This window comes from Parasediminibacterium sp. HNIBRBA5674 (assembly GCF_056745525.1).
Genome location: NZ_JBQWIE010000010.1, coordinates 1 through 57671, shown reverse-complemented (window position 1 = coordinate 57671; position 57671 = coordinate 1). Strand labels below are relative to the sequence as shown.

Genomic DNA, 57671 nt, shown 5'->3' with positions numbered 1-57671 from the left:
AACATCACTGTGGGTGACATGCAATTGATGCAAACGAACGATGATAATATGTTTGCCCAAGAAGCTATGCCTCTACTGCTGCCATTAATAGATATTGCAAAATTGAGTGTAGAAGAAAAGAAATATTTTGATATCGTAAAATCGTGGGACTTAAAAAATACGCCTGATGCTAAAGGTGCAACTTTTTTTAAAAATTGGTGGGATACTGCAATGACTTTGGTATACAATGATGAATACACATTAAGTACTTTACCATTGAGAAGACCGTATGAAAGTACTTTGCTAGAAGCGTTGATTAAGAATAAAGGTAATTACGCATTTGCTGATAATATTACTACCAAAAATGTGAAAGAAACAATGGCTGATATAGCTTTAGATGCTTTTAAACGGGTAGCAAAATTGGCTACAACTTTAGAAAAAGATAACAAACTTGTTTGGGGTAATTTTAAAGACACAAAAATTTTTCACTTTACTAAAATTGATGCTTTAAGCAAGTTGCATGTAATTAATGGTGGCGGTAGTTATAGCATTAATGCCACTAAGCCAGAACATGGGCCAAGCTGGCGAATGATTGTACATTTGACTGACACTGTTGAAGCTTATGGGTTGTATCCTGGTGGACAAAGTGGTAATCCTGGAAGTAAGTATTACGATACGTTTATTAACTATTGGGCAGCTGGTAAATATTATAAATTATTATTTATAAAAAAGGATGCGTCTGCAAAAAATAGTCAGATTAAGTGGCATATTAGTTTTAATAATGCATAATTATTCTTGTCAAAATCAATCATAACAATTCAACATGAAATTTATTCTTTCAATAATAATAACTGCTATTGCTTGCTGGCTAGTAAGCTTAGTTAGCTTCTTGCCTTGGTATAGTTTTGTCGCCATAGCTTTTATAATATCGATTATTATAAAGCAAAATCCACCTAAATCATTTTTTAGCGGCTTTGTTGCTCTGTTTTTACTATGGGTTATTTGGTCTTTAGTAAAAGACATTCCAAATGAACATTTGTTATCTACCAAAGTAGCTAGCATTTTACCACTTAAAGGTAATGTTGTGCTATTGGTTATAATCACTGGAATTGTAGGTGGCTTATTAGGTGGATTAGGGGCCTTAACTGGTAGTTTTATTAAAAAACCTTAAAATTCCCTTAAAATTTAAAGTTTTGAATAATAAACAATTAAAAAAAGAGTTTTATTTCTATATTTGAATTCGTGATTTGGGACAACCCTTTAATAAGCAGTTATTTACATAAATCCATTTCCTTTGTATAACTATATCTCTAAAATCTAATTTACCGAAAACCGAAAAATTGATCCTTTCTATGATTAATGCCTAAATGGCAAAACCATAAAGCAATCAACTAATTTTCGTTTCAAAGTAAAAAAGATTTGTATGAGCCCCCTTAAATTTACATCAAGCAACCTTTTCCACGGTATTACATCATTTAGCAATAAAATGCCAGTTTTTAGTTTACCTGTTCTTTTGGCTATTGATTTTGACATCAGTATTTTATTTGTTGTTTTTTTGCTTATTGGTGTTGTTACTTTTCTTGCAGGTACAGCTTATGGTATCTACTTAAATGATAAAATTTCTGAGAAAGAAGCTTCTAATCAACTGAGTAGAAGCTAGTACATTTAAAAATGCTAAAAATAATTACGAATCCGTTGCAGAGAAGCGACGGATTTTTTTTGCAAGTCATTGTATGTTTATCATTACAATTGGGTGTTTGGTGTAACGTTTTCGTTTCAAGCTAAGTGTTTTTATAAAATTGAATTTCCATCTTGGTATAACAAAAGTGTAACAAATTGTAAAGTACATTCGTACTAACCATTACTTATGAAACAGATTATATCACTGCTATTTTTATTGTTGCCTACTTCCCTATTAGCAGGTATTATTACCGGTACAGTAAAAGATTCAAAAGGGAACGTTTTACCGTACAGTTCTATTTTGGTAAAAGGTTCTGCAAAAGCTACTACAGCCAATGCAAAAGGTATTTTTAGCCTTAATTTAAATAATGGTAAATACACTTTGGTATGCCAGCATGTTGGTTATCAATCTGTTGAGCAAGCAGTTACTGTTACTACCGATGTTGAAGTGAACTTTGTTTTATCAGAACAGCAATACCAGCTATCTGAAGTGGTGGTTAAAACAGGTGCTGAAGATCCTGCCTATGCTATTATTAGAAAAGCTATTAAAAAGCGCAGTTTTTATGAAGATGAAAATCAAAAATTTGAGTGCCAGGTTTATATAAAAGGTCAGATGCAACTGCGCAATTATCCTAAAAAGTTTATGGGAGAAAAAGTAGACTTTGAGGATGGTGATACCAGCAAGCGCAAAATGATTTTTTTATCTGAAACCTTAGCAAAATATTCGAAAAGTGATAAGGACAGAAAAATTGAAGTGCTATCAACCAAAGTAAGTGGTAACAGCAGTGGTTTTGGCTTTTCTAGTCCTTCCATTATTTCTTTATATAGCAATATTGTACCAATTGGTAGGGGCTTAAACCCACGTGGTTTTATTTCGCCAATTGCTGATAACGCATTGAACTTCTACAAATACCATTTTGAAGGTACATTTTATGAAAATGGCAAAGAAATAAGCCGCATTAAAGTGATACCTAAACGTAAGTACGAACCATTGTTTGCTGGTTATATCACTATTATTGAAAACGAATGGCGCTTGCAAAGTGTACAGCTTACTATTTTAAAAGAGCAACAAATGCAGTTATTAGATACGCTTGTATTAGAGCAATTGTATGTGCCAATAAAAGATACTTGGGTTATTAAACAGCAAGTTATTCAGCCTGCCGGCAAAATTTTTGGCTTCGACTTTTTTGGTAGTTTTTTGCAGGTGTACGAAAACTTTGAACTAGAACCTCAGTTTAAAAAGAAGTTTTTTGACAATACAATCCTTAAAATATTTGATAGTGCTAATAAAAAATCAATGGCATATTGGGATAGTATTAGGCCTGTACCATTGTTAGAAGCAGAAATAAAAGATTATAAAAAGAAAGACAGCCTTGAACAAGTGCGCAAGGACCCTAAATATTTAGACAGTTTAGATAAAGTTCGGAATAAAATTACTGCTAATAAGCTACTGCTTACAGGAATGAATTTTGGTAAAGAGCGTAAAAAAGAGAACCTCACGTTTAGCCCTTTAATTAATCTAGTAGGTGTGTTGTACAATCCTGTAGAAGGCAGACATTTTGAATACAATATCAAATACAATAAGCAGTTTGAAGGCAGAAAAAATTTAACGATAGAGCCAGTTCTTCGCTATGGATTTTCTAACAAACATTTTAATGCTTACGTAAATACTGATTATAGTTTTGGTAAAAAATACTTTAATAATGTATCAATAAGTGCTGGGCAAAAGGTATTTCAGTTTGATAATGCGAATCCAATAGAAGAATTTAATAACACCTTAGCTGCTTACTATTGGCAGCACAACCATATAAAAATTTACGAAGCAGCTTTTGCTAAAATTAGCTACAGCAAAGGCTTAGGTGATGGATTTACCATTGGCTTATCAGCTCAGTTTCAAGATAGAAAGCCATTGGAAAATACCATTGATAGTTTAAAAGGCAAGGCATTTACACCTAATTATCCTACTAATATTGTTGCAAGCAATTTTACTGCACATCAAGCTTTATCTGCTAGTGTAAATATTACTTGGCGCCCTGGCGCAAAATACATTGAGCTGCCTGATAGAAAAGTGGCTCTAGGTTCAAAATATCCAACCTTTAACCTCAACATCACCAAAGGTTTCGCAGATATTTTTGGTAGCGATGTTGATTATACCAAATGGAAATTGTCAATATCTGATAATCTAGACTTTAAAATTGGTGGCAGATTTAGTTATCGATTAGCTGCGGGTGGTTTTATTAATGCCAAAAAGTTAACGATAGTTGATTACAACCATTTCTTGGGTAATGAAACTGTTTTGGCAAATACATACATGAGCAGCTTTCAGTTAATGCCTTATTATCAGTACAGCAATACTGCTAAAACCTATGGTGAAGCGCATATTGAATATCATTTAAACGGCTTAATTACCAATAAAATTCCTTTGCTGCGCAAATGGAATTGGTTTTTTGTAGTAGGTGGTAATGGTTTATACATCAACCCCAATAAAAATTATTATGAGGCATTTTTTGGCATAGAAAACATATTCAAAGTGCTTAGAGTGGATGCGATTAAAAGCTTTGATGCAAATGGTAATAATGCTACTGGTATTCGTGTTGCATTACCATTGTTTGGTAGAAGAGGGTAAATAGTGCCTTCGGCATATCATTTACTCATCACATTTTGTATTTATAAACCACTATGCACAATTTTAAATAATCAATTTGTAAACCAACTGTATTACTACTATTTAACTTTTGTGTAGCCTGTGCTGAAGTTTACGAAGCATCTACATTTGTACGTCCTGTTTGCTTCGCAGCATTGTGAAACATCTACCGATAGCTATTGGTAGGTAATATTAAACAATGTTTTCAGCTTGCTTTTCCCAATAGCAGATAGTTTTTATTTAATCACTACTTGCGATTGTGAGTCTACTTGGTCATCTGCACTGTACAACTGTGCAGGTAGGCTTCCTACTTGGTCATCTGCACCGTGCAACTGTGCAGGTAGGCTTCCTACTTAGTCATTTGCACCGTGCAACTGTGCAGGTAGGCTTTCTACTTGGTTATTTGCACTATACAACTGTGCAGGTAGGCTTTCTACTTGGTTATTTGCACTGTACAACTGTGCAGGTAGGCTTCCTACTTGGTCTTTCGCACCGTATAACTGTGCATAGTTACAATAAGCATGGTTAATAATTTTCAATTCGTGCAATTCGTGAAATTGGCTTTAATTTGTGTTTGAATTTTACCTGCCCTGCAAGCGGGTTCATAAAATTTTATTTATGGCAGCCTTATACAATCGTATCAACAACGAAGAGTTGAAGCAACTAATGTTGCAAGAAACTGAACCAAGAACCACTATCAGTTTCTACAATTATTTCCCAATTGAAAATCCCAAAGAATTTAGAGATTATTTGTACAAGCATTTAGATGAATTATCTGTGTTTGGGCGAATTTTTGTAGCGCATGAAGGTATCAATGCACAAATTAGTGTGCCTTCAAACAATTTTGAAGCTTTTAAAACCTTCTTATACAGTATTGAACCACTAAATGGTTTACGTTTAAATATTGCTGTAGATGATGATGGTAAAAGTTTTTGGGTATTAAAAATTAAAGTGCGTGAAAAAATAGTAGCCGATGGCATTGCAGACCCTGAGTTCAACATGAATACAAAGGGGAAATATGTGAATGCTAAGGAAATGAATCAACTATTGGAAAGCCCTGATACGGTGGTGATAGACATGCGTAATCATTACGAGTATGAAGTTGGGCATTTTGACAGAGCATTGGAAATTCCTTCAGATACCTTTAGAGAACAATTGCCTATGGCAGTTGACATGATGAAAGGCAACGAGGATAAGAACATTATTATGTATTGCACTGGTGGCATTCGCTGCGAAAAAGCAAGTGCTTACATGCTGCACAAAGGATTTAAAAATGTATTTCACTTAGAAGGCGGTATTATTAATTACGCCCAACAAATAAAAAAAGAAGGTATAGACAGTAAGTTTATTGGTAAAAACTTTGTGTTTGACAATAGGCTAGGGGAGCGAATTACAGACGATGTAATTGCAAAATGTCACCAATGTGGCAAGCCTGCTGATACACATACTAACTGTGCCAATGATGGCTGCCATTTGTTGTTTATACAATGTAGCGATTGTGTTAAAGCGTTTGATGGTTGTTGTACAGTTGAATGTAAAACAGTATTTCAAATGCCTTACGAAGAACAAAAGAAATTACGAGCAGGTATAGATAAAGGTAATCAAGTGTTTAATAAAGCTAAGGCAAGATTAAGGCCAAGGCTTGGTGAAGATGCTTAACACAAGTAATGTAATAAACAAAAAATCCATTCGCAACTACGAATGGATTTTTTGTTTTAGCTTATTAATGATTAGCTGTTCTTTTTAGCATCTTCTAAAAATTTCGCTAAGCCAATATCTGTTAATGGATGTTTTAATAAACCTAAAATTGGCTCTAATGGGCAAGTACAAACATCAGCACCTGCTTCAGCACATTGAATAATATGATTAGCACTACGAATAGAAGCTGCTAAGATTTGAGACTCAAATCCTTGCATGGTGTAAATGTTAGAAATTTGCTGAATTAGTTGAATGCCATCCCAACCGCTATCGTCAATACGGCCAATAAATGGAGAGATGTAAGTAGCACCTGCTTTAGCAGCTAATATAGCTTGACCAGCACTGAAAATTAAAGTACAGTTGGTTTTAATACCGTTATCTGTAAAGTATTTAATAGCTTTAATGCCATCTTTAATCATTGGTATTTTTACCACAATGTTTGGGTGAATAGCTGCCAATAATTTACCTTCTGCAACCATTTCTTCGTAAGTGGTAGATAAAACTTCAGCGCTAATATCGCCGTCTACTAAGTCGCAAATGGTTTTATAGTGTTGCATTTGTGCTTCTACACCTTTAATACCTTCTTTGGCCATTAACGATGGATTGGTAGTTACACCATCCAATATACCAAGGTCATTTGCTTCTTTAATTTGAGCAAGATTAGCTGTGTCAATAAAAAATTTCATAAATCTTATTTGCGGATGTGAAAAATTCGAAGAGAAATCTGAGAAATCCCTCGATGGGATTAAGAGGAAAAAAGTGGCAGACTACTTCCATCGCACCGCTACAACCGTCTATCCTTGCTGTATTCCTACCCTGGGGAGGTTCAACAGGAGCTGGTCGTGTAAGGCCTGCCGCTGCAAATGTAAGGGATGAGATGTATTGGCAAAATAATAATTCTCTTTTTTTGAGAATCTTTTATAAGTTCTATGACATTACATCAAAAAATGCAACTGATTGCAATTTTAATTGTCAATAAGACATTGTTCTTTAAAATAGCGTTTGTATGCCATTTTGTAGTCTAAACTCATGTTGTAGCAACCATTTCTTTCGCCAAAGGCCGCCAGCATAGCCTGTTAGGCTTTTGTCTGTGCCAATAACTCTGTGGCAAGGCACAATTATCGCAATATTATTTTTACCATTAGTAGTTGCTGCCGCTCTGATACATTTTGGATCGCCCAACTGTTTAGCAAGGTCTAAGTAGCTAATTGTTTTGCCAAAATTAATGGCCAAGAGTTCGTTCCAAACACGTTTTTGGAATTCTGTACCATCTTGGTGAATAGGAATGTCAAATGTGCGTCTGCGGCCTTGAAAAAATTCAATGAGTTGTTCTGTGCAGTAATGAATAACATCGCTAATGCCTGGCTCGCCATGCGAAATTTGGTGTCTATTATCAACAAAGCTCAGTTCATTAATATAAGTATCTGTACCGCCAATTTTTAGTAGCCCTACTGGACTTTCGTAATAGGTGTAGTAAATGTCTTGACCTGTTTTGGTAGAACTTAGAGTAACAGCCATCGCTAATTTTTTAATTTGAAATTACAAGCGCCACAACATCAATATTTTAGAACGTTTTTGTTAGATAAGTATTGTGAACATTGACTTCTAAACCATATTTACTCTAAATTATAATTAAAAAGTTGAAGTGACTTAAAAAATATCTTTACCCATCATAAAAGAAATGTTTGCCGAAAGATAGAATTGCCTATTTTGCCGAAAATAAAAATCACGAAAACTTAACTATCCCTTTATGAGTTTATTTGTAAAAAAACCACTGAGTGTTTTAATGGCTGAAGCTGGTGATAGCGAAAAAGGTTTGAAAAAAACTTTGGGTGCTGGCTCTTTAATTGCCCTAGGAATAGGCGCCATTATAGGTGCAGGATTATTTGTAAGAACTGCTTCTGCGGCTGCACAAAATGCAGGACCATCTGTGACACTAGGCTTCATTGTTGCTGCTATTGGTTGTGCATTAGCTGGCTTATGTTATGCTGAGTTATCTTCATCTATACCTATTGCTGGTAGTGCTTACACATATAGCTACGCTACTATGGGCGAATTGGTAGCTTGGATAATTGGTTGGGATTTAATACTTGAATATGCGGTAGGTGCTGCAACAGTAGGTATTGCATGGAGTGAGTATTTGAATAATTTATTAGTAAACGTGTTTGGAATGAGTGCTATACCTTATAAATGGTGTCACTCACCTTTTGAACATAGTGTTGATGGTTTAAGTCATGGTATGATTAACCTACCAGCTTTATTTATTGTAGCGGCTTTAACTATGTTACTGATTAAAGGTACGCAAGAGTCTGCTATTGTAAATGGTATTATCGTTATCACCAAAGTAAGTATTGTAATACTAATTATTGTGTTTGGTTGGGGCTTTATTAACCCTGCAAATCACACCCCTTACATACCGCCTGCAAGTACTTATACAGATCATCAAGGTATCTCTCACAACTTTGGTGGCATTATGGGTATATTGGGTGCTGCTGGTGTGGTATTCTTTGCCTTTATTGGGTTTGATGCAGTAAGTACTGCCGCACAAGAAGCTAAAAACCCTAAACGTGATATGCCAATTGGTATTTTAGGTTCATTGGCAATTTGTACTGTTTTGTACATTCTATTTGCTCACGTACTTACTGGTATGGCTACAACAGAAGACTTTAGAACTTCTGGAAAAGAAGCATCAGTTGTGTTTGCTATAAATAAATACATGATGGGTTACGGTTGGTTAGGTAAACTTGTAACTGTTGCTATTTTAGGTGGTTTCTCATCTGTAATACTAGTGATGTTATTAGGTCAGTCAAGAGTATTCTATTCAATGAGTAAAGATGGTTTATTGCCAAAAGCGTTTAGTGCTGTTCACCCTAAATATCAAACACCATACAAAGCAAGTTTATTCATCTTAATATTAGTTGGTTTATTTGCTGCTTTTGTACCTGGCGATATTGTTGGTGATATGACTAGTATCGGTACTTTATTTGCCTTTATGTTAGTTTGCGTTGCTGTAATTGTGTTGCGTAAAACTAATCCTGAATTAAAACGTGAATTTAAAACTCCACTAGTTCCATTAGTACCTATTTTGGGTATTGTAGTTTGTGGTGCAATGATTTATGGTTTAGGTTGGACAAACTGGGCTAGATTATTTGGTTGGTTAGCTATTGGTTTTGTAATTTATTTTGGTTACAGCCGTAAGAATAGCAAACTTGGTAATCCTGAAAAACAATAAGCTTATTTCTTAGAATATTAATTAACAGCCTCACTTAAAAAAGTGGGGCTGTTTTTATAGGTTGATGATAAGGCTGAACTACCTTATTTTTGCCGCCGCTTTGCTGCATATAGCTTCAAGCGTACAAGTGTGCGACGCAACAGACGGTCAATAGATAATCTGCTGCTGGTTACCAAAATATTTCAGACGTCAAAATAGATAATAATTTATGGGAAGGATTTTTGAAGTTAGAAAGGCCACCATGTTTGCCCGTTGGGATAGGATGGCAAAACAGTTTACCCGTATAGGTAAAGAAATTGTGATTGCTGTAAAAGCAAGTGGTCCTGATCCTGCAACTAACCCTGCATTGCGTAGATGCTACCAAAATGCTAGAAGCGTAGGTATGCCTAAAGACCGTGTAGAAGCGGCCATTAAACGTGCAATGGGTAAAGATACTGCCAACTACGAAGAAATTTTGTACGAAGGCTATGCACCTCACGGTGTAGCATTGCTAGTAGAAACAGCTACAGACAACCACGTACGTACGGTTGCTAATGTAAAAAGCCATTTTAATAAAGGTGGTGGCGCTATGGGCAATACTGGTAGCGTAAGTTTTCAGTTTAAAAAAGTAGGTAGCTTTAAGTTGAACCCTGCTGGTTTAGATATGGATGAACTTGAGCTTGAATTGATAGACCACGGCTTAGACGAATTGGGTGAAAGCACCAACGATGACGGTACTGAAGTATTGGTATTGCGTTGTGCATTTACCGATTTTGGTAACTTACAAAAAGCACTTGAGGATAAAGGTATTACACCATTGAGCGCTGAGCTAGAATGGATACCTACAACCACAGTGCCTGTTACTGATGAACAAGCAGAAGACATTAGTAAATTAATTGAGCGCCTAGAACAAGATGAAGACGTGAACAAGGTGTTTCATAATATGGGTTAACCGATGATTGTAATGATTTGAATGAGGATAATGATTGTTCTCTGCGACGTCAATCAAACTAACAATCATCGCTCTCATTCAAATCATTAAATCACAAATAAAAATAGCTATTGCCATGCGTATTATTGCAACCTCGCTTTTATTGTTCATTGTTACTGCCGTTTTTAGTCAAAGTACCAACTATTACTTATTTGTAGGCGGTTACACAGCTGGTAAAAACGAAGGTATTAGTGTGTATAAATTCAACGCCTCAGATGGTAGTGTGCAATTTGTAAGCAAGGTAAAATCAGACAATCCATCTTACCTAGCAATTGGTGCCAATGGTAAATATCTATACAGCGCTAATGAAGCTGGTAAAGGCAGGCAAGGCTTTGCAAGCGCTTTTACTTTTGATAAAAAAACTGGTACACTAACATCGCTTAACCAAGCATTACTTAGTGGTAATGGCCCTTGTTATATAAGTGTAGATAAAGCGAACAAATGGCTTGTAACAGCCAACTATGCTAGCGGTAGCGTAAGTGTATTAAACCTTAAGAAAAACGGTTCAATAGACACGCTAAAGCAACTCTTTCAGCACACAGGTAGCAGCGTAAATGTGCAGCGCCAAAAAGAGCCACATGCACACATGGCAGTTTTCTCGCCAGATGAAAAACAGCTTTTTACCAACGATTTGGGTACTGATAAAATTAATATTTACAACTTCAATCCTGTTAATAAAACTACACCTTTTACACCCGCTGCTGATTCTGTTATTTACTCGGTTGCAGGCAATGGTCCTAGGCATACCGCTTTTCATCCTACACAAAAACTGATGTATGTAATTAATGAATTGAAGGGTACAATTGACGTTTTTGACTATAAAAAGGGCATCCAAAATGTGCAAACAATAAGCACCGATACAAGTGCTCGTCTTGACAAAGGTAGTGGTGATATTCATTGTTCACCCGATGGTAAATTTTTATACGCTACCAACCGCGGCAGCTACAACAACATCGTTATTTACAGTGTAGATGCTATTAATGGCACATTAAAATACATCGGTTTAGAGCCAACCAAAGGCAAAACGCCTCGCAATTTCATTGTCGATCCTACAGGTAATTTCTTGTTAGTAGCCAATCAAAATTCTGACAGTGTTATCATCTTTAAAAGAGATAAAGCTACAGGTTTACTTACTTATAACAGCCAATTTGAAACTGGTAATCCTAGCTGTTTGAAGTTATTGGCGGCTGAATAATAATAAAAAAATACCTATTTATAGGTTTTTATAGCGAAGATAAGTCGCAATATATTTTTATTTTAAATAATTATATTTATACTACGCTGAGTTTCTACCGGCATTAATAATACCGAAACTGCAACGCATGGCTAGCTTTTCGTAAGTGGCTTTTATAGGTGCGTTAGTGATTAAGCCTTCTTCTAGCTGGCGCACTTTGGTAATGGCATATTGCTGTATGGTTACCAATGGCAACACGATGCGTTCACGCATTTGCACCGACAACTGGTCTACTGGAAAATCTTCCATTAAAGTGGTATTGCCAGATAATTTTAGCAGGTATTTTTTGGTGAGTTCGTATTCATCGTGCACCATGTTCCAAATTTCGCCGTATTGTTTGTGGTCTTTTAAAAATGCGGTTAATGGGAAGAAGCATTTTTGCATGGCCATTTCAGAGTTATCAAGCAAAGTTTTAAAGAACAAAGATTTACGGTAAAGCGAAGCCAATTCTTCCCACTTGCCTTCTGCTTCTATTTGCTGCATGGCTGTACCTAGCCCATAGTAGCCTGTTACGTTTTGTTTTAATTGACTCCAAGCGCCTACAAATGGTATGGCTCTAAGGTCTTTCAAACTTAGTTTGGTACCACCACCACGTTTTGCAGGACGGCTACCAATATTGGTTTGCGCATAAAAACGCAAAGCACTTGCATGGCTTAAATAATCGGCAAAATATGGGTGCTCTTTTAGTTGAATATAGCTTTTAAAGCTTTTCTCAGCAAGCGATTTTACCAATGCCTCTGATTTTTCAGAAATGGTAATTTCTTTAGCCGCAGTAATATTGTTGGTTAAGCCAGCATTTAGCAGTTGCTCCATATTAAACTGAGCCGTATCAACCGTACCAAAATTGCTACTTACCGTTTGCCCTTGAATGGTTAATTGAATTTCTTTATTGGCAATATTTTTACCCATTGATGCATAAAACTGGTGCGTTTTACCACCACCACGAGCTGGCGGGCCACCACGACCATCAAAAAATACCACATCTATATTGTATTGTTTAGAAATAGCAGATAGTTCTTCTTTGGCTTTATAAATGCTCCAATTGGCCATCAAATAACCACCATCTTTTGTACCATCGCTAAAGCCCACCATGATGGTTTGCTTTTTGCCACGACGCTGTAAATGTTGGCTGTACAATGGATGCTCGTACAAAGTTTTCATTATTTCTGCTGCTGCTTGTAAGTCATCTACTGTTTCAAATAGTGGCACAATATCGACACTTAATTCTTCAGCTTTCCAGCCACCCATTAAGAACAAGCCATACACTTCTATTACATTCACAGCGCTATTACATTGGCTAATGATGTATCGGTTACAACCTTGTTCACCATTGGCTTTTTGAATGTCTTTAATGGTTCCAATTACTTTGAGCGTGTCTTTATGTACACTATCAGTTAACACACTACTATCTGGTTGTTCGGTAATTGCAAATAGCGCATCTATCTTTTCAGTTTCGCTTAATGTAGCGTAATTGCTAGGCAATACATTGGTCTTTTTTGCCAAAATATCAATCACATCAACATGTACCCTACTATCTTGGCGAATATCTAGCGACGCAAAATGCAAACCGAAAACTTGTACTTTATTAATAAAGTTTTCTGCCCACTCAATAAACAAGTTGTTATGTTCGTACACTAATAAGTGGCGTACTTTTTCCATCACATCTAAAATGTCTTTTTTAGTCAGTGCAGATTGGTAGCCAGGAATAATTAAATGGTCGTACAAGGTTTTCTCCAAATTATTCAACAGTACATCAACACCTCTAAACGTTAAGCGTCGCTTTAATCTGCGTACATCTAAGTAATAGCATCTGATAATACCAATACGCAAAGCATCTGCCACTTGGGCTGTAATTTCAGCAGTTACAAAAGGATTACCATCTCTATCGCCACCTGGCCAAAAGCCCATTTTAATCAAAGGATTTTCAGCAGGTATCATACCAGGGTATGTACGTTTAAGATTGCTGATAATTTTTCCAGTAGCTGGGTAAAAAATATTCTCTAAATACCACAACAAACTCAATGCTTCATCGTATGGTGTAGGCTTTGCCTTTTGGAAAAAAGGTGTACGACCTAGTTGTTGTAAATAGGTATAAATATTGGTTTCGTCGTTGGTATTTACTGCCTTAGAAATATCATTAATAATACCTAAAACAGCACCTGTATAAAACTGTGTAGGATGCGCTGTTAATACCAGCTGAATATTAAAGTCTTGTAGTTTTTTAGCAAGTGCTTCTTGAGCGCCACCTTCTTGGTCTACTAAAAACTCAAGGTTTTTAAGTGTACCCTTACCATTCATATCGTTTACTTGCGTAAAAGCTGCATCTTCAAGTGCATCAAACAATACCACTTGGCGTTCTATATATTGTACAAAGCGAAATAATTGGTCGGCCTTTTCTTCATCTTTTACAAAAGTGGTTTGCTTCGCAAAAAATTCATCAATAATTTCTACTGGGCTTTGCTTTTTGTTATAGCCTTCCTCACAATTTACCAATAACAGCGAAGCTAAAATACCCGTTTTTTCAATTCGATGAAATGGCAAAGAGCCAAATAAGCTGTTGTACAACTGAAATTTAATGCCTACTAAGTTCTTAAACTGTTGCAGTCCTGAAGCACTGTGCATAGAAATAGCGTTTAATCTTGTTTTAATAATTATGGCTGCAATAATCGAGGCTATAAAAATAATAAAAATTATTGACGATTATTGTATAATCTCTTACCTTAGCAGCGTTTACATGAAAAAACAGCAAAAAATATCGTTTTTCTTTAGAGTAATTGCAACAATTGCTTCTACGACTATTGTTACTACAACAATCCGCTAAGCGGATTGAAAATTGTCATATTACCCCATGGGCTTAACGCTGTTACATCTTACAAGGATATACCCTATACAACATTTACATTTACCGCATTTACGTACTTTTCTCAGAGCAACTTTTGGGTTAATAGAACGTAACAGATGCAGAAACATACAACCATGAAATGCCGATATATCATTACATATCAATTGAGGTAACTAAAAGGCATTCCTTGTGGCAAAAATAATAGCCGCCAAAAGCGGCGAACTAAAAAGATTCACATGAAAGTTATAAAATTTGGCGGCTCATCTGTAGCCAATGCAGAGAACATCAAAAAAGTAGTCAACATTGTTAACCAACCACAGTACCAATCTACCATAGTAGTAGTATCAGCTTTAGGCGGTGTAACAGATTCACTAATTTCAGTTGGTACAGATGCTGCAAATGCCAAAGAACAATACAAAGAAACCCTGCTTAACCTAGAGAAAAGGCATATAGAAACGGTACAAGCATTATTGCCAATTAATAACCAAAGTGCTTGCATCAGTAGCGTAAAACAAAGCTTTAACGAGCTTGAAGATATTTGTGAAGGCGTTTTTCGCTTGGGCGAATTATCTGGCCGCACTAAAGACCGTATTATCAGCTTTGGCGAATTGTTATCTTCAAAAATTATTTACTTCTATATCCAATCTACTGGCAGTAAAATAGATTGGATAGATAGCAGAAAAGCTATTAAAACCAATAGCAATTTTGGTTTTGCCGCGGTTGATTTTGCAGCAACTACCGAAAGTATCAAAGCAATTGTTACTGCATCAAGCAATACCTTATTTATTGCACCAGGTTTTATAGCAAGCGATGCCAATGGTTTTACCACAACCTTAGGCCGTGGTGGTAGCGATTATACGGCTTCTATTTATGCAGCGGCAGTAAATGCTGATGCGGTAGAAATTTGGACAGATGTAACAGGCATGATGACTGCTGACCCACGTTGGGTAGCGAATGCAAGAACCATCCCTCACACATCTTACCGTGAAGCGATGGAATTATCGCATTTTGGTGCTAAAGTTATTTACCCGCCTACTATTCAGCCAGCAATGGATCAAAATATTCCTATTTGGATAAAAAACACTTTTTTGCCAGAAGAATTAGGAACAATCATTGAGCATGTTTCTACCGCCCCTTCAGGGGATGGGGGCATCATCACAGGTATTTCTAGCATTAACCAAGTAGCACTTCTAAGCCTTGAAGGTAGCGGTATGGTGGGCATTCCAGGCTTTTCTAAAAGATTATTTGAGGCTTTGGCAAATGAGCAAGTGAACGTGATTTTAATTACCCAAAGTTCATCAGAACATTCTATTTGCGTAGCAATTAATACAGTTGACCTTGACAAAGCGAAAGCATCTGTAGATAAGGCTTTTGAGATAGAATTATTGAACAAAAAAGTAGATCCACTTAAGGTTGAAAAAGAACTATCTATCATTGCATTGGTAGGTGATAAAATGAAAAGTCACCCTGGCATTGCTGGCCGTATGTTTAGTGCTTTGGGTAGAAATGGCATTAATATCAGAGCCATTGCACAAGGTTCTTCTGAACGTAATATTTCAGCTGTTGTTTCTTTCAACGACATTAAAAAAGCAGTCAACGTTTTACACGAAGCTTTCTTCGAAACCTCTTACAAACAATTGAACGTATTTATTTGCGGTGCAGGTAATGTTGGTGGCAAATTGATTGATCAAATACAACAGCAGCAAGCTTATTTGCTACAAAACTTAAACTTACAAGTGCGTGTTACAGGCATTGCTACTAGTAAAAAAATGTTGTTTGTAGATAATGGCAACGAAATAGATTTAAGCAATTGGAAAGAAGCTTTGGTAAATGCTGAAGCGATGAGTTTACAAGGCTTTGTTAATGGCATTATAGCTAAAAACTTACGTAACAGCGTGTTTGTAGATGTGACTGCAAATGCTGATGTTGCAGGTGTTTACGCACAACTATTGTCAAAAAGTATTGCAGTGGTTGCTTGTAATAAAATTGCAGCTTCTAGTGTATATACTAACTATCAGCACTTAAAATCTTTAGCCAAAGAATACAATGTACCATACTTGTTTGAAACCAATGTTGGTGCAGGTTTACCAGTTATTGGCACATTGAACGATTTAATAAAAAGTGGTGATAGAATTAATAAAATTCAAGCCGTTTTATCAGGCACTTTAAACTTTGTGTTTAACAATTACGATGGTACCAAACCATTTGCACAAGTGGTAAAACAAGCACAAGATGAAGGCTACACTGAGCCAGATCCACGTTTAGATTTAGGTGGTACTGATGTGATGCGTAAGATTATGATTTTGGCTCGTGAAGCTGGCAACAAAATGGAAATGGAAGACATTACCAATAATGGCTTTTTACCTTTGGAATGTTTTGAAGGTAGCGTTGCTGATTTTTATGTAGCCATGGAAAAACATGAAGCGCATTTTAAAGCTTTGTACGATGCTGCGGCCGCAAAAGACTGTAAGTTAAAGTTCGTAGCCGTTTTTGAAAGCTCCCCTTCAGGGGTTGGGGGTAAAGCATCAGTTGGTTTGCAACACATACCTGCTAACAGTGACTTCTATCATTTGTATGGCAAAGACAATATTGTATTATTTTACACCCAACGTTACCCTGAACAACCAATGGTTGTAAAAGGTGCAGGTGCAGGTGCTGATGTTACAGCAAGTGGCGTTTTTGCAGATATAATGAGGGTTTCAGCGTAGCCCCCTAAATCCCCCAAGGGGGAATTAAAACCAAGAATTATGACTAATAACTTACTGAAAAAATATTACGCTCTTTCCGAGTTCCCCCCTTTGGGGGGCGGGGGGGCTAGGTCTATCTCTGTTCTTTCGCCTGCCACTGTTGCCAATGTGGTTTGCGGCTTCGATATATTGGGTTTTGCACTCAACAATCCTACTGATGAATTTACCGTTTCATTAAGTGATGAAGTGGGTGTGCAAATTATCAACGACGATGATTTTAACCTACCTACCAACCCTGAGATAAACGTGTCTGGTGCGGCTTTGCTGGCTATGTTAGAGGAATGTCCTGATGTAAAAGGCTTTACTTTAATCAGCAAAAAAATCATCAAACCTGGTAGTGGTATTGGTTCTAGTGCTGCAAGTGCTGCAGGGCCTGTTGTTGCAGCCAATATGTTGCTAGACAATCGTTTCTCAAAAAGCGACTTGGTACGCTTTGCCATGTTTGGCGAAAAAGTAGCCAGCGGTGTAAAACATGCCGATAATATTGCACCTGCCATTTATGGTGGTGTTACCTTAATTCGTTCCATTTTTCCATTAGATATCATCAGTATCGATGCACCGCCTTTACACGTAACGGTTGTACATCCTCAAATTGAAGTGCGTACTGCCGATGCTCGTCAAATTTTGAAGCAAAATGTGTTACTAAAAGATGCCATTAAGCAATGGGGCAATATTGCTGGCTTGGTTGCTGGCTTCATTAAGCATGACTACGATTTAATCGGTCGTAGCCTTGAAGATGTCATCATCGAACCGGTTCGTAGCATTTTAATTCCCGGCTTTAACGAAGTGAAAAACAAGTGTAAAGAAGCAGGAGCTTTAGGTGGCGGCATCAGCGGTAGCGGCCCATCTATTTTTATGCTAAGTAAAGATGCAGCAACTGCAAAAGCCGTAGAAGATGTAATGAAAGATGTGTACAATCGTATTGGTTTAGATTATCAAACCCATTTAACCACCATCAATCAAGAAGGTGTTAAGCTAGCTTAAACACCCCTAGCCCCTAAAGGGGTATTTCAAAAATCAACGACTTCAATGAATACAATATATACCAACCGCTTCCATTACTCCCCTTTAGGGGCTGGGGGCATGAACTATTATAGCCTCAACCACCAATCACCCAAAGTGAGTTTTGCAGAAGCTGCCTTGCGTGGTCAAGCACCCGATAAAGGTTTGTATTTCCCTGAAAGCATCCCTAAGCTTCCTGCTGATTTTATTAAAAATATTAAAAACTACAGCAAGGTCGACATTGGTTTTAAAGTTATGAAGCCTTACGTTGGTGATAGCATTCCTGATGATGTGTTACAAGAGATTGTGTACGAAACTATCAATTTCGATTTCCCTTTGGTAAAGGTGAATGATAACATTGCTTCTCTTGAATTATTTCACGGGCCAACACTCGCTTTTAAAGATGTTGGTGCAAGATTTATGAGTCGTTGTTTGGGTTATTTCAATCGCAATGCATACCACCACACCACAGTATTGGTAGCTACTTCAGGCGATACAGGCGGTGCTGTTGCCAATGGTTTTTTAGGTGTTGATGGTATTGATGTGGTGATTTTATACCCATCGGGCAAAGTGAGTAAAATTCAAGAATTACAGTTGACCACTTTGGGCAAAAACATTAAAGCCATTGAAGTAAACGGCACGTTTGACGATTGTCAAGCCATAGTAAAACAAGTATTTGCCGATGAGCAATTGAATAATAAACTCTCTTTAACTTCAGCTAATTCTATCAATGTGGCTAGATGGTTACCACAGCAATTGTATTACTTTTTTGCATACCAACAATGGCAGCAAGAACAAGCACCTGTTATCTGTGTGCCAAGTGGCAATTTCGGAAATATTTGTGCAGGTGTTTTAGCGCATGTTTCTGGCTTGCCAGTCCAACATTTCATTGCTGCTTGCAATGCCAATGATGTGGTTCCAAATTACATGAACACACAAGTGTACACACCAAAACCTGCTGTTGCAACCATTTCAAATGCCATGGATGTTGGTAACCCTAGCAATTTCATCCGCATTTTAGAATTGTTTCAGCAACAGTTTAATGAGCTGAAAACCACCTTTAGCAGCGTAAGCATTAGCGATGCTGTTACTGCAGCAACGATTAAAGATGTTTACCAACAATTCAACTATACATTAGATCCTCACGGTGCTGTTGCCTATTATGCATTGGAACAATACCTTAAAAATTCCCCTTTAGGGGCTAGGGGCAAGGGCATGATTTTAGAAACCGCTCACCCTATTAAATTTCCTGATACGGTAGAGCAAGCAACTGGTATTGCACCTGAATATCCTGAGCAAGTAAAACACTTACTAAGCCAAGTAAAACAAAGCGTAGTAATGGATGCAAAGTTTGAAGACTTAAAAGCTTGGTTGATGAGTAGGTAGTGTTTCACACAAAGAAACAAAGAAGGCAAAGGGTGCAACGATTGTCATGCTGACGAAGGAAGCATTTAAGCGAATAAATCAAAATCTCTGCACAATAATAGTGTGGCATTTTTTATGTAACTAGCTTTTGTACTACTATTTAGCTTCGGTTGTGTCACTCCCTTGTACGTTCTGTGCGTTGTGGGACTTTTATAGTAGCGCAGGTATTTTATCCAAAAGAACAAGAAAACTAACGCTTTATTAAAGCTGTTCTTGTGTCTTTGACCAACAATAATTAGTGAAAAAGCTGTTGGTGAAAGCAACAGCGGCAGAATGGGCTTTCTATCCGCTCTAAAAACTTTGAAATTTCATAGCGCCAATATAAACAAATCAGCCCCACTTATCGCAGGGCTGATTTACAATCACTAAATAACCAACCTAACCACTTACAGCAATATTTTGTACATCGCTAAACTGGCCTACATGCTCATCATTAATTAGGTAAATCAGTTTGTAATGCCATTTCTCGGCTTTGCCTGTAGCTGGCAGGGTGCTTTTATCTATATAATCTGGTTTAAAATCTTTGTCCAACTTACTAAAGTTGATGCCATCGGTGCTTTTCCAAATTTCTACACCTTCAAAGCGGCTTTTCTTCCATACAATTAGTGGGTAGCCACCGCTTGATAACTCTATATAAAATTCTGGTTTTGCTACGCTATTATCTACTACAGTATCGGTAGCGGCAATACCTAAATCTTTTAAAATAGCATCGGTGGTAGCACTGTGGCGGGCTATGTCTTGTACCAATTCTCTAAACCTAGCTTCTACCCCTGCACTTGTAGCAGTTGGTAAGGTTGCTGGTAAGGTTGGTAACTGTGGCAAAGCACCTAACACATCGCCACCAAGCCGTAAGGTTTCTTTGTACTTGGTAAGCCCTGCCGATGTGGTTTTGTAACTAAGTGCCAATGTTACAATAAATTTTAGAAAAGCTAGGTCGCTCTGCAAGGCAGTAATTTTGGCTGCATCTAGCCCTAGTGTAGTGGCATAATTGCCAATTTTGCTTAAAAAATTGTCCAATTGCTTCAAAAATCCGTCTTCCGTACGGTCGATAAACGTTTTTTTCATAACTGTGTATTTTGTGGGTGATTAAAAACATCATCAGCAGCTAGTTGCTGCATGGTGGCAATACTTCGCTGGCGGTTTGCAGCTACTTGCTGTGAGGTGGCAGCACTTTGCTGCAAGATGGCTACAACTTCCTGTAAGGTTGCAGCACTTTGTTTCGAGGTTGCAATACTTTGCTGCGAGGTGGCAGCTACTCCCTGCGAGCTTACAGTTTTTTGCTGCCCTCGATAATATGTTAGGTAGTTACTGGTCATTATACTTACTAATACCGATAGTCGAATATAAACAATCGTACAACACGATAGCCAATTGACCAGTATTTTTTTGAATATTTTTTATTAAGGCTTTAAAGGATAAAATGCAGATGGCTTTTTGCCTTTTGATGACTATAAATCTAGACCAAAATGTTTAGGATATCATATCCTACACTCGCAATATCGAATTACAAATTCGGACTTACAGCATAGTTAAAATAAAAAAGGCGCTCACGCAACCTTTTTGTAGCCCTTGCGTATGCACTAGTATAAGATTAAAGCAGCGACATGAAATTTTTAACAATCATTCTACTACTTGGGGCAATAGGCGTGAGCAGTTGCACCAAAAATAACGGTACAAGTACCGAAACTTTAAGAGAAACGATAGATACTACAAGTGCAAAGCTGGTAAAAACTGGCTCATTTATTAGTTCATCAGGCTATACAGTTAGCGGAAAATCTTCAATACTTTTAAAAGATAGTATCTATTCACTGTCATTAGAAAATTTTTCTACTACAAATGGTCCCGATTTATATGTGTATTTTTCTAAACAAATTACACCAAATGCTATTGTAGATTTAGGACGGTTAAAATCAACCAATGGTAATCAAGTATATAATTTAACAACACAATTTAATGTTGCAGAATACAAGTACGTAATAATATACTGTAAACAATTTAGTAGAACATTTGGCACGGCAGAACTAAAATAAAATAATCATTGCTTTTGGATAATTTTTCTATCATATTACAAGGCTGCTTACTAAAAGACTCAAAATACCAAAAAGCATTTTATGATAAGTATAAGGGCTTTGCGTTAAAAATAGCTTTCAGATACATTTATAGATATGATGGTGCTGTAGATATTGTAAACGATGCTTTTGTAAAGCTATTTAAAAATCTATCAAGCATTGTATTTACCATACATGAGGTAGATAATGAAAAGATACTACTTGGGTGGTTTAAAAAAATAATTGCTAACACGGCCATAGACGCTTTAAGAAAAAGTGGTATGATAAGCGAAATTGGCGGCATACCTGATGGAGATTGGGATATAATAGACACTAGTGAAAACGCTGAGGAATTATTACATTTTAAAGATTTAATTACATTAATAAAAAACCTGCCACCCATGTATAGAATTGTATTCAATTTGTATGTGATTGAGGGCTATACACACGCAGACATTAGTGAAACATTAAACATTTCAGTGGGGGCGTCAAAATCAAATCTTTCACGAGCTAGAGATTTATTAAAGTTAAGTATTAAGAAATTAGAGGAGGTGCAAGTATGCAGCATTTAGATAATAATATAGACGAATTATTTATTAAAGCAGCAGAAGGCTATTCGGTAAAAATGCCCGATGATTGGGATACGATTGCATCTCAATTAATAGATAACGACACAAACATATATAGCAGCTTTAATTGGTTAAAAACTGCATTAGTAATAGTATTAGTAAGTGCATTTAATGTGCTAGCGATTGAGCTAAAGGATAGTAAATTGATGGTTACGGCTAATAAGACCATACTATCAAACAATATTTCTAGTGTCGTAAAAAGTGAAGCTATTAAACTTGCTACAACTACTTTTAAGTTTAGTAACAGCTCTAAGGCAATTAATAATGCTGCCTTTGAACAAGAGGTAACAAATTTTCTTTCTGCATCACGTTTAACACTGTTTGACAGAAATAATAAACTAATAAAAAGTGATTATGCACAAATCAATCAATCAATAGCTACTATACCATTAGTACCGACTAATGATACTAGTAATAGTAATGATATAGTAGAAAAAAGCAAATTAACCACCATTATTACAAATAAAATAGACTCAGCTTCACCAAACGCCTTAACAATTAACGAAAGAATTGATTATGTAAAAGAAAATGTTGCTGCAAAAAACGAAGTCATGAAAACTAGCAATAAATTTTACTTGGGCTTGCTATCTGGTATTTCGTTCAATCAAATTAAACGCCAAGGCTTTACAAAACCTGGTTACAATATTGGAATCATTGTAGGTAAAGCATTTAATAAAAAGTGGGCTGTAGAATCAGGTATTTTGCTAACAAGCAAAAGCTATTATACTGATGGGCAATATTTTGACAAGACCAAAGCGGCTTCAAGCATGCCAGCTGGCTTTAAAGTAAAAAGCTTAGACGGTAATTGCACACTACTAGAGGTACCATTAACAGTAAAATTCAATATCAACAATAAAAAAAGTAGCAAAGCGAATTTCTATACAAATGCAGGTATAGCAACTTACTTTACACTAGGCGAGCATAATAACTACTTTGCAAGTATTAACGGTGGCACGCCTATAAATGTTGAAGCGACGTACAAGGATAGAGAGTACAAAATATTAGGAGCATTACAACTAGGATTTGGTTACGAAAATAAAATTTCTAATAAACTGAATATACGAATGGAACCATACCTACAAATACCGCTAAGTGGTATGGGCATTGGTGCATTGCCAGTAACTACGGCAGGATTACGTATTGGTTTTACAAATAACCGATAATCAATAATCGAATAAACTTTTATTTCATTTAATAGCCCTATGGGCTACCTATAAATTCTTTGCCGAAATTTTTAAATCAAACATCATATGTTAAAAAAGATTGTCTGTTTATGTATACTATATGCATCAACAAATATTAAAGCCCAAACTATTTTCAAAGTGGGTGGTAGCGTTGCTAATAGATGGAACGAAACTTTAAATAATCAGACGCTAGGCAGTGGTTTTAGAGTTTCTGCTGAAAAATTTATAACGAACAGATTGAGCACTGGTATCAGTATTTCACGCTTTTCGTTTAATCCTACACCCTCTGTTGATATAACGTATTCAGCAGCAAGCTTTCATTACACATATTATTTTAACAAAAAAGCGCTACAACCCTACACCGGTATAGGCATTGGTTACAATTTATATGTTGACAATACAACACTTGATTTGGGTAATAACACAATTGTTAAACAAAAACGTACAAAAAATTACGGTGTTATATCACCATTCATTGGGCTGAAATACACAAAAAAAGAGAAGAAACTAGGTGTATTTTTTCAAGTAAATACAGATTTTGTACCTGTTGCCAATATTACACCCATAGGTTTTTTATCTACCACATTAGGCTTTTCATTTCAATTATAATTTAAAACAATTAAACAATGACAAAAATCACAAAAATTACAAGCACACTTTTTGCCTCAGCCGTATTATTTTTAAGCAGTTGTACAAAAACAGAAACAGTAACAGAATTCTCTAATGTTCCTATTGGGGCAACAACAGTTTTAAAAACAGGCATAATCACACAACAAAATGCACCAGGTACCCCTTCTACAAGTGGCACGTTAACTGTTATTCAAGATTCTAAAGGCACACAATTTTTAAAACTCGGTAGTGATTTCACATCTGGTTTCAGTACAGGTACTGTTGCAGTATATTTTGCAAAAACTAATGCCGAAATCAAAGCGCAGAGAGCTGGCGGAACAACCGCCACTAACGTACGTGCTGTAGGTTTTGTAAATAAAGCAGGCGAACAATTTATTGTACTTAATGGTGTTAGCTCATTCACTGGCTTTTCTTATGTTGTATTTTACTGCGAAACTGCAGAAGTAAATTTTGGTGCTGCACCCCTAAATTAGTCCAATACCCCCTTATTCCATTAAAGATATTGTAAAGAAAAATTGTTTATTTCTTGGAAGCTGATTTAAACAATTTTTCTTTACAATACTAACTGCATTTAAATAGTTGCAGTTGTTGTGCCTGACATAACAACACAAGATATTTTGGACACTTTTTTAATATTCTCATTATGAAATTTTTAGTTAGCTCTTTATTATTTTGTTTTCTCATTATTACCATAAGTTCCTCGGCACAGAATATTTTTGCTAAGGAAGGTAATAGTTACCGTACATCAGTTAATGTTGGCTCAGGTAGTTTTTCTACTGCTTTTGCTTGGTCGCATGTTTACCCAATTGGAAAAAACAAGCGTTTTAAACTTGGGTATGGTGTTCGCTTAAGCAACTTTTTTGGTTCTGATCTGGATTATAGAACAGCACCAGCAAAATATACTAGTGGTAAAGCAAGTATTGCAGCTCTTTTTGCAGATGACATAAAGGCTAATATTGATACAATACGTTTTAATACAGCACAAACAAATTCAATAAATGCTGGTATTTACATAAATTATCTGTTGCCTACTTTTAAAAATAAGTTAGAACTTGGGGTTAATATAGATGCTATCGGTTTTTCTCTTGGTGGTAAGCAAAACGCTACTTATAAAGGACAAAGCGTTGCTACAAAACCAACTGGTTTTAATGCATTATTAATTAGCGATAGTGACTTAGGCTCTCTTAATTCAGAATGGTATATTGGCTATTTAGTAAGCAAAAAAGTAACTGTTCAACTCGGGTATACTTTTATTTTTAGCGAATACACAACAGATACTAAAATTCAACAAATACCTAATAGCACAGATAGAAATGATCGCTTTAGACACAAGGCTAGCCAACTAATGGTTGGCTTTAAGTTTAGCCCTTTTAAAAAATAAAAACTTGTACTCTAAAAAATATTTTAAATATGACAATCTCCAAACTATTGCTACTCATTTTGCTTAGCGCATGTGTATATGTAGCAACTGCACAAAATTACACAGCTACCGATGGTGGCTCTAGCATAACATTTACTATAAAAAACTTAGGATTTGCTGTTAATGGTAGTTTTAAAAATTTACAGGGCAACATTGTTTTTGATGCTAATCATTTAAATACATCTTTTTTTAATGTAAGTGTAAGTGCTGCCACTGTTGATACAAAAAATAGTTTAAGAGATAAGCATTTAAAAAAGGAAGAATATTTTGATGTAGCAAAATACCCAACCATTGCATTTGTATCTGACAAAATAGAAAAAGAAGCTACAGCAAATACCTATAAAGTAACAGGTAAGTTTACGATTAAAAATAAGAGTAAAACAGTTGTATTCAACTTCACAGCTATACCTAATAGTTATGGTATACAGTTTATGGGTAAAGTAGATTTAAATAGGCGAGACTTTGATATTGGGGGAGGTAGTTTAGTGCTGTCAGATAATTTACAAGTAGCCCTAAATGTTATTGGTCAAAAAAAATAAATTATTCACTCATACAATTTGCATAAGGCTTTTGAAATATATCAATCAATAGTTGATAGAGAATATATCATACAAGCGCAGATAGTGGCACGCGCCCAATCTGCGCTTGTATTTGTTATTAACAAGCAAAAGCCTTACGATTATCTATCAACTATATCAACGAACCTAAAACAATTTTGTACATATACCACAAATACACTTACTTTCCAGTATGCTTCAAAAGTCTACAGTGCAATTGCTGCGCTTGCCATTTTCTTATTTTTTAATGCCAGTGTATTGGTTTGCACTATCGTTTGTACCGCATATTAATTGGTATAGGGCCGCACTTATTTTTGGCTTGCTGCATATACTACTTTACCCTGCTAGCAATGGCTACAACAGCTATATGGATAGAGATGAGGGCAGCATAGGCGGTATAGAAAAACCCATGCAACCAACCAAGCAATTATTTTGGGTAAGCGTTGGTATGGATGTGGTAGGTATTCTGTTATCGCTGTTTATCTCGCTGCCTTTTGTAGTGGCTTATAGTTGTTATATTATTTGCTCAAGGCTATACAGTTATAGAGGTATTCGCTTAAAACAATACCCTATTATTGGTTTTGCAACGGTGATTATTAACCAAGGTGCGTTGACGTTTTTTATGGTGTATCATGGTGCCAATAGCAGCTTAACCACTAGTATGCCATGGCAACCTGCACTAGCAGCAGCATTTTTAATTGGGGGCTTTTACCCTATTACACAAGTGTATCAGCATAGGCAAGATGCAGCGGATGGTGTAACAACCATCAGTATTTTACTAGGCATTAGAGGTACATTTTTGTTTTGCGGTGCCATGTATTGCATTGTGGCGGGGTTATTGTTTAGCTACTTTGCTAGCATACAACAATTGGCTGTTTTTGGCTTGCTAGCCATCTTTTTTGTTCCCATTATCGTTTATGTGAGTAAATGGATAAACAAGGTATGGCAAGATGATACGAACGCAGATTTTAAACATTCCATGCGGTTAAATTGGCTTGCAAGTACTTGTACCAATTTGGCTTTTATTACTCACTTAATGTTACACCAACTTTGACAAATATTGTTTCTATAGCAACAGCAGTACCTACCTACAAGCATCAGCAGGAAAGCATTTTGCATTTTATGCAAAACATGTATGGGCTAGATGCTGATGGTAAACGCAAATTGGCTTTTTTGTACCATCAAAGCCATATTAACACAAGGTATTCTTGCGTGGCAGATTATGGTGCACCAAAAGCAGATTGGACCTTTATACCACCAACAGAAAATATTGATTTTCCTAGCATAGATGTGCGTATGCAACGCTATCAGGCGGCGGCTTTACCACTATCGGTAGATGCGATTAATCAATGTATTGATGGCATTATTACGCCACAAGAAATTACACATTTAATAACGGTAAGTTGTACAGGTATGAGCGCACCGGGTTTAGACTTACAAGTGGCTGAATCAATGCAACTATCGCCCAATATTTTTCGTACATCGGTAAACTTTATGGGTTGCTATGCAGCTATACATGGGCTTAAAATAGCTAAAATGATTTGCGATAGCAGTACTACCAAAGCCAATGTGGTAGTGGTATGTACTGAATTGTGTACCCTACATTTTCAAAAAGCATTTACACCAGATAATGCAGCGAGTAGTTTGTTATTTGCAGATGGTAGCGCAGCGGTATTGCTGTCAAATACGATTACAACAGACAAGAGTTTAACGCTACAAAACTTCTACTCTCAAATTGCGTATCAAGGCAAAAAAGACATGGCATGGGAAATAAGTAGTAGCGGATTTTTAATGACGCTTAGTGGCTATATACCACAGCTAATAGAACATGATATTGAAGCCTTAGTAGATAATGCTTTAAATCAAAACGAATTGACAAAAGCAGATATTACACACTGGTGCATTCACCCGGGCGGTAGAAAGATTGTAGATGTAATAGAACAAAAATTACAGCTAGCAGCAAGTGACTTACAATATTCAAGACAAGTATTACGAGACTATGGCAACATGAGTAGCCCCACTATATTATTTGTACTAAAAGCCATGATGTACGAACCAATAGCAGCAGGCTCAAATATTTTTGGCGTGGCATTTGGCCCTGGCCTTACTATGGAAACATTTACAGCAACAAAATCATGACATTTATACAACGCTCATATCAGCCAGAATTACTAGATGCTGAGGATATTCCTTTTGCAGACATAGAACGCAATATGCAAGAATTGAACACCATTAATACGCTGCTTGGTGGGCATACAATTACAGTAAAAGGCATCAAACAATTAATAGGCAACCGGAAAGAAATTCATGTGTGTGAAATAGGCTGTGGTGGTGGTGATAATTTAATGGCCATTAATAAATACTGCCAGCAAAACAACATAAAAGTGCATTTTGCAGGTATTGATATAAAGCAAGCCTGCATTGCTTTTGCAGCAACAAAAACAGAATTGCAACAGAACACAGACTGGATTGTGAGCGATTACCAACAAGTATATTTTGATAGCAAACCAGATATCATTTTCTCCAGTTTGTTTTGTCATCATTTTACCGATGAACAATTAGTGGCGCAACTACAATGGATGCAAGAAAACAGTAAGCTTGGCTTTTTTATTAATGATTTAGAAAGAAATTGTATTGCCTATTATGCCATAAAATTTATTACCAAAATTTTCTCAAAATCGTACCTAGTAAAAAACGATGCACCATTAAGTGTAATAAGAGGTTTTTCGAGGCAAGAATGGGTGAGTTTATTTGCAAAAGCAGGCATTAAAACATATAGCATCACTTGGCAATGGGCGTTTCGTTATTTAATTATTTACAAACACTAAATGCAGTCAATTACTAAATACGATGTAGCCATTATAGGTGGTGGCTTGGCAGGCTTAACGCTTGCTATACAATGCGCCAAAGCAGGCTTTATTACTGCATTGTACGAGAAAGAGAGCTATCCTTTTCACAGAGTTTGCGGTGAGTATATTAGCTTAGAAAGCAAATTTTTTTTAGAAAGTGTGGGTGTAAATATTAGCGATTTACAATTGCCCATCATCAAAACGTTAAACATTACTGATGGCTATGGCAATTTGTACAATTTTAAGTTACCACTAGGCGGTTTTGGCATTAGCAGGTTTATGCTAGATGAACTATTGTACCAACAAGCGCAACAAGCTGGTGTACATATTTTCACAGAAACCAAAGTGCAAAATGTGGTGTTTAACAATCAGCAGTTTGCTATTAGTACCAATCATCATCAGCATAAGGCAACTATTGCAGTAGGCAGTTTTGGCAAGCGTAGCAATATGGATATAAAACTAAAACGCCCGTTCATTAACCAAAAGCAAGGCCGCTTACAAAACTATGTAGGCATTAAATACCACATCAAACATTCGCACCCTGTAGATACCATTGCATTGCACAATTTTAAAAATGGTTATTGTGGTATTTCTAAAATTGAGGGTGATAAATATTGCCTTTGCTACTTAACTACTGCCGATAATTTAAAAGCGAGCAATGGTTCTATTAAGCAAATGGAAGCAGCCATTTTACACAAAAACCCTAAGCTGAAAGACATACTAATCAACGCTGAATTTTTATACGAAGAACCGCTAGCCATATCGCAAATTAGCTTTAGCCCAAAAGCAACCGTTGAAAATCACATGTTAATGGTTGGTGATGCAGCTGGATTAATTACGCCACTTTGTGGTAATGGTATGAGCATGGCCATGCATGGCAGCAAACTTGCTTTTACCCAAATTAAAGCTTACTTACAGCAAGATATTTCTAGAAAAGACATGGAAGTAAATTTTACAAACCAATGGAAAGCCCATTTTGCCAAACGCTTATTGATTGGACGATTTGTACAAAGGCTCTTTGGCGGTAATTACTCTACGTATTTGTTCTTAAAAACCATCCACAAAATCACGTGGCTTTCTAGCAAGCTAATTAAAGCAACACATGGTGAGCCATTTTAGTAAACTAATGAGTTTGTAAACTTTAAGGATATTTTAAAGTGTTGTACGCTTTTTTGAACAAAACATTTGTACATTAGATGTCTAAAAAATAAAACAACATGAAAAAAGTTCTTGCCACATTGTTAGCAGTTGCTTGCTTTGCTACTGCATCTTTTGCACAACCTAAAGCTGCTGAAAAAGCTAAAGCTGCACCTACCGCTAAAAAAGAAGCTGCTGCACCAGTAAAACCAGCCGCAACACCTGCTGCGCCTGCAAAAAAAGATGCTGCTGCTACTAAATTGAAAGCTGACGGTACACCAGACAAACGCTTTAAAGAAAACAAAGCCGCTGCACCTGCTGCTACACCAGCTGGCCCTACAAAAAAAGATGGCACACCAGATATGCGCTACAAAGCCAACAAAGATGCTAAAAAGAAAGCTTAGTTTTTTATAACTGTTTTAAAAGCCCGCAAAATTTGCGGGCTTTTTTTGTGTAAAAAATTCGTTATTTTATTTAGCTAACTGGCTAGGGCTGTATTCGTAAACCACATCGTAGGTTTGATTTTTGAGGCTTGGTAATATTTGACCAAGTCTTAAGTCTTTTTGTTGAGGTGTAGGTTCACATACCCAATAATTGTTGCCTTTGTACACAATTGGGTTTGCCATTTGCTTATCAAATTTCACAGCAATTGTTACGTGTTCTGGATAAGCCAACGCTATCATAGGCAGGTTGTAAATTTCCCTTACTAAAAAGAAGAAAAAAGCGGCTCTATCTTCACAATCGCTACCATCGTACAGCAATGTTTGCTCTGGCGATAATCTTTTTTCTTGGCCAAAAGCTACTTTATCTGGCTGAAACATAAAGGCATAGCGTGTAAAGCGCATTAAATAATCAACACCCCGTTTTTGATCAAATCCTTTTACAGCCTCTTTAAGTGATGGAATTAAAGAGTTGTAAGTAATGTTACTAATGGGAATATTAAAATAGCATTCATAATCTACCACAGGATAGTTGGCAAAAATTTGCTTAATCTCTTTATTTAGCAATATTTTAAAATGAAAGTCTTTTTGTTGATAGTCAAACTGCACATCTTTAGTGGTATAACTAGAACCTTTAAAGTTAGGTAAGCGATTGATTTTGTACGAGAATGCGTTCACAGCTTCAGGCATTTCTATATTAATGTGTTCTACTTTTTCTTTATCAAAATTGATGTCGCCATAGTCGTGATAATTTAAACACACATACTGTTTATCGCCTTTTAGGTGGTAAGGGATATTGTAAATAGGCTCATTGGTTTGCGCATACAGCAATAACTTGTTGGTATTCGTAATGCTTAAGCTTGTTGCATAGCCAGATCTAGCTAATAAAAACCATTTAAACAATGTGTATTGCTGATAATTAGCAGCCTTAGGGCTTACACCATTTGCCACTATACGAATGAGTTGATAATACAACCAGTCGTCTAATTGTTGTTGCTGCTTGTAAGCTAGCATAGCTGCAATCATAGGTTGATAATTACTGCCGTTTAATTGTGTGTAGAAATCTGCAATGGCTACACTAGAAATTGGTGATTGTAAATGCCAGTTTTGGGGAGTTATAATTTCAATAGAATCGCCATAAAAATTAAAATATTGCTTGTTAGATATAGCTTGGCATATTGCATTTGTTTGAGTGAAACACAATGCTGTTAAGTAAACTAGCAATATATTAATCCATCTTTTCAATGTAGCTTAATTGTACTGCCTAAAGGTAAGTACTAAAAATTAACAATTAAATAATATCAGCTTAACTTTTGCTTAAATTTCATAAAAAAGCCCGCAAAAAAATTGCGGGCTAACAGTATCACAAGTATTGCATTATGGATTTGTAGTTGTAACAGTAGTTTTCTTTACCACACGACCAGATTTTACATCAGCTTTTCTACCAATAATATAACCTGCACCTGCACCTACTGCAGCACCAATGATAGTACCTCTACCTTTGCCTTTATCTATTAAAGCGCCAGCAATACCACCTGCACCCGCACCAATTGCTGCATCGGTAGCGGCTTTGCTCCAACCTTGTTTTTTGTTGGTTTCTGTACCAGAGCCAGAGCTTGTTGGCGTTTCGCTAGTACCAGTATTATTGCTACTACTTGTTGTGGTTGTTCTATGATTAACTACTTTGTTAGCATTACGCTCTCTCTCGGCTAATGTTGCTTTTTTTACAATCGCAAGGCTGTCTTGCTCTGCTTTTACACGTGCTTGTTCTATTGCTGCTGCATTTTTTAAAATAGCTGCTGTATCTACAACAGGTGTAACTGCTGTATTTTGCTTATTGCTACAAGCCGCAAAGGTTGTGATAATAATCATGGCTAATAATAACTTTTTCATAATTGTATACTTTTAGTTTTGTTTTAGAAGATATTGCATATACGATAAGAATCGTGCCAAAGACTTAATTGTATCTTTTTTTGTACATTCTACCTTCTTGTAAATATTGTGAAGTTTTACCATTGCCAACTCTAAACTTTGTGGCCAATGTTTCTCGCCCATTAATACGCGGCACAAAACACACAAAGTGTAAATGTGGCCCCTTTGTATAGCCAGTATTGCCACTTACGGCCAGCGTATCGCCTTTATACACCAATTGCCCCACAATTACTTTTGCGCCAGCGTATTGTATGTGCGCATAGTAGCCAAACGTACCATCGCTGTGACGTATTAAAATATAATTGGCCTTCTTTTTACATTCTTCAGCTAGGCAAGCACCTATAAACGAATCTACAACCGCAACTACCACACCATCATTTGCAGCCAACACACTGGTACCAATAGGCATATCAAAGTCTAATGCATTTTCGTTTTTGTGAGAAAATTTACCGTTATACCCTTGGTTAATAGTAAAAGACAAGCCTTTTTCAAAAGGCAAATCGTATACTAATTCGTCGTCGTTCACAACTTGGTTTACATTACCAAAATAAGCATCGTATGTAAAACTAACATGTGTGTAACTAGCTGTGGCCTTAAGTTCTGTGAGTTTATAATTGGTAGCACTGGCAGGAATAATAAATACGTTTGAATACCCATCACCTAAAGCCAAATTAGTGAGCCGCAGCCGCAACACAATTGATACTTCACAAGCTTCGTTATTAGCTGCATATAAAATAGTTTTTTTATTTTCTCGTAGGGCAGATATTTTAATATGGGTTTGTGCAGGCACGGTAATAACCATCATTAATACTGCAATAAGGCTGATTACATAGTTCATTAAGATTCACCTTTACATATATCGTACCTATATTTTAAACAGAAACCAGCTTTTAACACAATAGCACTATAATTTGTTAAAAACCAAATGACTGTAAACGTATTTTTACTTGGTAATTTATATACTTTTACAGCCAAATTATAACCTACACAATATGACTATTGAACATTTTAAGACACTTACCCATGCAGAAAAATTATCTGAAATAAAATACCACGGTACTTTATTGGGTAGTTACGATAGACCAAACGAAGAAGGTGGCAGCAAAGTGCCAGGTGATATTTTTGAGTTACACGATTTTTGGGTGTATTTAAGCGATGAAGAAGATATGGTAATACCTACAAGAAGAAATCCATTACCGCCAGTAGAAGAAGAAGCTTAATTGGATACAATGCATATACTTTAATAAAGCACTTAAACATCACGTTTAGGTGCTTTTCTTTTATAGAAAAAAATGATGACCATGGCAACGAACATCACTAATGTAAACCAGTTAATAACAGTTTGTATAGTCATCTGTATAGAGTTTAGATACATTTTACCAAAAGCCTGCCAATTTCATACTTTGTAAAAGTATTGGCTATTAATTATGGAACTTTATAAATTACTTATAAAGATTTTCTTTTAAAGCCTTCAACAAACAAATTCAATTAATACTATTTCTAAGGTCAACAACTTGTAATTAGCCGTTGTAAATGTAAAATTATACCTCATAAATAATTATATCATCAATTTTTTTAGTTATTATTTATAGTCTGTTAGCCATTCTTAATTCTTGCGAATATGGTGAAGATGCTGCCAAAAGCACTTACAAAAAAGTTCTAGCAGGTGGTACTAAGCATTTAACCTCGAACCAACGAATTTTAATAACCTCACAGTACAATTTATTAAAAGCAGACCATCATAAAATAAAATCACTACTCAATAATTTAGTAGTACAATATAATCTATGTGGTAAAACTAACCCACAATGTTCTCTGCCACCGATGTTGTTTTACTCTTTCTAGTAAATGCAAAACCATGCTTGCTAAGTGTGGGAATTTCATCGCCCAATAACTTACCCCAAGGCTTTAAGCCATCCACTCTATCAAAAATTATTTTTAAAATACCAATAAAAGGGATAGATAAAAACATGCCCGAAAAGCCCCACAATGCACCACCTAGCAATACAATAATAATAGACACCAATGCATTTATACGCACTTTAGACGATACTAAAAACGGTACTAGAAAGTTGTTATCTATAAACTGTATAACGGTGTAAGCCGCCACAATAAGTAGCGGTGTGGTGTAGCCTTCTTTGGTGGTAAATGATATAAGTACAGGTAATGCAATGGCAATAATGCCGCCCAAGTATGGCAACACGTTTAGTATAGCACCCAAAACGCCCAGCAATATCGCATATTTTACCCCAAGCAATAGTAATGCAATGCTGTTTAAAGTGGCTACAGCTAGGGCTTCTAGCAGCAAACCCACCATGTAACTTTGCACCGCATCTTTTGTGTTGTTTAGCACGCCACCAATTTCTTTTGGGTTGGCCGAAAACACTTCGTAGAAAAAATTCAACAATAGCGTTTTGTAGTAAAGTATTAAAAAAATATACACAGGCATTAAAGTTAAGTTGCCCAAAACACTCAGTAAACTGCCCATTGTTTGCCCAATGATGGGCTTTATTTCGCCTTCTAATTCGGTAATGTATTGGTTCTGCTTTTGCGTAGTTAACCCATAAGATAGCTTTACAGACCGCTGCATTTTTGCAAACATCTCAGTAAATCGCTGCTTCAACATTGGTAATTCATCGCCAAAACTAGTCAGCTGCATCGCTATAAAATACCAAATACCCACAAACACAATTACGGCAACGGTAATAGCAATAGAAATGCTAGTAACACGACCCACACCCCATTTTTGTAACTTATTTACCATTGGGTTTAGTAAAATAGCTACCATTAACGCAAAGCAAAGCGGCACTAAAGTGCCTTGCAAATTAGCCAAAGCAAATACCAACAGCGTTAAGCCAAATAGAATTACAGTTGTTTTAAGGTAAAAAGGATACTCTTTTTGCATATTTTAATTGATAGTTTGCTCTGTGTAGGCAACAATCGTTCCTAACTATTTATTTTTTTGGTAACCAGCAGTTGTAATCCTGTTCATCTTTTGTTGTGTCACTCTCTTGTACGTTCTGTTTGCTACGCAGCTTTTATCGTAGCGTAAGTATTTTACACAAAGCAATAAAGAATACAAGTTACTTCCAATAGTTAGCTACAAAAGCCAACTACAATTGATAATCATTTGCAATTAAAACTTCGCTAAAATCAACTTCAATTGCAGTCACATTTATGTGACTGATACGAGCAAAAATTCAATGGCTTTAGCCACAATTGCGAAATAATACAAGCTACTTCCAATGGGAGTAACGCATTTCAAAATATGAACACTTTACTTCTATCGAGAGTAAGGCATTTCAAAATAGAAATGCCTTACTTCTAACGGGAGTAATGCATTTCAAAATAAAAACGCTTTACTTCTATCGGGAGTAACGTATTTCAAAATGAAAATACCCTACTTCTAACGGGAGTAACGCATTTCAAAATAAAAATGCCCTACTTCTAACGAGAGTAACGCATTTCAAAACAAAAATGCCTTACTTCTAACGGGAGTAACGCATTTCAGAACAAAAACGCCTTACTTCCAATGGGACTAAATTGAATTTTTTGGTATTAAAAAAATAATTTGTCGCAGCATGTTTAGTCAATCAATTAATTAATATATTTGGTTGTAAAAAAATAAGCTATGAAAATTATTACTGTAAAAATTAAACAATTGACCAATCCTGAGTTTTTTGAGTTTTTAAGACAATTAGTAGTACTGCTAAACAAATACGATACTACTAAGCTTAAAATAAAACCAGTAGCAGACGCTTTGGTAGCCATTTTTGCCAACTTACAAGCAGCTTTAGACAAAGAAAAGGGCAATCAACTTACCAAAATTTTAAATGAGCTAGATCAGCAGCGTGATATTTTAATTACGGCTTTTATAAAGTATTTAGAAGCCATGACCAGTTACCCCGATGCTGCCATAGCTGCACAAGCACAAAGCTTATTGCACTATATAGAAGGCTTTAGCAGCAACATAGCCAAAGAAACCCAACTAGCAGAAACCACTATACTTACCAATATTACCGAAGGCATTATTAACAATCCTACTCGCAGCGCCGCACTTGCAGCTATGCATGGTACGCTTTGGATAACAAGTATTGCAAGCGTTAATGCCAACTATGCCAGCCAGTATAGTAACCGCATTACCGACGATAGCAACAATAAAAAAGTAGAAGCTTTTACGGTAGTGCGTAAAACCGCCACTACCGCCTACAACCAACTGATAGATTTACTAGAAAGCCGTTACAAAAGTGATAAAGCAGATAACTTAGACATTAGCCTTTACGAAACTTGCATTGGCGATATTAACGAACTTATTACCAAAGTAAATGTGCTAGCACTAACATCAAAACCCAATAGCGATAAGGGTGGTGATATGCTGCCAAGTGCTTAACAATTAATTAGAATTAGAAGAAAAATTGTAAATTGACAACATGCGTATATTTTTCTCGCAGTTGTTGGTATGTCGGGCAGCCAAAAGTGCATAAGCATACCAACAATAGTTAGTTAGATGCTTGCTTCGTCAGCATGACAATTACTCGTTGCGTCCTTCGCCTTCATTGTTCCGTTGTGTAAAACCCCTTTGTGCGCAACTCTAATGCATACCAATTACATTTGCCAAAAAGTACCACATTGAAGCATCTAGCAGCAGTTAATAAATATTTATGGCGGTACAAAACCCGCTTTTTTCTGGGCATTTTGTTTATTCTCTTATCCAATTATTTCCGCATTTTGGCGCCGCAAGTGTCTGGCTATGTGGTAGATAAAGTAACGCAGGTAATAAAACAACAAAACGGCGATACGAGTGCTATTCAGCGTTCTCGCAATGTGAGCTACGATATTTTGGTAAAAAAGCTGATAAGCGTAGTTGAAAATAGAGAGATTTCGTTTGGTAATATGATTATTTTAAGCGGTATTACCTTGCTAATACTAGCTGTTTTGGGTGGCTTTTTTATGTTCTTAATGCGCCAAACGATTATTGTGATGAGCCGCCACATAGAGTTTGACCAGAAAAATGACATTTACAAGCATTACCAAAAGCTAGATGTGAGCTTTTACAAAGTACACAGCACGGGTGACTTAATGAACCGCATAGCAGAAGATGTGAGCCGTGTAAGAATGTACACCGGCCCTGCGTTGATGTATGTTATAAACTTGACGTCTACCATTATTTTTAGTGTGTATTTTATGTGGCGTGCCAACTGGCAGTTAACGCTGTATGTACTAGCACCGTTGCCTATTTTGGCCATTGCTATTTACTCGGTTAACACCATGATACACAAGAAAAGTACGGCCATACAAAGCCTACTATCTGACCTTACCTCTACAGCACAAGAAAGTTATTCAGGCATAAGAGTGATAAAATCGTTTGTACAGGAAAAAGCCATGCTGAAATTCTTTGATGCCAATAGCGAGAAATACAAGCAAAGCGCCATTAGCCTTGCCAAGCTAGAAGCGATTTATTTCCCTACAATGGCTTTGTTAATTGGCATTAGTACCTTGCTTACCATTGCTATTGGTGGTTGGTACCATGCATCGGGTCATCAGCCAGAAGTAGGTGCAGGCACTATTACAGAGTTTGTAATTTATGTAAACTTGCTCACCTTTCCTTTCAGCGCTATTGGATGGACGGCCAGCATGATTCAACGTGCAGCGGCATCACAAAAAAGGCTGAATGAGTTTTTAGATACCAAACCAAATATTGTAGACAACGCACCAAGGCAAGCTGAAACTTTAAACGGTGATATTGTATTTGATAACGTGACATTTACCTACGACCATACTGGTATTACCGCCATTAAAAACTTTAGCCTTACCATAAAAGAAGGAGAGAAAATATTGGTTATTGGCAAAACAGGTAGTGGTAAAAGTACATTGGCCCAATTGCTGCTGCGTTTTTACAATCCAAACGAAGGCGGTATTTCTATTAACGGGCAAGCTTTGGCAAATATTAATCTACACCAATTACGTGAACAGGTAAGCTATGTACCACAAGACGTGTTTTTGTTTAGCGATACAGTAGCCAATAATATCAGCTTTGGTTTGCCAGAAAAAGCATCGCAAGAAGTGATAGAATCGGCAGCCAAATTTGCAAGCGTACACAAAGAAATTTTGGGCTTTGATAAGCAATACGAAACCATGATAGGTGAACGTGGCGTAACCTTAAGCGGTGGGCAAAAGCAACGCATTGCTATTGCAAGGGGCTTAATTAAAAACCCCGAAATTGTGGTGTTTGATGATTGCTTGAGCGCTGTAGATGCTAAAACAGAGAATGAAATTGTAACCAACCTATACCAATATTTGCAACAGAAAACGGCCATCATTATTACACACCGTATCTTCTCTACTTTTAGGTTCGATAAAATTGTGGTATTAGAAGAAGGCAGTATTCTTGAACAAGGCACGCATGACGAATTAATGCAAAAAGAAGGCTATTATGCAGAATTGTATCGCTTACAACTTACTGCAAATAATGATGATAATGCAGCCGTAGCAAGTGTTTTGGCAGATTAAATAGATTTTTTTCAAAGGACTGAGCAAAATTTTTGTAATTCGCAAACAACACTATATTTGTAACTCACAACATTCGCACAACAAAAACTAATTTTAACAGTGGCGTACGAGAACAACGACAAGCAGAAAGAAAGTGTTTACAGTAAACGCATTAGAGCAGGTAAAAGAAGAACTTACTTTTTTGATGTAAGAGAAACTAGAGGTAATGATTTCTACCTAACTATTACTGAAAGTCGTAAGCGTTTTGATAGTGATGGCTACGACAGACATAAGATTTTTGTGTATAAAGAAGATTTCAACAAATTCATTAAAGCATTAAACGAAGCTGTTGAATATGTGAAAACGGATTTAATGCCAGATTTTGATTTCGACGCATTTAACCATGAATACCCTGAAGACGGTGAAGGTGGTTATTTAGCCGAAGGCGCTGAAAATGTAACTGTAACGCCTACAGCTACTGTAACAGAACCAACTGTAAGTGCCGTGCCTTCAGCCAATTCTACAGAAGAAGTAGATAAGTGGTAATTACCATTTTACAATAATTTTAAAGAGCCATTGACGTAAAGTCAATGGCTCTTTTGTTTTGGGTAATCGTGGCACGCTTTTGTAAGAGGCAGGGGTGCTGTATAAACAAGTAGCCACGTTTTGTAGTAGTTTGTTCAAATGCATACAGTCTCATACTACTACTTTAAAGTTGTAAGTGTAACATAGTTTTGTTAAACATTCCTAATAGTCCTTTTTTAAATCCAAAACCATGAATACCAATCTACTAGCTATCATTCTTCTTGCCGCTTTTATTGTTGTAAATATTGTAAAGCGACTGTATACTGCTTATTTAATAGCACAGATTAATACGCAAGAAAATTTTGTGAACGACTTGCAAATGCAGCAATCGTCGTAATACAAAACTTGCTTTAAAAGCTTCGTGAAAATCCCAAGATATCCCATTTTTTTACGCCTTTAAACTACGCGTAAAGCCCATATCCTAAAACCGATTTTATGAAACTCCGTAATTGTTACTTGCTATTGCTACTGATAATCAGTACAAGCGTTGTAAAAGCACAGTACACTACTACACATTATATAGCACCAAGCCCTTGGAGCTATTTTAGTCAATATAACGAATTAGTAGTTACTACACTAAGTACTACACCTGTAGCTGTAACTATTGCTGGTAGCGATGGTACTGTTTATGCAACTTCTTTAACCACAGTGGCTGGTACGCCATTGCGTTACCGCTTTACAAATAGAGATGCTACAGCCAATGCATCTAAAACTATCCTAAACGGCAAAGGCTTAAAAATTACTGCTAGTGTACCTGTAGGTGTGCAAGTACGTAACATTGCTTCAGACAAATACACCATTAATGGTAGTGGTGCGGGTGATTTAGATGCGACTGTACAAAAAGGTAATACTGCTTTTACAAGTTTAGGTGATGAGGGTATTGGTACAGCTTTTAGAGTAGGCTATTATGCCAATGTTAATGTTACTGGCGCTTCTGGTGAAAATAGTGCACCGCTTTACAGTGTGCTAGCTATTAATGATAACACTGCTGTTTCAGTAAATGGAACGCTATTAACGACTTTGAATGCAGGTCAGAGTTATTTGTTTCAAGCTACTTTAGGTAGTTTAGTTTCTGCCACAAAATCTATTGTTTGTAATGCAGGTGCTAGAGCAGATGGTAGTTCAGGCTGCGCTGATGGTGTACAAAGCCAAGTAATACCTGTGAATAGATTAGGCAACACGTATGTAGTAGTGAGAGCAAATGGTAATACTGGTTATGAACGCTCTACCATTGTGGCTTCACAAGCAAATACCACAGTTACTGTAAAAGTGCCGTCTAACAATACAACTAATAATTATACTTTAACGAATGCAGGTGATTATGTAACCATTGCCAATGGTGATGGTACTACTGCTTACACAACAAGTTATATTACTACCAATAATCCTGTAGCAGTTTATTCTGGTTCAGCCGATGGTTGTGAAATAGACATGATTGTACAGCCACCTGTAAATGGTTGCTCTGGCTCTTTTGATGTGCAAACCAATCGCTTTTTAAATAATGCCAATGGTAATAACGCAGCGTTTCCTTATTTTGGCTATGTATTGGTACAAAGCGATACGGCTAAAGTATATTTCAATGGTAACACAAGTTTAGAATCAATTACTGCCAATAGAACTGCTATTGGAACTACTGGTTTTTACATTATTCGTTACACTAATTCTCAATTAGGTAATCCAGAAAATATTCGTTTTACATCAACTGCTCGTATGAATGTCGCACTTATAGAAAGTGGTGCAGGTTACTCTATGAGTGCCTTTATTTCTTCAATCAGTAATGCATTACCGCCACCTGCTGCTACTGCAACTAATGCTAGCTGTTTACCTACAACCTTAACTGCGCAAGCAGGTTTTGATAGCTACCAATGGTATAAAGATGGTGTTATTGTAAGCGGCGCTGTTTCTCAAGTGTATAGTGCAGGTAGTATTGGTAATTATACAGTTACTGGTACAAGTGCTTCATGTGGTACTACGTTACAATCACCAACTGTGGTGGTAAATGCAAGACCAAATGCAGGTGTAGATGTAGTAGCTTGTATTAATGGCAATATCACACTTACAGGTACTTCACCTGCAAGCAACGGTGCATGGGTTGCTCAGAGTAATAACCCAAGTGGTGCTACTTTGTCTAATACTAATAATAATGTAGCTACTGCTACATTTACTAATGCTACAAAAGGCACTTACAATTTTATATTCTCAGTTGGTTGTACTGATACGATGTTGGTAGTTGTTGCTTCATGCGTAACACCACTTACTGAAAATGGTAGTGTTACTGCATTAGGCGGTACTGCTATTAGCAATGTAGCGAATAACGATATTATTAATGGCAGCACAGCAATATTAGGGTCTGGTGGCAATGCTACTGTAGCGCAATCTGGTGTATGGCCTACTGGTATTACATTAAACACCACAACTGGTGCGGTTATAGTAGCTTCTGGCACTATACCAGGTAATTATCCGGTTGAATATCAATTGTGCGATAAACTATCACCTGCAACCTGTGCTACTGTTATTGATACCATTAAAGTAGCTGCGCAAATAACACCTGTTACTGAAAAAGGCACCGTGCCTGCAACTGGTGGTGTTGCTATTACCAATGTTAGAAACAACGATGTGGTAAATGGTGCTGCTGCTACAAATAATAACAGCACTATTAGTGTGGTAAATACTTGGCCTACTGGCATTACTTTAAACACCACAACTGGTGCTATTAATGTGGCAGCAGGTACAATACCTGGTAAATATGCCATTACTTATCAGCTATGTGATAGACTAACGCCAAATAATTGTGCTACTGTAGTTGATACCGTAACTGTTACAGCTATTGTTACACCTGTATCTGAAACTGGTACTGTTGCAAAATCTGGTGGTACTGCTATTGTAAATGTTGTGGCTAATGATGTGGTGAATGGAAACGCTGCAACGCTTGGTACAAGTGGTAATGCAACAATTGCGCAAGTGGGTACATGGCCTACTGGTATTAGCTTAAATACTACCACAGGTGAAGTAACAGTTGTTGCTGGTACTGACTTAGGTACTTATCCAATCGTTTATCAATTATGCGACAAATTAACACCTGCTACTTGCAATACTGTTACCGATACTGTTAAAATAGTGTCACCAATTGACTCAGATGGTGATGGTGTGCCAGATACACAAGAAGTATTAGATGTCACCAATCCTTTTGATGGTTGTTCTTATAATGTGGCTAATCAAATTTTACCTGTTTCAAATGAGTGGAAAAATGGTGACTGCGATGGTGATGGTGTAACCAATGGTCAAGAGTTAATAGATGGTACGAATCCTAAAGATGCTTGTTCATTTAATAGCGCTTCATTTACCTTGCTTCAAAGCAACGAGTGGAAAGCTTTAGACTGCGATGGTGATGGTGTTACTAATGGTCAAGAATTACTTGATGGTACAAATCCTAGCGATGGTTGCTCATTTGTGCAAGCACATAAAACCTTAGCTGCAAGCACATCTTGGAATGCTTTAGACTGCGATGGTGATGGTGTTACTAATGGCAAAGAAATAGCCGATAATACAGATGCTGCTGACCCATGTTCTTATGTACCTGTATCTAAAACGCTAACACCTAGCGCATCTTGGAATGCTTTAGACTGCGATGGTGATGGTGTAACTAATGGCCAGGAAATTGCAGATAATACCAACCCTTTAAGTGCTTGTAGTTTTAATCAAACACATATTACCTTACCTGTTATCAATATCTGTTCTCAAAACTGTACGCTTAAAGCTGATTTTGCAGTAAACCAATTGGCTCAATGTATTACAAGCAACCAATACGTACTTACCAATACAAGCACAGGCGGTACAGCGCCATTTACTTACTTGTGGGATTTGAATGATGGTAATTTAGCTTACACTAAAGATGTGACACATACTTATGTCGCTTCTGGTGAACACGATGTAACCATTGTAGTGACTGATGCGAAAGGTTGTGTAAGCCATGCCAATACCAAACAAATTTACATTGGTGCAAAACCTAAGGCTTCTTTCAACATTATTACCAATACTGGTAGTGGTGATAGTTACACTTTCATTAGTACATCTACCATTACTGGTGGTTGGATGAATTACTATTGGGATTTTGGTAATGGCACTACCTCAACTTTAGTAAGCCCTAGCGTAACATTTGCCGCAGGCACATACAATGTTACGTTAATTGTTACTGGCAATTTTGGTTGCAGCGATACCGTAACACAAGTGATTAAAGTAGGTGCTTATAATAAATACTGTGCTTTACCAAATGCAAGCTTTACAGTTAATGCAGCTACACAATGTTTGGCTACTAACAATGTTATTTTAACTAGCAACAATACTGACCCTAATGTAATTTACGACTGGGCTTTTGGTGATGGTGCTGCTAGTACTTCTAACAATTCAGTAGCGCATAGCTATCTTGTTACTGGTACTTATACCGTTACACTTACTGTAACCAATGCTTGTGGTAGTAGCACTACAATACAGCCAATAACCATTAACGATGTACCTGAACAACCACTAGCTATTAATGGTACAACGGCTATTATGGTTGGCGTTACCTCTCAGCTTACAAGTGCAACCGCAGGTGGTACTTGGTCTAGCGCCAATGGTAGCGTAGCTATGGTAAGTGCAAATGGTTTATTAACTGGTATTACTGCTGGCACTACTACTATTAAATACAAAGTAAGCAATAGTTGCGGTACTGCATTTACTACTGTACCTGTAACCATTGCAGTGTCTAACATTGGTGCGCCTTGTACAGCACCTAAAGCAGGCTTTACAGTAAACACTGCAACACAATGCTTTACTAATAATAGCTTCACATTTACCAATACAACAACTGGTAATACACCTGTGTACGTTTGGAATTTTGGTGATGGTTCTGCTACAGCTAGCAGCGATAATACTACGCACAACTATACTGCTTCTGGCAATTTTACAGTTACACTTACAGCGGTGAATGCTTGTGGTGTAAGTACTAAAACTGCTGTAGTTACAGTAAAAGCGGTTTCTACTTCTACCACTACTGCTAGTATGTGTGCAGGCAGTAGCTATGTGTTTAATGGCATTAGTTACAATGCTGCTGGTATTTATACCGTATTGCTTACCAATGCGGTAGGTTGCGATAGTATTGCTACGCTAATATTAACCACCAAAGCCATTACTACATCAACAACTAATATGGCTGTATGTGCTAGTAGCTTACCTATTACATGGAACGGTATTGCTTGCACAGCAATTGGTACTTATACAGCACGCCTTACTAATGCAGCAGGTTGTGATAGCTTAGCAACATTAGTGCTTACTGCAAAAACGGTAACCACATCTACCACTTACGCATCTATTTGTGCAGGTAGCTTCTATTGGTTTAATGGTAATAGCTATACCACTGCTGGTACTTATGTTACACATCTTACCAATGCAGCAGGCTGCGATAGTGTGGCTACTTTAATTATTACTGAAAAAATACCAACTAGCTCTACTACTACAATAAATATCTGTTCTTCTTCATTGCCTTATACCTGGAACAATACTGCATTTACAAGTGCTGGTAGCTATGTGGTACATCTTACGAATGCGGCTGGCTGCGATAGTGCTGCAAGATTAATATTGACTGTAGGCAATGCACCTGAGCCACCTGCTGCAATAGTTGGTCTTAGCAATATGCCTATAGGTACTTCTTATACATATTCTAGTGCTACATCTAATGGTGTATTTACAAGTAGTAATACGGCTGTAGCTACCGTAAATGCTACAACAGGCGTGGTTACGGCTATAGCACCTGGTATTACTACTATTACTTACACTACAAGCAACAACTGTGGTTCATCTTATGTGACTATGGTGATTACGGTTACTGCGGTTACGTCACCATGTAAGTTTGCTGCAAGCTTTACGGTAAATAATGCTAACCAATGTGTAACTGATAATCAGTTTGTATTTACCAATACTACTAGCGGTGGTACTGCACCATTTACTTACTTATGGCAATTAGGCGATGGTACAACTGCTAATACAGCCAATGTAACCAAAGTGTACAGCAGTTTTGGCGAAAGAGATATTCAGCTAAAAGTAAAAGATGCCAATGGCTGTGAAAGCGATGCTAGTGCACTGCACATTGTGGTAGGGGCTAAGCCAACAGCAAGCTTCTCTGTACTGTACAATACTGGCAGCGGCACAAGCACCACCTTTATCAGTTCTAGTACTATTGCGGCTGGCAATATGAGCTACTTGTGGGATTTTGGTAATGGTGCTACCTCTACCTTGGTAAACCCTTCTGTAACCTTTACACCGGGTACTTATACTGTAAAACTAACTGTAAGCGGTATTGGTACTTGTAAATCTGAAGCGGTGCAAACCATTAGCCAAGTAATAGCTGCTAGCTTAAGTATTTATCCAAACCCTGTAGGTAGCAACTTACGTGTAGCGTTTAAAGCAGCGTCTGCTACACCTACTACAGTAAGAATTTTAGACTTAATAGGCCGAACCATTCAAACACAAACGGTAACACCAAGTGCAGCAGGGGCTAGTGTTACTGCCAACTTTAATACAGGCGGCTTAATGAATGGCGCATACATTATAAGCGTTACAGACATTGCTTACGGCACCATAGCCACACAGCAAATACTGAAACAATAAACAAACTTGGTTTTGGGTTTATGGGGTATCAAGTATCCCGGCTACGTCTGTAGCTGGGATTTTTTATTTGGGGTAAATGCGTTGCTAGCAGTAATTAAATAGGGATGATTTCTAGGTAACTAATTTTAGAAGTCTATTTATGAGTAGCTGATAAACATCTGCTTTATCTTTACTTCGAGATGCCGCAGGCGAACATCTCGAAGAACGAAAAGAATTAAATATGGTTAACAAAAATAGTTGCTGCGAAATTTTAGCATCTGCAATAGAAGAAGCAGGAAAAAAAGGCTTAGCAGTAATTCCATTTAAAAATCCCTATAAGCCATTTAATTATGTATTTTTCTTACAGTCTAGAAATATTGATGAAGAAAATAAAACTGGAATTCACACTGTTATCGATATCGTAATTCAATATTGCCCTTGGTGTGGGGCTAAGTTGTCTAGTTTAATTGAAATTGATGAAAAGTTAATTGAAAGTATTGCATTGAGAAATAAGCATTTAATTAAACTATTTTAATGTCCCCTAAATCGATGTTATTACCTTTCCTTTTGCGAAGTATTCCAAAGGGCATCTCGAACAAGAGATAAAAAATCATCTCTGATGCTATCATTAATACTTCGCTCACAAATTGTTTAACCCAAACGGCGGCCATCTAGCCTCAAGTTAACTGTCTTGGACCCAAACGGCGGCCATCTAGCTTCAAGTCAACTGACTTGGACTCAAACGGCGGCCATCTAGCCTCAAGCAAACTGTCTTGGACCCAAACGGCGGCCGTTTGAGAAAATATATTATCCTATTTTATATGCGAGTGTCTTTTTTTACAATAAAAAGACAGCAAAAATTGCAGAAAAAGAAGATACTACCTACCAATAATCGTAACTTTACGAATTATTTAAGCGTAAATCATTTGCCGAAGGCGCAAAAAAGAAAGGCAACCCGCTGAGGTTGCCTTTACAGTGGTTTTCCGAATTACTATGGTTTTGGTTTATACACTCTCACATAATCGATATAGCCTTTTTCTACACCACCTTTTTGTATAACATCGTTTTTACGTACATCACCATCTACCCAATCGCTCACGCCCCAGCAGCTACCAGAAAAATAAATGTATTCAGCTACATGTGGTATTGCCTTAGGGTCAGTTATTGCTTTTATCACTTTGCCATCGCAATAGAATTTTAAAAAAGTGGGTGACCATTCTAAACCAAAAATGTGGTATTCTGTATCGTGCAGGTTAGGGATTTTGTTTTTTCCACTACCAGTACCCTTGTGCGTACCTTTTGCATAGCCATCCCAATGCAAGCCAAGCGAATAGGTTTTCAATCTATTGCCTTCAACAATATCAATTTCTGCACCATCATTGGCAGTGCCATCGTGTGTGCCAGCGTTGTTCATTGAAGTGCCACTGTTTGGCATCATCCAAAATGCTGTTTGGTAGCCATTGGGTTTTACAAGGTGCATGCGTGCCTCTAAAAAACCGTACGTTGGTGCGTATTTATTTTGCGATGTAAATCGCCCTACGTAATAAGCAGAGTCATGTATTTTAGGTGCTTTGCGATAGTACATATAGATGTTACCATCTTTCTCTTCTACTTGATCATCATTTGCATAAAGGGTTATATCTTCTCTTTTTTTAGTTGAGGTTTCAATGGTCCACTTGTTAGCATCTACTTTGTTGTCATTAAATTCATCGGAAAAATCTAGCACCCATGCTCTATCATTTGCATTACCAAGAGCAGTATCGATTATCAACGGTTTAGCAGTTTTTGGTGTTTCCGGGTCAACTAACGAGTTAGTAGCCTGAGATAGCTTTTTAGAAGCGTTACAGCTTAGGGATATTACTATTATTATTGTGCTTACTATACTTATATTTTTCATGCTTTACTTTATTTGTAAATAATGGGTTACTGTATCAAAAAAATGGTGCGGTACTTTATGGATTGTACTTATACACTCTCACGTAATCTATATATGCTTTGTCTATACCGCCATTTTGGATGAACGTATTTTTGGTTACATCGCCATTAACCCAAGTACTAACGCCCCAGCACATGCCACTAAAGAGTATGTATTCTGGCACTCTTGATATGATTTTTGAATCGGTAGTTTGCCAAACTACTTTGCCATCAAAGTAGTACTTTAAAAAAGTTGATGACCACTCTAGCCCAAAAATATGATATTCAACGTCGTGGTAATTGGGTGCACTTACGCTGCCATTTCCTGTAGCTTGATGATCTGCGCCATAGCCATCCCAATGCAACCCACAAGAGTAGGTTTGTAGCTTATTTCCTTCTACAATGTCCATTTCAGAGCCATCATTGGCCGTACCATCATGCCCACCAGCAGGGCCAGCATTTGTCATACTCAAACCACTGTTTGGCATTAGCCAAAATGCTGTTTGATAACCATTAGGCCTAACAACATGCATTCTTGTTTCGAAGAAGCCATAAGCTGTTGAATATTTATCTTTAGAATTAAATCTACCTGTATAATAAGCTGTGTTGCTAATGGCAGATGCCTTGCTATAGTTAAGATAGATATTGCCATTTTTTTCTTCCACTTGATTAGCGTTTGAATAAATGGTGATATCTGTGTTGTACCGCACTGCATTTTCAATACTCCATTTCAAGGTATCAATTTTGGTGTCGTTAAATTCATCTGAAAAAGCAAGTTGCCATTTGTCTAAAGTGGTAGAGTTATTGATTAATGGTTTTGATGTTGATGGGGTAGCTTTATCTACAAATGAATATTGTGGATAGTCAACAATGGTATCATTGTTTTTGCTACAACTAATTAGTATTACAATCGTTGCCGTAAAGAAAGTAAGTTTTTTGTTCATAGTGTGTGATTTCAATTTTTAATAGTAGTGATTTATGTGATGTATTATCCAGTTTTTGATGAATTATACATTTATTTATAAACAGGTTCATTAAGTGTAATTTCCAATATTGTAGTAGCTGGGTTTTGAGTATAGTCTACACCACTTATGGTAATCGTATTGTCTTTGTTTTTAGCCCATACTAGTTCTTTACCATCGTATAGGTTTACAACTTTTACAACTTTTTTCTTGCCGATAGATTGGGTAATAAATTGATTGGTTTTTAAATGGCGGTAACCGTTATAAATGTGACAATAAATTGCATTGTCTCTATACGTAAACCCGTATTCACCAAAAAGTGGTTGCCAAGGGCCACCTCTTGTGTTGTAGATGGCTCTATTTACTTTACTTAACCAGTTACCCATTTTAAATAATACATCTTGCTGGCTTTGTGGAATAACACCTTCTCTATCTGGAGAAATATTTAAAAGAAAATTGACATTTCGCACCACGCAATTAGATAGATACATGGCTATTTCCTCGTAGCTAAAAACCTTTGCATTAGGCCTGTAGCCCCAGCCACCTTTTTGTAGGCTTACACATTTTTCAGTAAACTCTTCTGTACGAATATTGCCAGATGTGTAGCCACCGCCTTCTTCAGAAAATACATCGCCTACCCAAGAAAACCTAGTATTTACTATCATTTCTGGTTGATATTTACGTACTATACCCATTATGCCCAATGCTTTATCTGTTTCTTCTTCTCTGGTAATGTATTTTTCAGCAATGGGCCATTCATTAGCTGTATCTTGATATTTTCCAGGATTCCAAAATTTTCTATCCAATGGTCTGTTTACAGTTTGTGCCAACCATGCACCATCCCAAAATACATAGCTTATTTTGCCATAATCTTTCATTAATTTGGTAACTTGTTCGTACACTTCTTCCTTCATCACTCTAGCATCTTCTTTATGCCATTTAGCGGTTTTGTAGCCCCAAATGTTTGGTTTCGCATCATTGCCATATACATCGTAGTAACCTGGATAACGCCAACTCATAGGCGAATAATACAAACCTACCTTTAGCCCTGAAGCCCTTACAGCATCTGTATATTCTTTAATTAAATCTCTGCCTAGGTCTTTTTGGCTTGTCCAGCTTGCAGGGTGCTTACTGTCAAACAAAGCAAAACCATCATGATGTCTTGTAGTAAGCACCATGTATTTCATACCTGCTTTTTTAGCCAAATCGGCCCATTGTGTTGGGTTAAATTTAGCTGCTGTAAATCCTTTTGCTGTATCTCTAGCCCTACGTTGATAATAATCTTGCCCCCAAACTTCTTGGTGCCTTACCCACTCGTTGCCTTCTGGCATAGCAGCATACACACCCCAATGGATGAACATACCAAACTTGTCGTTTAAAAACCAATCCATTTTTTCATCTGGTAATTGACTTACGTCAAGATCTTCCTTGATTACTCTTTTTTGCAAAGGCACAAATTCTTGTAATACAGGTTTTGGGGCTTCGCCCAAATACATCAATTCAACTTGGTCCACATAAGCACTACCAGCCCCACTTGGGTGTACAAATGAAAGTAGTATGCTATCTATGCTATAGGCTGTTTGAAAATCGATAGTTATTTTAGTGTACGATGTAAGGCTGCTAGTAACAGATTTTGCTGCACCGCCATAATTACTTACGGTCAGTTGTATTTCTTCTGCACCAGATTCGGTTTTTACGTAAGCAGAAAGTTGATATAGGCTATTAGACTTTACTTTAATTTCTTGCACACCAAAAGCCCTTTCTGGGCCAACTTTTAATGCATATTTTCCTGAAAAAGCGTCGTTGCTAATACTACAAAATTTTGTTCTCCAATGCTTCCACCCATCCATAGTGCCTTTTTCAAAGTCTGGATTTATCAGCAAATGGGTGTCGTTAGTAGGGGTGTTTTGTGTAGCTTGACAAAAAATACTACTTGGTAATGAAAGCAGCCCCAAATAACACAAGCATAAGTAGAAAGAATTCCTTTTCATTGGCAAATTATTTTCAAGTGAACGAATGTAAATGCCAATGAGCCAACTGGTTGATGTTGTCAGGTCAAAATGGGTGGTCTAGTAAGTCAAAGTTTATTTTCGTTAATTAACTTTAAATAATGTGCTTTTTGATAGGGCATAAGGTTGTAGTTGCAGCATTATTAGCGGTAATTATTTTGTAGATTAACCCTTGCTCTGCAAAACTTATAGTTTGGCAAAAGCAACAAACTATCCCTACAAAACTGCAAGTTTTGTAGGGCTTTTAAAATTAAAAGCGCAATGCAGCATTATCAGTTATTAGTCAATGGCCATTTATTCTTCTGCATACAGGTAAAGTAGGTTTACAAGTAATATAAGCTATTATACTACTAACAAGTATAACCTAAACAAACTAATAACTAGCCATTACAATAGCATACATAGCTTTTTCAAATGCCCATAAGCTATTTACAAATACCTAAGAGGCTATTACACTAACTATATAAGCTTAAATAGTATAATTAAAGTAACTATTATTATGATTTAGCTAATCTTTGTTAATTGCGAACTATCATTTGTTAATAAGGAACTAATGTTTACTATTTTTTAACTATCAAATATTATATGTAAAGTATCATTTGTTACTTGTAAATTATTAGTTGTTACTAATAAAGTAATAAATGTTAAATTTAAAGTAATAATTGTGATCTTACACCTAAAAGTAATCCGATGCACACTTATTTGCCGAAGGCGCAAAAAATAAAGGCAACCCTAAATGGGTTGCCTTTAAAATATATTATGTAGCTATATTTAATGCAGATAGCTTTCCCGATTTCCGGGACGAGCTGTGCCTCGCTATGACGTTGTGGGTTATTTCCCTGTAGACGTACCAATGGTTTTATTATCTAAAGAGTATTTGTAGCGTTTAATAGCGTTTACTATAGATTGTGCAATGGTTTCTTGGCCTTCTTTGCTGTTTAGGTAATCTTCTTCTTCTGGGTTGCTAATGTAGCCTGTTTCTACTAGTACGGCTGGCATGGCTACGGCTTGCAATACCCAAATACCTTTTTGACGTTGAAGGGCTTGTCTGTTTACACGGCCTGCTTTTTCTAACTCTTCTTCAATAGTTTCGGCTAATGATTTGCTTCTATCAAAGTACAATCTTGTTCTTAGGTTAATGGCAGTCATTTCTTCTACCGAGCCTTTGGTAAATTCTCTAACGCTTTGGGCAGAGGTACTATCTAAGTACAAACTCTGATTTTCTCGCATGGCTAGTTGCTTGTCATCGTTTTTGTGCGCCCCCCAAATATAGGTTTCAGTGCCCTTAGCAGGGTTGGGTGTGTAATAAGTACGGTATTGCGGCTTTTTTACTTTACGTTTCTTTTTGCCTTTGCCTACTGTTACGGTTTCGGTACCAATGTATTCGCTGTGGCGTGTTGGGTCGGCACTATTGCAGTGTATACACACAAACAAATCGCCTTTGGCTTGGTTGGCAATATTGGCTTTGGTAACTGGTGAGTGGAAAATATCGCTTTTACGTGTTACCACTAGTTCTACTTCTGGCATTTGTTCACGTAGTAGTTCTTCTAGCTTTAAAGAAATAGCGAGTGCTATATTTTTTTCGTACGAATATTTACCAGGTGCGCCACTATCAGCACCACCATGGCCTGGGTCAATAACTATTTTTCTTAAACGAGATTTTTGAATATTGGGTGCATACGTAGTGAAAGAAGTACAAAGTATTGCTAGAAAGCTTAACAAAAACAACGCAGCATATTTTCTTACAATCATATCTAAAAAGTTAAAGCATTTTAATTAAGAGGTCGTTTACATTTCAGCACCTATTTTTGCCATCATCTTATATGAACAAACAAGGTAAAATTAACGAAAAAAAGGGTTGGGCTATTGTGGCCTTGGCTGGTTTGTTTATTTTAACAATGCATGTGAGTGCAAGTGTAGCTAATAAATTTCATTTTTCAGAATCAAGCAGCACATTAGATACCGTACCGAAAAATAGAAGAAGGCCAATTGCTATCACATTACCCAAAACTGCTGATACTAGTAAGAAGTTGTCAGCCATAGATAGTGCCACCAAAGGGCAAACTGATAGCATTAATACCATTGATACATTAACTATCTCAAAAGACTCGCTAGATGCGCCCATAAAGTACAAAGCGTCTGATTCTGGTGTGTTAATTATACCCACCAAAGAGTTTATTTTATATGGCAAAGCCAATGTGAGTAATAAGGATGTAACGCTAGATGCTGCCACCATTAAATACGACCAAACGGGTCAAATGGTAAAAGCTTATGGTGCTACCGATACCACAGGCAACCCTTACAGCAAGCCCAACCTTACGCAGGGCGATATGAAAACCATCAGCGATTCTATTTTATTTAGCCTAAAAACTTTTAAAGGCCTTACTAAAAATACTTATGTACAGCAGGGCGAAATGTTTGTACATTCTGATCTATCTAAAAAAGTAAGTGATAATGAATATTATGGCTACCGCAATCGCTTTACCACTTGTAATTTAGATACACCGCACTTTTCTATTCGCTCTCGCAGAATAAAAATGATTAGTAATAAGCTAGCAGTAAGTGGTCCTGCAGCACCAGAATTTGAAGGTGTGCCTATACCAATTGGTATTCCTTTTGGTATTTATCCATTGGTGCAAGGCAGGCATTCTGGTATTTTGCCACCAGCATTTAACGTAAGTGAAGATTTTGGTTTGGGGCTTGAAGGCTTAGGTTATTATAAAGTAATAAGCGAGTATATTGATGTAGTTACAAGAGCGAATATTTACAGCTATGGTGGCTGGAGCTTGAATGTAAGCCCTAAGTACCAAAAGCGCTATCGCTATAATGGCGGGCTTGATGTTAGGTTTCAAAATACCAAAGCACTGAATAGAAGTTACAGCTTTGGCGCTTCTAGTTTTTCTAAAGAAGAGTTTACAACTACCAAATCTTATAGCATCAACTGGCAGCACTCGCAAGATCCTCGTGTTCGTCCAGGAACTAATTTCTCTGCCAGCGTGAACTTCGCTAGTAGTAGATATAACCAAACGGTATTAAATAATCCTTACTTGAACTTTCAAAACCAGTTAAGTTCTACTATTAATTACAGTAAAGATTTTAGAGGCAAAGCCAATTTGTCTATTTCTGCCAATCATAATCAAAATAATGCTACGCGTTTGGTTAACCTAAGCTTGCCGAATATTGGGTTTAACGTGAATACTTTTTATCCATTTCAAAAGAAGGAAAGCGTAGGAAGCAGCAAATGGTATGAGAAATTAGGTATTGGTTACAGCGGTTCATTTAGCAACCAAATATCTTATTACGATACCGCTGGCGTAACGCTTAGAAAATTGTTAGATACGACACAATGGAACGCTACGCACAATATTCCTATTAGTTTGGCATTACCTGCTTTGGGTGCAGTTACCATTAGCCCTAGTATATCGTATTCAGAAAATTGGTATGCACAAAAAACTATTTTAACTTGGAATAATAGTAACAAGCGACTAGATACATCTATGGTAAAAGGCTTGTATCGTTCATCGCAAATGAGTTTTGGCGTAAGTGCAAATACCAGAATATTTGGTACGTACTTATTTAAAAAATCTAAAAATATAGTAGCCATAAGGCATGAAATAAGACCAACTGTAGGCTTTACTTACACACCAGATTTGTCGAGTAAGTTCTTTTACACTGTGCAGGTAGATACGTTTGGCCATACAGCTCGTGTATCACAATTTGGTTCGGGCGGTTTTGGTGGTACTAATGCAGGTAGTATCAGTTTTGGTATAGATAACTTGCTAGAAATGAAAGTGAAGGACAGAAAAGATACTACAAAAGCCAATGCAACAAAGAAGGTGAAATTGATTGACGGCTTTGGTTTTAGTTCTTCATACAATTTACTAGCCGATAGTTTTAATTTGGCACCATTTCAGTTTTATGCCCGTACTACTTTGTTTGATGTAGTAAATATTACTGGTGGTTTTACCTTAGATCCATATCAAGTAGATGCAACTGGTTTTAGGAAAAATCAGTACACATGGAACGGTACAAAACCAAGTTTGGGTAGATTGACTTCTGGTAATATTGCGCTATCAACACAGTTTAAAAGCAAACCAAAGGATGGTAAAAAAGACAGCGAACGCATGCCTGTAGACCCATACCTAACACCAGATGAACAGCAGCGGCAATTGCAATATGCACGTAGTAATCCTGCAGAATTTACCGACTTTAATATTCCATGGAGTTTGAGTTTGAGTTACTCGCTTAACTATACTAAAACATTTTCACCCAATTATCAGTATGTAACACAAGTGTTTAGCAGTGTTAACTTTTCAGGAGATTTTAGCTTAACTGAAAAATGGAAAGTTGGTGGTAATGGTTATTACGATTTTAATTCTGGTGGGTTACAACAGTTCAGCATGTTTGTAACTAGAGAAATGCACTGCTGGCAGCTAGCCATTAACGTAAGCCCAATTGGTTTGTACCGCTCATTCAATATCACCATTAGCCCTAAATCGGGCATTTTAAGAGACTTGAAAATTAATAGAAGCAGAACCTTCTCTAATTACTAGTGCTTCCTATACGATGCAATTTCTTGTTACATTAATAAAGTATTAACGCTAGGTTAATTTATTGTTATTAATTTAAATTAATAACATGTTGATATGAATATTCTTTGTTTTTAAGTACTTGTTAATGATAAATTAATTTTTGTAAGGCTATTTTTTTTGAGTATTTGCAGTAATATTGTTTATAACCAAAAAAAATATACACATGCGACAAAAATTACTATTATTATTTACACTCTTTATTGTGGTTAATGGATGGGGGCAAACCAATAACTATTTTGGTACTTCTGGTACCCTTACTAATAACGTTTGGAGTACTAATCCTTCTGGACCTTACACATCTGCACTAGTAACTACTAATGGTCCAATTTTGAATTTCAACAATGCTGGTTCAGCTACAGGTGGTACTATCGCAACTACTGTAGGTATTAATTTCGGTGCGGCTATAACTTGGACAGCAGGTGGTACTATTGGGGCAGCGGGTATTAATTTGCCAATAAACGTTTCATCAGGAATAAATCAAAGTATTGGTTCTCAAGCATTATCTACATCTTCTACAGCTGCTTTTACAAAAAATGGGGCAGGAGCTTTACAAACAGCTGGTGGCACATTTGCAGGTGGCTTTACGTTAAATGCTGGTGCATTAATAGCTGGTGGTGTGAATGCTATGGGAAATGGAGCATTAACATTAAACGGTGGTACGGTTGCGGGGAGTGCTACACGTGATTTTACAGGAAAATTTACAGGGATAACAATTGGTGGTGATATTCAATTTGGTGAAATGAGCACCGTAATATCGTTGGCTAATTCAACTGCCACTTTAACTTTTAGTAATAACATGTCTTTAGGTAGTTCGTTAAGAACTTTTACTTTAGGTAATGGCGGTACCATAGTTTTAGGCGGTGTCATATCGAATACTGGTTCTAATGGATTAACTTTTACTGCTAATGCAAATGGTACTGGAAGGTTCGATATTACTGGTACTAATACCTTCACTGGGCCAGTAAATATCAATGGATTTGGTGATGGTACTGGAGTTGCAGAGGTTAGATTTACGTCAGATGGTAGTATTGGTAATTCTGCAAATACTATTACTATTGATGGTGGTCGTTTTGGGATAGCTAGTGGTGGTGCTGTTACTATTGCGTCAACAAGAAATATTGCAGTTGGTGCTACTAGTGGTACTTCAATATCTGCGCCAGGTTCTACAGGAATCCTTTCATATAATGGTGTAATTGCTAATAAGTCTGGTAGTACGGGTATTTTAGTAAAACAAGGTGCTGGTACATTGACACTTGGTGGTGTTTCAACTTATAGTGGTTCAACTGCTATTAATAACGGTACTATTAGATTAACTACAGGAAATGATAGATTACCAACAGGCACATCGTTAAGTTTAGGTCAAGCAGCGAGTACGAATGTGGGTATCTTTGATCTTAATGGATTTAATCAAACTGTAAGTGGTTTAAATTCTACAAGTGGTACGAATGCTTCTTCTTCTGTTAATAATACAATTACTTCTTCTACTGCTGCAACATTTACAGTAAATGGTGCAGGTAATTATGGCGATGGTACAGATGCTAACTCTGGTATTATCACCGGTTCAATTTCTTTAGTAAAATCTGGTACTGGTACTTTGGTACTAGGCGATGCTAATACTTATACTGGTACAACTACAGTATCTGGCGGTACTTTACAATTAAGCAGAACTGGCGGTACAACAATTGCAGTAACTAGTGCCGTAACTGTAAATAATGGTGGTACATTACGAATAAGCACCAACCAAACTTTGGCATCGCTTACTGTAGATGCTGGTGGTGTAGTAACTGTAGATGCTGGTGCAATATTAACAGTAACTGGTACTACAACAAATAACGGTAGTATTATTGTAAAGTCAACAGCAGCAGGTTCAGGGGCATTTGTTAATAATTCAGTAAGCACAATACCAAACGTTACTTTACAGCAATGGATTACTGGTCAGCGTGGTTATAGAGTATTGTCGAATCCATTTAATACTACTTTAACACCTTCATCGTATGTTGGTTTTAGCGGTGATTCTATTGCATCTATAAGTGCAGCCAATTATGTTAAAATATACAATTCGGATAATTCATGGTCTAGCTCAGCTAATCAAATAGTAGGTGCAAATACAGCTTACGCGGTCTTTTTAAGAGGAAAGAATACTGATTTTAACGGTACACCAGGGTTAACTAATTACGTAGATTCAAGTAAACCTACAGCTTTTGCTTATGGTGTTAC

At 36.8% G+C, this 57671-nt stretch carries 46 protein-coding genes and 1 other RNA gene (1 of these 47 running past the window's edge); 32 read left to right on the top strand and 15 right to left on the bottom strand.

Annotated elements, in window-relative coordinates:
- From ACT9TX_RS06950 to ACT9TX_RS06935, 4 genes are all read left to right on the top strand, one after another.
- Positions 1 to 768 carry the 3' portion of a penicillin acylase family protein gene (locus ACT9TX_RS06950; protein WP_481337537.1) on the top strand. The gene continues 1695 nt to the left of window position 1, outside the view, so 768 of the gene's 2463 nt are visible here — the last part of the coding sequence; its start codon lies off the left edge, out of view; the stop codon is at positions 766 to 768.
- Positions 769 to 802: 34 nt separating this feature from the next.
- Complete coding sequence (locus tag ACT9TX_RS06945) at positions 803 to 1150, top strand: hypothetical protein (RefSeq protein WP_481337536.1); 348 nt, start codon at positions 803 to 805, stop codon at positions 1148 to 1150.
- A gap of 252 nt (positions 1151 to 1402) precedes the next feature.
- Positions 1403 to 1639 (top strand): hypothetical protein, encoded by a 237-nt coding sequence (locus tag ACT9TX_RS06940; protein ID WP_481337535.1) that lies wholly within the window; start codon positions 1403 to 1405, stop codon positions 1637 to 1639.
- Positions 1640 to 1846: 207 nt separating this feature from the next.
- On the top strand, positions 1847 to 4285 hold the full coding sequence (locus ACT9TX_RS06935) for a DUF5686 and carboxypeptidase regulatory-like domain-containing protein (RefSeq protein WP_481337534.1): 2439 nt from the start codon (positions 1847 to 1849) through the stop codon (positions 4283 to 4285).
- A 371-nt stretch (positions 4286 to 4656) separates the two neighbouring features.
- On the opposite strand, the gene ACT9TX_RS06930 is transcribed toward ACT9TX_RS06935, so the two are convergent.
- Entirely contained in the window at positions 4657 to 4851 is a 195-nt protein-coding gene (locus ACT9TX_RS06930) for a hypothetical protein (protein WP_481337533.1), read from the bottom strand.
- 70 nt (positions 4852 to 4921) lie between these two features.
- Between ACT9TX_RS06930 and trhO the strand changes: the two genes are divergently transcribed.
- The gene (gene trhO, locus ACT9TX_RS06925; protein ID WP_481337532.1) at positions 4922 to 5962 is read left to right on the top strand and encodes an oxygen-dependent tRNA uridine(34) hydroxylase TrhO; all 1041 of its coding nucleotides are present in this window, start codon (positions 4922 to 4924) and stop codon (positions 5960 to 5962) included.
- 71 nt (positions 5963 to 6033) lie between these two features.
- Here trhO and fsa read toward each other — a convergent pair whose 3' ends face one another.
- The 3 genes from fsa to ACT9TX_RS06910 form a co-directional block, all read right to left on the bottom strand.
- On the bottom strand, positions 6034 to 6687 hold the full coding sequence (gene fsa, locus ACT9TX_RS06920) for a fructose-6-phosphate aldolase (protein ID WP_481337530.1): 654 nt from the start codon (positions 6685 to 6687) through the stop codon (positions 6034 to 6036).
- Between the two features lie 71 nt (positions 6688 to 6758).
- Positions 6759 to 6858, bottom strand: an RNA gene (gene ffs / locus ACT9TX_RS06915) — signal recognition particle sRNA small type.
- 133 nt (positions 6859 to 6991) lie between these two features.
- On the bottom strand, positions 6992 to 7519 hold the full coding sequence (locus ACT9TX_RS06910; protein WP_481337529.1) for a methylated-DNA--[protein]-cysteine S-methyltransferase: 528 nt from the start codon (positions 7517 to 7519) through the stop codon (positions 6992 to 6994).
- A 232-nt stretch (positions 7520 to 7751) separates the two neighbouring features.
- Between ACT9TX_RS06910 and ACT9TX_RS06905 the strand changes: the two genes are divergently transcribed.
- The 3 genes from ACT9TX_RS06905 to ACT9TX_RS06895 all read left to right on the top strand — a co-directional run bounded on the left by ACT9TX_RS06905 (position 7752) and on the right by ACT9TX_RS06895 (position 11398).
- Positions 7752 to 9233 carry an amino acid permease gene (locus ACT9TX_RS06905; RefSeq protein WP_481337528.1) on the top strand — a complete coding sequence of 494 codons (1482 nt, stop codon included), beginning with the start codon at positions 7752 to 7754 and terminating at the stop codon, positions 9231 to 9233.
- A 208-nt stretch (positions 9234 to 9441) separates the two neighbouring features.
- On the top strand, positions 9442 to 10164 hold the full coding sequence (locus ACT9TX_RS06900; RefSeq protein WP_481337527.1) for a YebC/PmpR family DNA-binding transcriptional regulator: 723 nt from the start codon (positions 9442 to 9444) through the stop codon (positions 10162 to 10164).
- 115 nt (positions 10165 to 10279) lie between these two features.
- Positions 10280 to 11398, top strand: coding sequence for a lactonase family protein (locus ACT9TX_RS06895; RefSeq protein WP_481337525.1), 1119 nt, complete (start codon positions 10280 to 10282; stop codon positions 11396 to 11398).
- A gap of 81 nt (positions 11399 to 11479) precedes the next feature.
- Here the strand turns inward: ACT9TX_RS06895 and ACT9TX_RS06890 are convergent, their stop codons facing one another.
- Positions 11480 to 14059: a phosphoenolpyruvate carboxylase gene (locus ACT9TX_RS06890; protein WP_481337524.1), complete on the bottom strand. Its 2580-nt coding sequence runs from the start codon at positions 14057 to 14059 to the stop codon at positions 11480 to 11482.
- A 456-nt stretch (positions 14060 to 14515) separates the two neighbouring features.
- Here ACT9TX_RS06890 and thrA point away from each other — a divergent pair, with 456 nt between their 5' ends.
- The 3 genes from thrA to thrC are packed head-to-tail and all read left to right on the top strand — an operon-like array spanning position 14516 to position 19414.
- Positions 14516 to 16987, top strand: coding sequence for a bifunctional aspartate kinase/homoserine dehydrogenase I (gene thrA / locus ACT9TX_RS06885; protein ID WP_481337523.1), 2472 nt, complete (start codon positions 14516 to 14518; stop codon positions 16985 to 16987).
- Positions 16988 to 17026: 39 nt separating this feature from the next.
- Entirely contained in the window at positions 17027 to 18010 is a 984-nt protein-coding gene (locus ACT9TX_RS06880; protein WP_481337522.1) for a homoserine kinase, read from the top strand.
- Between the two features lie 45 nt (positions 18011 to 18055).
- On the top strand, positions 18056 to 19414 hold the full coding sequence (thrC, locus tag ACT9TX_RS06875; protein ID WP_481337521.1) for a threonine synthase: 1359 nt from the start codon (positions 18056 to 18058) through the stop codon (positions 19412 to 19414).
- Between the two features lie 417 nt (positions 19415 to 19831).
- Here thrC and ACT9TX_RS06870 read toward each other — a convergent pair whose 3' ends face one another.
- Both ACT9TX_RS06870 and ACT9TX_RS06865 read right to left on the bottom strand, forming a co-directional pair.
- On the bottom strand, positions 19832 to 20518 hold the full coding sequence (locus tag ACT9TX_RS06870) for a hypothetical protein (protein ID WP_481337520.1): 687 nt from the start codon (positions 20516 to 20518) through the stop codon (positions 19832 to 19834).
- Complete coding sequence (locus tag ACT9TX_RS06865) at positions 20515 to 20769, bottom strand: hypothetical protein (RefSeq protein WP_481337518.1); 255 nt, start codon at positions 20767 to 20769, stop codon at positions 20515 to 20517. The genes ACT9TX_RS06870 and ACT9TX_RS06865 overlap by 4 nt, the downstream gene beginning before the upstream one ends.
- A gap of 288 nt (positions 20770 to 21057) precedes the next feature.
- Between ACT9TX_RS06865 and ACT9TX_RS06860 the strand changes: the two genes are divergently transcribed.
- From ACT9TX_RS06860 to ACT9TX_RS06805, 12 genes are all read left to right on the top strand, one after another.
- The gene (locus ACT9TX_RS06860; protein WP_481337517.1) at positions 21058 to 21483 is read left to right on the top strand and encodes a DM13 domain-containing protein; all 426 of its coding nucleotides are present in this window, start codon (positions 21058 to 21060) and stop codon (positions 21481 to 21483) included.
- Between the two features lie 14 nt (positions 21484 to 21497).
- On the top strand, positions 21498 to 22073 hold the full coding sequence (locus tag ACT9TX_RS06855) for an RNA polymerase sigma factor (RefSeq protein ID WP_481337515.1): 576 nt from the start codon (positions 21498 to 21500) through the stop codon (positions 22071 to 22073).
- On the top strand, positions 22061 to 23293 hold the full coding sequence (locus tag ACT9TX_RS06850; RefSeq protein ID WP_481337514.1) for an outer membrane beta-barrel protein: 1233 nt from the start codon (positions 22061 to 22063) through the stop codon (positions 23291 to 23293). The genes ACT9TX_RS06855 and ACT9TX_RS06850 overlap by 13 nt, the downstream gene beginning before the upstream one ends.
- A gap of 87 nt (positions 23294 to 23380) precedes the next feature.
- Entirely contained in the window at positions 23381 to 23923 is a 543-nt protein-coding gene (locus ACT9TX_RS06845; RefSeq protein ID WP_481337513.1) for a hypothetical protein, read from the top strand.
- Positions 23924 to 23940: 17 nt separating this feature from the next.
- On the top strand, positions 23941 to 24417 hold the full coding sequence (locus ACT9TX_RS06840) for a DM13 domain-containing protein (RefSeq protein ID WP_481337511.1): 477 nt from the start codon (positions 23941 to 23943) through the stop codon (positions 24415 to 24417).
- Between the two features lie 170 nt (positions 24418 to 24587).
- Positions 24588 to 25325 carry a hypothetical protein gene (locus ACT9TX_RS06835; protein WP_481337510.1) on the top strand — a complete coding sequence of 246 codons (738 nt, stop codon included), beginning with the start codon at positions 24588 to 24590 and terminating at the stop codon, positions 25323 to 25325.
- A gap of 29 nt (positions 25326 to 25354) precedes the next feature.
- Positions 25355 to 25903: a YceI family protein gene (locus ACT9TX_RS06830; protein ID WP_481337509.1), complete on the top strand. Its 549-nt coding sequence runs from the start codon at positions 25355 to 25357 to the stop codon at positions 25901 to 25903.
- Positions 25904 to 26114: 211 nt separating this feature from the next.
- Positions 26115 to 26975: a UbiA family prenyltransferase gene (locus ACT9TX_RS06825; protein ID WP_481337508.1), complete on the top strand. Its 861-nt coding sequence runs from the start codon at positions 26115 to 26117 to the stop codon at positions 26973 to 26975.
- Positions 26972 to 28060: a type III polyketide synthase gene (locus tag ACT9TX_RS06820; RefSeq protein WP_481337507.1), complete on the top strand. Its 1089-nt coding sequence runs from the start codon at positions 26972 to 26974 to the stop codon at positions 28058 to 28060. The genes ACT9TX_RS06825 and ACT9TX_RS06820 overlap by 4 nt, the downstream gene beginning before the upstream one ends.
- Complete coding sequence (locus tag ACT9TX_RS06815; RefSeq protein WP_481337506.1) at positions 28057 to 28749, top strand: methyltransferase domain-containing protein; 693 nt, start codon at positions 28057 to 28059, stop codon at positions 28747 to 28749. The genes ACT9TX_RS06820 and ACT9TX_RS06815 overlap by 4 nt, the downstream gene beginning before the upstream one ends.
- Positions 28750 to 29889, top strand: a complete 1140-nt coding sequence (locus ACT9TX_RS06810; protein WP_481337505.1) for an NAD(P)/FAD-dependent oxidoreductase — start codon at positions 28750 to 28752, stop codon at positions 29887 to 29889. It abuts the gene before it with no gap.
- A gap of 98 nt (positions 29890 to 29987) precedes the next feature.
- Positions 29988 to 30311, top strand: coding sequence for a hypothetical protein (locus ACT9TX_RS06805; RefSeq protein WP_481337503.1), 324 nt, complete (start codon positions 29988 to 29990; stop codon positions 30309 to 30311).
- Positions 30312 to 30377: 66 nt separating this feature from the next.
- Here ACT9TX_RS06805 and ACT9TX_RS06800 read toward each other — a convergent pair whose 3' ends face one another.
- From ACT9TX_RS06800 to ACT9TX_RS06790, 3 genes are all read right to left on the bottom strand, one after another.
- Positions 30378 to 31592 carry a hypothetical protein gene (locus tag ACT9TX_RS06800; RefSeq protein WP_481337502.1) on the bottom strand — a complete coding sequence of 405 codons (1215 nt, stop codon included), beginning with the start codon at positions 31590 to 31592 and terminating at the stop codon, positions 30378 to 30380.
- A 132-nt stretch (positions 31593 to 31724) separates the two neighbouring features.
- A complete protein-coding gene (locus tag ACT9TX_RS06795; RefSeq protein WP_481337501.1) occupies positions 31725 to 32240 on the bottom strand; it encodes a YMGG-like glycine zipper-containing protein in 516 nt (171 codons plus the stop codon).
- 64 nt (positions 32241 to 32304) lie between these two features.
- Positions 32305 to 33117, bottom strand: coding sequence for a M23 family metallopeptidase (locus ACT9TX_RS06790; RefSeq protein WP_481337500.1), 813 nt, complete (start codon positions 33115 to 33117; stop codon positions 32305 to 32307).
- 154 nt (positions 33118 to 33271) lie between these two features.
- On the opposite strand from ACT9TX_RS06790, the gene ACT9TX_RS06785 reads away from it, so the two are divergent.
- Entirely contained in the window at positions 33272 to 33499 is a 228-nt protein-coding gene (locus ACT9TX_RS06785; RefSeq protein WP_481337499.1) for a hypothetical protein, read from the top strand.
- 578 nt (positions 33500 to 34077) lie between these two features.
- Here the strand turns inward: ACT9TX_RS06785 and ACT9TX_RS06780 are convergent.
- On the bottom strand, positions 34078 to 35184 hold the full coding sequence (locus ACT9TX_RS06780) for an AI-2E family transporter (protein ID WP_481337498.1): 1107 nt from the start codon (positions 35182 to 35184) through the stop codon (positions 34078 to 34080).
- A 726-nt stretch (positions 35185 to 35910) separates the two neighbouring features.
- Between ACT9TX_RS06780 and ACT9TX_RS06775 the strand changes: the two genes are divergently transcribed.
- From ACT9TX_RS06775 to ACT9TX_RS06750, 6 genes are all read left to right on the top strand, one after another.
- On the top strand, positions 35911 to 36669 hold the full coding sequence (locus ACT9TX_RS06775; RefSeq protein WP_481337497.1) for a DUF6261 family protein: 759 nt from the start codon (positions 35911 to 35913) through the stop codon (positions 36667 to 36669).
- Between the two features lie 239 nt (positions 36670 to 36908).
- Entirely contained in the window at positions 36909 to 38789 is a 1881-nt protein-coding gene (locus ACT9TX_RS06770) for an ABC transporter ATP-binding protein (RefSeq protein WP_481337496.1), read from the top strand.
- Positions 38790 to 38888: 99 nt separating this feature from the next.
- Complete coding sequence (locus ACT9TX_RS06765) at positions 38889 to 39314, top strand: DUF3276 family protein (protein WP_481337495.1); 426 nt, start codon at positions 38889 to 38891, stop codon at positions 39312 to 39314.
- Between the two features lie 229 nt (positions 39315 to 39543).
- On the top strand, positions 39544 to 39690 hold the full coding sequence (locus ACT9TX_RS06760; protein WP_481337494.1) for a hypothetical protein: 147 nt from the start codon (positions 39544 to 39546) through the stop codon (positions 39688 to 39690).
- Between the two features lie 98 nt (positions 39691 to 39788).
- A complete protein-coding gene (locus ACT9TX_RS06755; protein ID WP_481337493.1) occupies positions 39789 to 45998 on the top strand; it encodes a PKD domain-containing protein in 6210 nt (2069 codons plus the stop codon).
- A 220-nt stretch (positions 45999 to 46218) separates the two neighbouring features.
- Entirely contained in the window at positions 46219 to 46512 is a 294-nt protein-coding gene (locus ACT9TX_RS06750; protein WP_481337491.1) for a hypothetical protein, read from the top strand.
- 456 nt (positions 46513 to 46968) lie between these two features.
- On the opposite strand, the gene ACT9TX_RS06745 is transcribed toward ACT9TX_RS06750, so the two are convergent.
- From ACT9TX_RS06745 to ACT9TX_RS06730, 4 genes are all read right to left on the bottom strand, one after another.
- Positions 46969 to 47874 carry a glycoside hydrolase family 16 protein gene (locus ACT9TX_RS06745; protein ID WP_481337490.1) on the bottom strand — a complete coding sequence of 302 codons (906 nt, stop codon included), beginning with the start codon at positions 47872 to 47874 and terminating at the stop codon, positions 46969 to 46971.
- A gap of 55 nt (positions 47875 to 47929) precedes the next feature.
- Positions 47930 to 48835 (bottom strand): glycoside hydrolase family 16 protein, encoded by a 906-nt coding sequence (locus tag ACT9TX_RS06740; protein ID WP_481337489.1) that lies wholly within the window; start codon positions 48833 to 48835, stop codon positions 47930 to 47932.
- Between the two features lie 71 nt (positions 48836 to 48906).
- The gene (locus ACT9TX_RS06735; RefSeq protein ID WP_481337488.1) at positions 48907 to 50844 is read right to left on the bottom strand and encodes an alpha-L-fucosidase; all 1938 of its coding nucleotides are present in this window, start codon (positions 50842 to 50844) and stop codon (positions 48907 to 48909) included.
- Positions 50845 to 51693: 849 nt separating this feature from the next.
- On the bottom strand, positions 51694 to 52614 hold the full coding sequence (locus ACT9TX_RS06730; RefSeq protein WP_481337487.1) for an N-acetylmuramoyl-L-alanine amidase family protein: 921 nt from the start codon (positions 52612 to 52614) through the stop codon (positions 51694 to 51696).
- 71 nt (positions 52615 to 52685) lie between these two features.
- Between ACT9TX_RS06730 and ACT9TX_RS06725 the strand changes: the two genes are divergently transcribed.
- Positions 52686 to 55415, top strand: a complete 2730-nt coding sequence (locus tag ACT9TX_RS06725) for a putative LPS assembly protein LptD (protein WP_481337485.1) — start codon at positions 52686 to 52688, stop codon at positions 55413 to 55415.
- 202 nt (positions 55416 to 55617) lie between these two features.
- The coding region (locus ACT9TX_RS06720) for a beta strand repeat-containing protein (protein ID WP_481337484.1) at positions 55618 to 57671 on the top strand (2054 nt) is incomplete at its 3' end.

Excerpts from the sequence above, each read along its gene's own strand:
- ACT9TX_RS06900 (WP_481337527.1), top strand. The coding sequence starts at position 9,442 with ATGGGAAGGATTTTTGAAGTTAGAAAGGCCACCATGTTTGCCCGTTGG.
- trhO (WP_481337532.1), top strand. The coding sequence starts at position 4,922 with ATGGCAGCCTTATACAATCGTATCAACAACGAAGAGTTGAAGCAACTA.
- ACT9TX_RS06895 (WP_481337525.1), top strand. The coding sequence starts at position 10,280 with ATGCGTATTATTGCAACCTCGCTTTTATTGTTCATTGTTACTGCCGTT.
- ACT9TX_RS06945 (WP_481337536.1), top strand. The coding sequence starts at position 803 with ATGAAATTTATTCTTTCAATAATAATAACTGCTATTGCTTGCTGGCTA.
- ACT9TX_RS06850 (WP_481337514.1), top strand. The coding sequence starts at position 22,061 with ATGCAGCATTTAGATAATAATATAGACGAATTATTTATTAAAGCAGCA.
- ACT9TX_RS06775 (WP_481337497.1), top strand. The coding sequence starts at position 35,911 with ATGAAAATTATTACTGTAAAAATTAAACAATTGACCAATCCTGAGTTT.
- ACT9TX_RS06725 (WP_481337485.1), top strand. The coding sequence starts at position 52,686 with ATGAACAAACAAGGTAAAATTAACGAAAAAAAGGGTTGGGCTATTGTG.
- ACT9TX_RS06740 (WP_481337489.1), bottom strand. The coding sequence starts at position 48,835 with ATGAACAAAAAACTTACTTTCTTTACGGCAACGATTGTAATACTAATT.
- ACT9TX_RS06890 (WP_481337524.1), bottom strand. The coding sequence starts at position 14,059 with ATGCACAGTGCTTCAGGACTGCAACAGTTTAAGAACTTAGTAGGCATT.
- ACT9TX_RS06870 (WP_481337520.1), bottom strand. The coding sequence starts at position 20,518 with ATGAAAAAAACGTTTATCGACCGTACGGAAGACGGATTTTTGAAGCAA.
- ACT9TX_RS06825 (WP_481337508.1), top strand. The coding sequence starts at position 26,115 with ATGCTTCAAAAGTCTACAGTGCAATTGCTGCGCTTGCCATTTTCTTAT.
- ACT9TX_RS06790 (WP_481337500.1), bottom strand. The coding sequence starts at position 33,117 with ATGAACTATGTAATCAGCCTTATTGCAGTATTAATGATGGTTATTACC.
- thrA (WP_481337523.1), top strand. The coding sequence starts at position 14,516 with ATGAAAGTTATAAAATTTGGCGGCTCATCTGTAGCCAATGCAGAGAAC.
- ACT9TX_RS06940 (WP_481337535.1), top strand. The coding sequence starts at position 1,403 with ATGAGCCCCCTTAAATTTACATCAAGCAACCTTTTCCACGGTATTACA.
- ACT9TX_RS06805 (WP_481337503.1), top strand. The coding sequence starts at position 29,988 with ATGAAAAAAGTTCTTGCCACATTGTTAGCAGTTGCTTGCTTTGCTACT.
- ACT9TX_RS06815 (WP_481337506.1), top strand. The coding sequence starts at position 28,057 with ATGACATTTATACAACGCTCATATCAGCCAGAATTACTAGATGCTGAG.
- ACT9TX_RS06835 (WP_481337510.1), top strand. The coding sequence starts at position 24,588 with ATGAAATTTTTAGTTAGCTCTTTATTATTTTGTTTTCTCATTATTACC.
- ACT9TX_RS06785 (WP_481337499.1), top strand. The coding sequence starts at position 33,272 with ATGACTATTGAACATTTTAAGACACTTACCCATGCAGAAAAATTATCT.
- ACT9TX_RS06910 (WP_481337529.1), bottom strand. The coding sequence starts at position 7,519 with ATGGCTGTTACTCTAAGTTCTACCAAAACAGGTCAAGACATTTACTAC.
- ACT9TX_RS06840 (WP_481337511.1), top strand. The coding sequence starts at position 23,941 with ATGACAAAAATCACAAAAATTACAAGCACACTTTTTGCCTCAGCCGTA.
- ACT9TX_RS06830 (WP_481337509.1), top strand. The coding sequence starts at position 25,355 with ATGACAATCTCCAAACTATTGCTACTCATTTTGCTTAGCGCATGTGTA.
- ACT9TX_RS06750 (WP_481337491.1), top strand. The coding sequence starts at position 46,219 with ATGGTTAACAAAAATAGTTGCTGCGAAATTTTAGCATCTGCAATAGAA.
- fsa (WP_481337530.1), bottom strand. The coding sequence starts at position 6,687 with ATGAAATTTTTTATTGACACAGCTAATCTTGCTCAAATTAAAGAAGCA.
- ACT9TX_RS06880 (WP_481337522.1), top strand. The coding sequence starts at position 17,027 with ATGACTAATAACTTACTGAAAAAATATTACGCTCTTTCCGAGTTCCCC.
- ACT9TX_RS06905 (WP_481337528.1), top strand. The coding sequence starts at position 7,752 with ATGAGTTTATTTGTAAAAAAACCACTGAGTGTTTTAATGGCTGAAGCT.
- ACT9TX_RS06865 (WP_481337518.1), bottom strand. The coding sequence starts at position 20,769 with ATGACCAGTAACTACCTAACATATTATCGAGGGCAGCAAAAAACTGTA.
- ACT9TX_RS06810 (WP_481337505.1), top strand. The coding sequence starts at position 28,750 with ATGCAGTCAATTACTAAATACGATGTAGCCATTATAGGTGGTGGCTTG.
- ACT9TX_RS06755 (WP_481337493.1), top strand. The coding sequence starts at position 39,789 with ATGAAACTCCGTAATTGTTACTTGCTATTGCTACTGATAATCAGTACA.
- ACT9TX_RS06730 (WP_481337487.1), bottom strand. The coding sequence starts at position 52,614 with ATGATTGTAAGAAAATATGCTGCGTTGTTTTTGTTAAGCTTTCTAGCA.
- ACT9TX_RS06780 (WP_481337498.1), bottom strand. The coding sequence starts at position 35,184 with ATGCAAAAAGAGTATCCTTTTTACCTTAAAACAACTGTAATTCTATTT.
- ACT9TX_RS06845 (WP_481337513.1), top strand. The coding sequence starts at position 23,381 with ATGTTAAAAAAGATTGTCTGTTTATGTATACTATATGCATCAACAAAT.
- ACT9TX_RS06795 (WP_481337501.1), bottom strand. The coding sequence starts at position 32,240 with ATGAAAAAGTTATTATTAGCCATGATTATTATCACAACCTTTGCGGCT.
- ACT9TX_RS06860 (WP_481337517.1), top strand. The coding sequence starts at position 21,058 with ATGAAATTTTTAACAATCATTCTACTACTTGGGGCAATAGGCGTGAGC.
- thrC (WP_481337521.1), top strand. The coding sequence starts at position 18,056 with ATGAATACAATATATACCAACCGCTTCCATTACTCCCCTTTAGGGGCT.
- ACT9TX_RS06735 (WP_481337488.1), bottom strand. The coding sequence starts at position 50,844 with ATGAAAAGGAATTCTTTCTACTTATGCTTGTGTTATTTGGGGCTGCTT.
- ACT9TX_RS06935 (WP_481337534.1), top strand. The coding sequence starts at position 1,847 with ATGAAACAGATTATATCACTGCTATTTTTATTGTTGCCTACTTCCCTA.
- ACT9TX_RS06745 (WP_481337490.1), bottom strand. The coding sequence starts at position 47,874 with ATGAAAAATATAAGTATAGTAAGCACAATAATAATAGTAATATCCCTA.
- ACT9TX_RS06760 (WP_481337494.1), top strand. The coding sequence starts at position 39,544 with ATGAATACCAATCTACTAGCTATCATTCTTCTTGCCGCTTTTATTGTT.